Annotated in this window: 50 protein-coding genes, 1 tRNA gene and 1 pseudogene (1 of these 52 running past the window's edge); 28 read left to right on the top strand and 24 right to left on the bottom strand. The window is 45.8% G+C overall.

All coding sequences use genetic code 11. The annotated features are described in order from the left end of the window. Positions 1–369: the start of a ribulose bisphosphate carboxylase small subunit gene (locus QUA70_RS14615; protein WP_333347952.1), read on the bottom strand. It extends 909 nt beyond the left edge of the window; only the first 369 of its 1,278 coding nucleotides appear in the window; the start codon lies at positions 367–369; the stop codon falls past the left edge of the window. A 130-nt stretch (positions 370–499) separates the two neighbouring features. Here QUA70_RS14615 and QUA70_RS14610 point away from each other — a divergent pair, with 130 nt between their 5' ends. The 3 genes from QUA70_RS14610 to QUA70_RS14600 all read left to right on the top strand — a co-directional run bounded on the left by QUA70_RS14610 (position 500) and on the right by QUA70_RS14600 (position 6,895). Continuing rightward, positions 500–1,771, top strand: a complete 1,272-nt coding sequence (locus tag QUA70_RS14610; protein ID WP_333347955.1) for an aspartate aminotransferase family protein — start codon at positions 500–502, stop codon at positions 1,769–1,771. A 569-nt stretch (positions 1,772–2,340) separates the two neighbouring features. After that, positions 2,341–3,198: a helix-turn-helix domain-containing protein gene (locus tag QUA70_RS14605; protein WP_333326491.1), complete on the top strand. Its 858-nt coding sequence runs from the start codon at positions 2,341–2,343 to the stop codon at positions 3,196–3,198. Between the two features lie 40 nt (positions 3,199–3,238). After that, positions 3,239–6,895 (top strand): CHAT domain-containing tetratricopeptide repeat protein, encoded by a 3,657-nt coding sequence (locus tag QUA70_RS14600; RefSeq protein ID WP_333347958.1) that lies wholly within the window; start codon positions 3,239–3,241, stop codon positions 6,893–6,895. A gap of 313 nt (positions 6,896–7,208) precedes the next feature. Here QUA70_RS14600 and QUA70_RS14595 read toward each other — a convergent pair whose 3' ends face one another. From QUA70_RS14595 to QUA70_RS14585, 3 genes and pseudogenes are all read right to left on the bottom strand, one after another. Beyond that, on the bottom strand, positions 7,209–7,643 hold the full coding sequence (locus tag QUA70_RS14595; RefSeq protein WP_333348028.1) for a CAAD domain-containing protein: 435 nt from the start codon (positions 7,641–7,643) through the stop codon (positions 7,209–7,211). Between the two features lie 387 nt (positions 7,644–8,030). Next, positions 8,031–9,473 (bottom strand): annotated as a pseudogene (gene gltX, locus QUA70_RS14590) (glutamate--tRNA ligase); the annotation flags it as partial. Positions 9,474–9,565: 92 nt separating this feature from the next. Continuing rightward, a complete protein-coding gene (locus QUA70_RS14585) occupies positions 9,566–9,751 on the bottom strand; it encodes a hypothetical protein (protein WP_333347960.1) in 186 nt (61 codons plus the stop codon). A gap of 71 nt (positions 9,752–9,822) precedes the next feature. On the opposite strand from QUA70_RS14585, the gene QUA70_RS14580 reads away from it, so the two are divergent. Both QUA70_RS14580 and QUA70_RS14575 read left to right on the top strand, forming a co-directional pair. Continuing rightward, the gene (locus QUA70_RS14580) at positions 9,823–10,320 is read left to right on the top strand and encodes a DUF393 domain-containing protein (protein ID WP_333410472.1); all 498 of its coding nucleotides are present in this window, start codon (positions 9,823–9,825) and stop codon (positions 10,318–10,320) included. Positions 10,321–10,417: 97 nt separating this feature from the next. Beyond that, on the top strand, positions 10,418–10,627 hold the full coding sequence (locus QUA70_RS14575; protein WP_006632034.1) for a hypothetical protein: 210 nt from the start codon (positions 10,418–10,420) through the stop codon (positions 10,625–10,627). Between the two features lie 193 nt (positions 10,628–10,820). On the opposite strand, the gene QUA70_RS14570 is transcribed toward QUA70_RS14575, so the two are convergent. The 3 genes from QUA70_RS14570 to QUA70_RS14560 all read right to left on the bottom strand — a co-directional run bounded on the left by QUA70_RS14570 (position 10,821) and on the right by QUA70_RS14560 (position 13,951). Beyond that, positions 10,821–10,894, bottom strand: a tRNA-Asp gene (locus tag QUA70_RS14570). A 56-nt stretch (positions 10,895–10,950) separates the two neighbouring features. Next, positions 10,951–12,078 carry an esterase-like activity of phytase family protein gene (locus tag QUA70_RS14565; protein WP_333347966.1) on the bottom strand — a complete coding sequence of 376 codons (1,128 nt, stop codon included), beginning with the start codon at positions 12,076–12,078 and terminating at the stop codon, positions 10,951–10,953. A 76-nt stretch (positions 12,079–12,154) separates the two neighbouring features. Beyond that, positions 12,155–13,951 (bottom strand): TM0106 family RecB-like putative nuclease, encoded by a 1,797-nt coding sequence (locus tag QUA70_RS14560; RefSeq protein WP_333347969.1) that lies wholly within the window; start codon positions 13,949–13,951, stop codon positions 12,155–12,157. Positions 13,952–14,045: 94 nt separating this feature from the next. On the opposite strand from QUA70_RS14560, the gene QUA70_RS14555 reads away from it, so the two are divergent. Next, positions 14,046–15,203 carry an aminotransferase class V-fold PLP-dependent enzyme gene (locus tag QUA70_RS14555; RefSeq protein ID WP_333347972.1) on the top strand — a complete coding sequence of 386 codons (1,158 nt, stop codon included), beginning with the start codon at positions 14,046–14,048 and terminating at the stop codon, positions 15,201–15,203. Between the two features lie 11 nt (positions 15,204–15,214). Here QUA70_RS14555 and QUA70_RS14550 read toward each other — a convergent pair whose 3' ends face one another. From QUA70_RS14550 to QUA70_RS14540, 3 genes are all read right to left on the bottom strand, one after another. After that, positions 15,215–16,723, bottom strand: coding sequence for an AAA family ATPase (locus QUA70_RS14550; protein ID WP_333410470.1), 1,509 nt, complete (start codon positions 16,721–16,723; stop codon positions 15,215–15,217). 75 nt (positions 16,724–16,798) lie between these two features. Beyond that, on the bottom strand, positions 16,799–17,239 hold the full coding sequence (locus tag QUA70_RS14545) for an AAA family ATPase (RefSeq protein ID WP_333347975.1): 441 nt from the start codon (positions 17,237–17,239) through the stop codon (positions 16,799–16,801). Positions 17,240–17,625: 386 nt separating this feature from the next. Beyond that, positions 17,626–18,855, bottom strand: coding sequence for a ferrochelatase (locus QUA70_RS14540; RefSeq protein ID WP_333326508.1), 1,230 nt, complete (start codon positions 18,853–18,855; stop codon positions 17,626–17,628). A gap of 579 nt (positions 18,856–19,434) precedes the next feature. Between QUA70_RS14540 and QUA70_RS14535 the strand changes: the two genes are divergently transcribed. The 4 genes from QUA70_RS14535 to QUA70_RS14520 all read left to right on the top strand — a co-directional run bounded on the left by QUA70_RS14535 (position 19,435) and on the right by QUA70_RS14520 (position 23,426). Continuing rightward, a complete protein-coding gene (locus tag QUA70_RS14535; protein WP_333347978.1) occupies positions 19,435–20,019 on the top strand; it encodes a hypothetical protein in 585 nt (194 codons plus the stop codon). After that, complete coding sequence (locus QUA70_RS14530) at positions 20,012–20,737, top strand: DUF3120 domain-containing protein (protein ID WP_333347980.1); 726 nt, start codon at positions 20,012–20,014, stop codon at positions 20,735–20,737. Before QUA70_RS14535 ends, QUA70_RS14530 begins: the two co-directional genes overlap by 8 nt. 194 nt (positions 20,738–20,931) lie before the next feature. Further along, a complete protein-coding gene (locus tag QUA70_RS14525; RefSeq protein ID WP_333347983.1) occupies positions 20,932–21,780 on the top strand; it encodes an alpha/beta hydrolase in 849 nt (282 codons plus the stop codon). Positions 21,781–22,268: 488 nt separating this feature from the next. After that, positions 22,269–23,426, top strand: coding sequence for a pentapeptide repeat-containing protein (locus tag QUA70_RS14520; protein WP_333410468.1), 1,158 nt, complete (start codon positions 22,269–22,271; stop codon positions 23,424–23,426). 166 nt (positions 23,427–23,592) lie between these two features. Here QUA70_RS14520 and QUA70_RS14515 read toward each other — a convergent pair whose 3' ends face one another. The 3 genes from QUA70_RS14515 to ggt form a co-directional block, all read right to left on the bottom strand. Beyond that, entirely contained in the window at positions 23,593–23,757 is a 165-nt protein-coding gene (locus tag QUA70_RS14515; protein WP_333326519.1) for a hypothetical protein, read from the bottom strand. A gap of 155 nt (positions 23,758–23,912) precedes the next feature. Next, the gene (locus QUA70_RS14510) at positions 23,913–24,791 is read right to left on the bottom strand and encodes a choice-of-anchor L family PEP-CTERM protein (RefSeq protein ID WP_333347992.1); all 879 of its coding nucleotides are present in this window, start codon (positions 24,789–24,791) and stop codon (positions 23,913–23,915) included. A gap of 477 nt (positions 24,792–25,268) precedes the next feature. Then, entirely contained in the window at positions 25,269–26,996 is a 1,728-nt protein-coding gene (ggt, locus tag QUA70_RS14505; protein WP_333347994.1) for a gamma-glutamyltransferase, read from the bottom strand. Between the two features lie 1,083 nt (positions 26,997–28,079). On the opposite strand from ggt, the gene QUA70_RS14500 reads away from it, so the two are divergent. The 3 genes from QUA70_RS14500 to QUA70_RS14490 all read left to right on the top strand — a co-directional run bounded on the left by QUA70_RS14500 (position 28,080) and on the right by QUA70_RS14490 (position 30,364). Next, complete coding sequence (locus tag QUA70_RS14500) at positions 28,080–29,120, top strand: glycosyltransferase family 2 protein (RefSeq protein WP_333410467.1); 1,041 nt, start codon at positions 28,080–28,082, stop codon at positions 29,118–29,120. Between the two features lie 12 nt (positions 29,121–29,132). Continuing rightward, a complete protein-coding gene (locus QUA70_RS14495) occupies positions 29,133–29,363 on the top strand; it encodes a hypothetical protein (protein WP_333348000.1) in 231 nt (76 codons plus the stop codon). Positions 29,364–29,596: 233 nt separating this feature from the next. Further along, a complete protein-coding gene (locus tag QUA70_RS14490) occupies positions 29,597–30,364 on the top strand; it encodes a DUF1350 family protein (RefSeq protein WP_333348003.1) in 768 nt (255 codons plus the stop codon). A gap of 60 nt (positions 30,365–30,424) precedes the next feature. On the opposite strand, the gene QUA70_RS14485 is transcribed toward QUA70_RS14490, so the two are convergent. Next, a complete protein-coding gene (locus QUA70_RS14485) occupies positions 30,425–30,901 on the bottom strand; it encodes an anti-sigma regulatory factor (RefSeq protein WP_333348006.1) in 477 nt (158 codons plus the stop codon). A gap of 420 nt (positions 30,902–31,321) precedes the next feature. On the opposite strand from QUA70_RS14485, the gene QUA70_RS14480 reads away from it, so the two are divergent. After that, positions 31,322–32,458, top strand: coding sequence for a SpoIIE family protein phosphatase (locus tag QUA70_RS14480; protein WP_333060566.1), 1,137 nt, complete (start codon positions 31,322–31,324; stop codon positions 32,456–32,458). 56 nt (positions 32,459–32,514) lie between these two features. Here the strand turns inward: QUA70_RS14480 and QUA70_RS14475 are convergent, their stop codons facing one another. From QUA70_RS14475 to QUA70_RS14460, 4 genes are all read right to left on the bottom strand, one after another. Continuing rightward, a complete protein-coding gene (locus tag QUA70_RS14475) occupies positions 32,515–32,841 on the bottom strand; it encodes an STAS domain-containing protein (RefSeq protein ID WP_041623653.1) in 327 nt (108 codons plus the stop codon). A 239-nt stretch (positions 32,842–33,080) separates the two neighbouring features. After that, complete coding sequence (locus QUA70_RS14470) at positions 33,081–33,785, bottom strand: helix-turn-helix domain-containing protein (RefSeq protein ID WP_333326533.1); 705 nt, start codon at positions 33,783–33,785, stop codon at positions 33,081–33,083. Positions 33,786–33,881: 96 nt separating this feature from the next. After that, on the bottom strand, positions 33,882–34,433 hold the full coding sequence (dps, locus tag QUA70_RS14465; protein ID WP_333326535.1) for a DNA starvation/stationary phase protection protein Dps: 552 nt from the start codon (positions 34,431–34,433) through the stop codon (positions 33,882–33,884). Positions 34,434–34,530: 97 nt separating this feature from the next. After that, positions 34,531–34,791 carry a sulfiredoxin gene (locus QUA70_RS14460; RefSeq protein WP_333326537.1) on the bottom strand — a complete coding sequence of 87 codons (261 nt, stop codon included), beginning with the start codon at positions 34,789–34,791 and terminating at the stop codon, positions 34,531–34,533. A 63-nt stretch (positions 34,792–34,854) separates the two neighbouring features. Here QUA70_RS14460 and QUA70_RS14455 point away from each other — a divergent pair, with 63 nt between their 5' ends. Together QUA70_RS14455 and QUA70_RS14450 are read left to right on the top strand one after the other, a co-directional pair. Beyond that, positions 34,855–34,986, top strand: coding sequence for a hypothetical protein (locus QUA70_RS14455; RefSeq protein ID WP_333326539.1), 132 nt, complete (start codon positions 34,855–34,857; stop codon positions 34,984–34,986). A 259-nt stretch (positions 34,987–35,245) separates the two neighbouring features. Further along, on the top strand, positions 35,246–37,327 hold the full coding sequence (locus tag QUA70_RS14450; RefSeq protein WP_333348009.1) for a hypothetical protein: 2,082 nt from the start codon (positions 35,246–35,248) through the stop codon (positions 37,325–37,327). Between the two features lie 242 nt (positions 37,328–37,569). Here the strand turns inward: QUA70_RS14450 and QUA70_RS28605 are convergent, their stop codons facing one another. Further along, positions 37,570–37,833: a DUF1345 domain-containing protein gene (locus QUA70_RS28605; RefSeq protein WP_445301489.1), complete on the bottom strand. Its 264-nt coding sequence runs from the start codon at positions 37,831–37,833 to the stop codon at positions 37,570–37,572. 318 nt (positions 37,834–38,151) lie between these two features. Between QUA70_RS28605 and QUA70_RS14445 the strand changes: the two genes are divergently transcribed. The 7 genes from QUA70_RS14445 (at position 38,152) to QUA70_RS14415 (ending at position 46,275) form a co-directional block, all read left to right on the top strand. Beyond that, positions 38,152–38,406, top strand: a complete 255-nt coding sequence (locus QUA70_RS14445; RefSeq protein WP_333326545.1) for a hypothetical protein — start codon at positions 38,152–38,154, stop codon at positions 38,404–38,406. Between the two features lie 82 nt (positions 38,407–38,488). Then, the gene (locus tag QUA70_RS14440; RefSeq protein ID WP_333326547.1) at positions 38,489–39,565 is read left to right on the top strand and encodes an Hpt domain-containing protein; all 1,077 of its coding nucleotides are present in this window, start codon (positions 38,489–38,491) and stop codon (positions 39,563–39,565) included. Positions 39,566–39,793: 228 nt separating this feature from the next. After that, positions 39,794–40,258: a Fur family transcriptional regulator gene (locus QUA70_RS14435; RefSeq protein ID WP_333326549.1), complete on the top strand. Its 465-nt coding sequence runs from the start codon at positions 39,794–39,796 to the stop codon at positions 40,256–40,258. Positions 40,259–40,977: 719 nt separating this feature from the next. Next, positions 40,978–43,197 carry a hypothetical protein gene (locus tag QUA70_RS14430; protein WP_333348011.1) on the top strand — a complete coding sequence of 740 codons (2,220 nt, stop codon included), beginning with the start codon at positions 40,978–40,980 and terminating at the stop codon, positions 43,195–43,197. A gap of 47 nt (positions 43,198–43,244) precedes the next feature. Next, positions 43,245–45,167, top strand: coding sequence for a DUF3685 domain-containing protein (locus QUA70_RS14425; protein WP_333348014.1), 1,923 nt, complete (start codon positions 43,245–43,247; stop codon positions 45,165–45,167). Positions 45,168–45,298: 131 nt separating this feature from the next. Further along, positions 45,299–45,745, top strand: coding sequence for a DUF6932 family protein (locus QUA70_RS14420; RefSeq protein ID WP_445251641.1), 447 nt, complete (start codon positions 45,299–45,301; stop codon positions 45,743–45,745). Beyond that, positions 45,742–46,275, top strand: a complete 534-nt coding sequence (locus QUA70_RS14415; protein ID WP_333326557.1) for a helix-turn-helix transcriptional regulator — start codon at positions 45,742–45,744, stop codon at positions 46,273–46,275. The genes QUA70_RS14420 and QUA70_RS14415 overlap by 4 nt, the downstream gene beginning before the upstream one ends. A gap of 128 nt (positions 46,276–46,403) precedes the next feature. On the opposite strand, the gene QUA70_RS14410 is transcribed toward QUA70_RS14415, so the two are convergent. Further along, complete coding sequence (locus QUA70_RS14410; RefSeq protein WP_333326559.1) at positions 46,404–46,754, bottom strand: DUF6984 family protein; 351 nt, start codon at positions 46,752–46,754, stop codon at positions 46,404–46,406. Positions 46,755–46,990: 236 nt separating this feature from the next. Between QUA70_RS14410 and QUA70_RS14405 the strand changes: the two genes are divergently transcribed. From QUA70_RS14405 to QUA70_RS14395, 3 genes are all read left to right on the top strand, one after another. Beyond that, on the top strand, positions 46,991–47,476 hold the full coding sequence (locus tag QUA70_RS14405; RefSeq protein WP_333326561.1) for a CRR6 family NdhI maturation factor: 486 nt from the start codon (positions 46,991–46,993) through the stop codon (positions 47,474–47,476). A gap of 280 nt (positions 47,477–47,756) precedes the next feature. Further along, positions 47,757–49,289 (top strand): NAD(P)/FAD-dependent oxidoreductase, encoded by a 1,533-nt coding sequence (locus tag QUA70_RS14400; RefSeq protein WP_333348020.1) that lies wholly within the window; start codon positions 47,757–47,759, stop codon positions 49,287–49,289. Positions 49,290–49,686: 397 nt separating this feature from the next. Beyond that, positions 49,687–50,901, top strand: a complete 1,215-nt coding sequence (locus QUA70_RS14395) for an FAD-dependent oxidoreductase (protein WP_333348023.1) — start codon at positions 49,687–49,689, stop codon at positions 50,899–50,901. Here QUA70_RS14395 and QUA70_RS14390 read toward each other — a convergent pair. The 3 genes from QUA70_RS14390 to surE form a co-directional block, all read right to left on the bottom strand. Further along, on the bottom strand, positions 50,890–51,018 hold the full coding sequence (locus QUA70_RS14390; protein ID WP_333410465.1) for a hypothetical protein: 129 nt from the start codon (positions 51,016–51,018) through the stop codon (positions 50,890–50,892). The two genes, QUA70_RS14395 and QUA70_RS14390, sit on opposite strands and share 12 nt — an antisense overlap. 29 nt (positions 51,019–51,047) lie before the next feature. Further along, positions 51,048–51,920 carry a pentapeptide repeat-containing protein gene (locus QUA70_RS14385; RefSeq protein ID WP_333348025.1) on the bottom strand — a complete coding sequence of 291 codons (873 nt, stop codon included), beginning with the start codon at positions 51,918–51,920 and terminating at the stop codon, positions 51,048–51,050. 1,234 nt (positions 51,921–53,154) lie between these two features. Further along, entirely contained in the window at positions 53,155–53,832 is a 678-nt protein-coding gene (surE, locus tag QUA70_RS14380) for a 5'/3'-nucleotidase SurE (protein WP_333162005.1), read from the bottom strand. Positions 53,833–54,444: 612 nt separating this feature from the next. Here surE and QUA70_RS14375 point away from each other — a divergent pair. Next, entirely contained in the window at positions 54,445–55,179 is a 735-nt protein-coding gene (locus QUA70_RS14375) for a PEP-CTERM sorting domain-containing protein (protein ID WP_333326574.1), read from the top strand. A 297-nt stretch (positions 55,180–55,476) separates the two neighbouring features. Beyond that, positions 55,477–56,907, top strand: a complete 1,431-nt coding sequence (locus QUA70_RS14370) for a DUF3370 domain-containing protein (protein ID WP_333326576.1) — start codon at positions 55,477–55,479, stop codon at positions 56,905–56,907. A 69-nt stretch (positions 56,908–56,976) separates the two neighbouring features. On the opposite strand, the gene QUA70_RS14365 is transcribed toward QUA70_RS14370, so the two are convergent. Further along, positions 56,977–57,456 (bottom strand): hypothetical protein, encoded by a 480-nt coding sequence (locus tag QUA70_RS14365; protein WP_333326578.1) that lies wholly within the window; start codon positions 57,454–57,456, stop codon positions 56,977–56,979. Positions 57,457–57,671 lie beyond the last annotated feature (215 nt).

Here is a 57,671-nt window from a genome sequence, read left to right as displayed (position 1 = left end):
GACCATCTGAGTATTGACAGTATATTGAGTAGTCGAATCGAACCTGCCAGCACCAGCATCCAAATCGTTAATAAAGATGGCGCACATCTCGCCGCGCACGCGAATTTGCTCCGCAGCTTCCCGGTAGCGCAAGCGAATTAAACGCGCCGGATCTCCTGCATCCGGGCTTTCTAATTCCCCGCCAGATATCATCACCGGTTCAAAGCCCATCCGCCGAAAAACCAGTTCGGTTTGAAAAGTTTTGCCTTCTCCTTTGCGGCCGTGAACTCCCAAAATTAGGGGGACTCTTACTCCGGGCAAATTTAAAAAGTTTTTAGTGATGTGCACCGCAACTTTATCGAGAAAGTTAGGAGAAATGTAATAACTCATCAGTAGATTTGTGAGGGATTAATGGATGTTACTGTTACGATTTTATGACAAAACTAACAGCCTGCACCGCTAACCTGGATTTTTACCGTACAATCGAGGTCTGCATATTTTATGTGTTAAGGAGCGATTCGTGAGTCCAGAAACCTTACTAAAAGAACCAAGCGTGCAAGCCGAAGCCAGTCCCTTCAGTTCTGAGAGCTTCGACAGCTATGTAATGACGACTTACGGGCGTTTTGCGATCGCCCTAGAACGGGGCCTCGGCTGCCGCGTTTGGGATACCGAGGGCCGCGAATATCTCGATTTTGTGGCTGGTATTGCTACCTGCACTCTGGGACACGCCCACCCGGCAATGATTGCAGCCGTAACTAAGCAAATTCAGACCCTGCACCACGTTTCTAATCTTTATTACATCCCCGTACAGGGGGAGCTGGCGAAGTGGCTTGTAGACCATTCTTGCGCTGACCGAGCCTTCTTTTGCAACTCCGGCGCGGAAGCTAATGAAGCGGCAATTAAACTCGCCCGCAAGTACGCCCACGAAAAATTAAATATCTCGAATCCGACAATCATTACCGCTGTTGCGAGTTTCCACGGACGGACTTTAGCGACAATTACGGCAACGGGACAGCCTAAATACCAGAAGGGTTTTAGCCCCTTGGTGCCGGGATTTCACTATGTGCCCTACAACGATATTAGTGCGATCGAAAGTGCGATCGAGCAACTCGACAAAGACGAACGCCAAGTAGCTGCAATTATGCTGGAAGCGCTGCAAGGCGAAGGCGGAGTTCGCCCCGGAGATATCGCCTACTTCCAGCGCATTCGGGAAATTTGCGACGAAAAAGGCATTTTGCTCATTCTCGACGAAGTGCAAGTCGGGATGGGACGCAGTGGCAAATACTGGGGCTACGAAAACCTCGGCATTGAACCGGATATCTTTACATCTGCCAAAGGATTGGGCGGCGGTATCCCGATCGGCGCTATGCTGTGCAAATCTTCCTGCGATGTATTTGAACCGGGAAGTCACGCCAGCACTTTCGGCGGCAATCCTTTCGCTTGCGCTGTAGCTTTGTGTGTGTGCCAAACTTTAGAACGGGAAAACCTTCTAGAAAACGTGCAGCAGCGCGGGGAACAGTTGAAAGCAGGGCTCAACAAGTTGGCGGCCGAATATCCGCATTTAATTGCCGAAGTGCGCGGCTGGGGTTTGATTGTCGGGATGGAATTGCAAGCTGATATCGAACTTACATCCGCTGATATTGTCAAATCTGCCATCGCCGCAGGAGTGCTGTTGGTTCCTGCAGGGCCGAAAGTGCTGAGATTTGTCCCGCCGCTGATTGTCACTGCCGCTGAAGTCGATCGAGCTCTGCTGGCAGTGGAATCAGCGCTGCGCCCTCAAGCAGTACAGTAAAATCTACGAAGTTGATTTTTGTTAGCTGTAGCGCTGAAACTCGCGCAATATCCTAGATAAGTCACTTACTCCAGGACACACTCTTCCTCAGAAACCTCGTTTCTTTCGAGATTTCTCGTTACTAAACCCAATAGTTTCCCAGAAACCGGGTTTCTTAACGTAAGTCCCATAAGGGTAAAAGTAAACCCGTCCCGCTGCAAGTCTGTCGGGGCGGGTTTGTCAAGTTTAGAAACGCCTGTGAAACCTGCCGCCACAGGGTGACGGCGCGTTTAACCGCAATTTTACTAGGCACGCGCAAAATCATACTATTAGCGATCGTAGGTGCTAGTTTCGCCATAGCGTGTCTGTTGGGACTTGTCAATCCTGGTTTAACTATTTCGGGCCCTTGTGACTAAACCGAGTACCGTTATAGTAGGAAGGGCAGGTGAGGACGATTGCATCCTCAAGTAATTTTGGGAAGCACTTTCAAGAGAGAAAATATGTAATCCTCGTCACAAAAATTTTTCGTAATGCTTTGTTCATCAACTGTATATTGTGAGAGAATAGAAAAACCAAGGAGGTGATGTTGATTGCTACACCCGGCTATCCAAGTTCGTTTGTATCCTACCCAAAATCAACAAATACAAGTAGCTTCAATTTTTGGGTGTGCGCGTTGGTGGTCTAATTATGGTCTAAATAAATCAATTGAAGTTTATAAAAAAACTGGTGAAGGAATTGGATGCTTAGGGTTCAACACACTTTTACCGACTCCCAAAAAAATAGATGAAAGTGGAGGGTTAGGTGAGTTTTACAGCCAATTTTTGCAATTTACTCCGCTCAAGTTAACCACGACATACAAATTTTTTTTTGATGAATTTGCGGGGTTTTATAACTTCCCATTTCTAGATAAAAAACAGTCATTTCAGTATCCTCAAGACGTTAAAGTTGTAGCGGGTACTAAGAGGTTCCGATATAGGGAAATAACTAAGCCCAAAATAAATAGATATAGATTAAGTGAGGGTGAAATTTATAATTCAATTATTAGTAAAAAATATTCAGGGAAATATCTTGCATCTATACTGACTGAAATCCAAGCTAAGAACCCGACAATAAAAGAAGGTAGGATTGCGGGCATTGATTGCGGGAACTTAGTCGAGATTGATAGAGGGGTTTCCACTTCCAAACTTTGTTCTAATTGTTTCCATCAAATGACCGAGATGCCATTAGATATGAGGGAAGGGACTTGTCCTCACTGTGCTAGCGATCGCGATCGGGAGGGGAACGCAACGATAAAGATAAAAGCAGAAGGTATCAAAATACTAAAGGCGGAAGGTTCAGCCGTTTCGGCTTTAGGAGGCGAGGTAAGACCAAAGCTGGGACGAAAGTCTCAGCTAAGGCACTCGCCTATGAGTACAGAAGCCCCTACTATATTCGGTACTACGATTTAGCGGTGGGTAGTTCACTTGGTTGCACGGAACCAGCGCTCCTATGGTTAATAGTTTGGCGGAATGCACGATGGACGAACAGCGTCGCAAAACTGATGTTAATATGCTCCAAGCGCTGCTGGAAAATCCTGGCGACTCAGGAATAGATTTGATTTTGAGTACGAACCCAAAGTCGATCGACTTTGGGTTCGTGCAAACGCTTTATTTGGAAGAACCAATACTGACGCGAGAAAGTTTGCTTAAAGCTGCAAAATTTTTCCAAAGGGCGATCGCACCCTTAGAATCTGTAAAGGGCAATTATAAATTGCCCGAAACCGGGGCAGCTTATCTGGCTTTTTTAGCAGAAGTATTGCAGGCAGTGGCGCGCGGCGCTGATTCGCAGCACCTGTACTCGCTGCTGAGAAACAATTTAGACAAACTCGACCAAAATTTCGCACAACTGCTGCGCCACTGGGCCACTTTGGTGCTCCCTGCTGCCAAAGAATCCGAGACTAGGCGCATTGCAGCGTTAATCGGCAATCTGAGCAACAAAATTGGGCGGTTTCCCCTCGGCAGCAAAGCTCATAACTTGGAAATCGAAATTGCCGGTTACGAAACAGTTGCTAAGGTGTTTACCCGCAAAGACTTTCCCCAAGAATGGGCGGTGATGCAAAACAATCTGGGCAACGCTTATAGCGATCGTCCCAAAGGTGATAAGGCTCAAAATATCGAACAGGCCATCGCTTGCTTTGAAAATGCCCTACAAGTACGCACGCCCGAACAGTACCCGGAACAGTGGGCGACGCTGCAAAACAATCTGGGCAACGCTTACAGCGAGCGCCTCAGGGGAGATCCGGCAGACAATCTAGAACAGGCGATCGCCTGCTATCAAAACGCGCTGCGAGTTCGCACCCGCGAAACTTTCGGGGAAGAGTGGGCGAGCACTCAAAACAATCTCGGCCGTGCTTACAGTCGGCGGCTGCGGGGCAACCGAGCTGAAAATCTGGAACTGGCAGTCGCTTGCTACCTGAATGCTTTGCAAGTCTACAACCGCAAGGTGTTTCCCCGGCGTTGGGCCACAACTCAAAATAATTTGGCAAATGCTTACTGCGAGTTACTGCGGGGCAACCGAGCTGAAAATCTCGAATACGCGGTTACGTGCTATCAAAGAGCTTTGCAGGTGCGGACTCGGGAAGCTTTTCCGCAGCAGTGGGCGACGACTCAAAGGAATTTGGGCCGGGTGTTTGTCGATCGCATCAAAGGCGATCCGGTGGAAAATTTGGAAATGGCGATCGCCTGCTATCAAAATGCTTTACAAGTCTACACCCGCATCAAATTTCCCGAAGTCTGGGCTTCGATCCAAACTTACCTCGGTAGGATCTACAGTCGGCGGGTGAAAGGGGAAAAAGCCGAAAATATGGAAATGGCGATCGCCTGCTATCAAAATGCTTTGCTGTTTTGCAACCGCCAAAAATCTCCCGAACGCTGGGCAATGCTGTGTGCCTACCTCGGCCGCGCTTTCTGCGAACACCTGAAAGGGGAAAAAAACCGCAACCTCAAAAGCGCGATCGCCTGCTATCAAAATGCGGGCGAAGTCTACACCAGGCAGGCATATCCCAACCGCTGGGCCATGCTGCAAATTTATCTCGGCAGGGCTTATTCGCAACTGACCGAGGCGGAAAACTTGTCCCACATGGAAAGCGCGATCGGCTGCTATCAAAACGCCACCAAAGTCTACACTCGCGAAACCTATCCCCACCGCTGGGCTGAAATTTTATTTTATTTGGGTCAAGCTTACCGAGTTCGAGGCGACTTGCTTCGCGCGTACGGGGTTTTTACTGCTGCTGTCGATACTGTGGAATTCTTGCGTTGCGAAGTTGGGGTTGATACAGTCGATTTTGGCGATCAGACGAGTACCGCAAAAGTCAAATTAACCCGCACCTGGGCTGGACTCTATAAATGCCTGGTGCAAGTTTGCCTGGAACTCGGCGCTAGCCAACCTGAATATTACGCTAAGGCCCTGGAATACGCCGAACGCCACAAAAATCGGAATTTGGTAGAACTGCTGGTTAAATGCCACTTGACTCCGAAAGCCGAAATTCCTGCAGCGGTGCGAAGCGAGTTGGAGTCGCTGCAACTGGAAATAGCGGGGGAACAGCGGCACCAAGAACAGGGAGAACCTGAGCCGAACACGACCTTGATTTCTGAGGGCGATAGCCAAGGTTTGAGCAGCGGTTCTCTACTGCCGAACTCGGACTTCATGCACTTAAATCTATTGTGGAAGCAGTTTGATAGGTTGATTGCGCGGGAGGTGCAGGCAAACGATCCTTTCTTCAGCCTAGCTCACAAAGTTGAACCGATCGCTTTCGAGCAAATTCGCCAATTGTTGCCTGATGACAATTGCGCTGCTGTGGTGTGGGCGAGTTTGGGAGAGTTGCTGGTTGCTTTTGTGGTGGTAAAGAGTGCACAATATCCCGCCGTTCACCTGTGTTCGCCGGAAAATGCTTTGGCTGTCGAAAGTTGGGCCCAGGAGTACCTCAGCGCTTATTCTGAACAAAAAGGTCGCTGGATCAATCATCTCCCGGCTCGCCTCAAACGCTTGGCTACGATGCTGGAAATCGATCGAGTGGTGGCGCTGATTCCCGAGAATTGCGATCGGCTGATTTTTGTGCCACACCGATTTTTGCACGCTTTGCCACTCCACGCTTTGCCTTTGGGGGGGAGAGACGGGTTTGACGACGGTGGGGGAATTTTTAGGTCTGGGTGGAGCGATCGCAGCGGTTTTGATGGGGAAACCTACAGCCTTTCGGATTTTTCTCAAAGTTCGTCTTTTGGCGACGTTGCAGCGCCTGCTGCTTATTTGATCGATCGATTTGCCGGAGGAATTCGCTATGCTCCTAGCTGTCAGCTATTGCTGTTGAGACAAAGTGCACACGGAGCGGCTATTGGTCGGTACAGACCGCGTTTGCAGCAGCTTTTGGCAATTCCAACTTTCACCAGAGATGCGTTCTACAGTAACATTGAAATCGGCAATATTTCCCAGTATTTTGCCAGTACAGAAGTTGTGCGCCATAAGCCGGCAATTAAAGAGGCTTTTTCCCAAGAAATGTCTGCTAATAATGGGGATTTGCCCCAGCAAATAGGGCAGTTGCAGCAGAAAAAATGCGCTCACTTTGCTTGTTTTAGTTTGCTTAATTTGGCTTGGCCTCTGAAATCCGCCGTCTTTTTGAGGAATGATTCTCTGAGTTTGGAAGAAATTTTTAATCTGGATTTTCGGCAATATTTTTTAGTTACTTTATCGGGTTGCGAAATTGCCGCTGGCGGAGTTAGCGGTGCTGGAGGAGATTTTGTGGGTTTGTCGGCGGGTTTGTTGTATGCTGGCACGTCTAGTGTGGTTAGCAGTCTTTGGAAGGTGAACGATGTTTCTACGCTGCTGCTGACGAGCAAGTTTTATGAAAATCTCGGACGGTTTCCTCGGTTGCAGGTGGGAGATGTGGCGATCGCGCTGGGGGACGCTCAAAGGTGGCTGCGGGATTTGACTGGCGAGGAATTGGAGGTGTTGCTGGCGGATTTTCAACCTCAAATTTCGCAAATGTTCGATCGGCTTTCTCAAAGTTCTCGCCTGATTGCGGAGGCTTCTTTGCAGCAAATTCGCAACCGCAAACCCTATCCTTTTGCTAATCCTTATTATTGGGCGGCTTTTACTGCGACTGGGGTTTAGTTATTAGACCTCTTGCAAAAAAAATATGTGTTATGCTTAAAAGTTTGCTCAAGTTTAGGTCAAACTTTGAATTATTGGGTTGATTGACATCTCCTTAAACTTGCCCAGCCTGCTAGACTATAAAATTGGCTAAACTTTCCATAATAGCACAAAATTATTTTGCAAGAGGTCTATTAGTCATTAGTCATTAGTCATCAGTCATCAGTCAACAGTCAACAGTCAACAGTCATTAGTCATTTAAAAACCCGACACTAACAACTTATTTAAAGTTATCAGTGTCGGGCACAAATTCAACAAATTACCCGCAAAAGTGTTAGGACTTTTTGCCGAAAACTTGTTCTTTCAAGGCTTGAATTTCTTGACCTAATTGTTGCCGGTTGGACGAGCGCAGCAAATAGCGGTAGACAAACCACACGACGTATCCGATACCAATTAGCTCGAATGTGGGGGCTAGCAGGGGGATGTCGTTGAGTTCGTCTACTATGCCCAAAAGCACTTTCAAAGAGATAATCGAGGCTAAAATTACACCGACAACAGTCAGGGGACTTTTGTACTGTTCGTAAAAGCTGCCGATGTAAGCAGGAAACTCGGACAAAATTGAGATAATTTGTTCTTTGATCTGCTGGGCCTGACTTGGCGGTTCTTCGGTAATTATGACTTTTGTTGTACCGCTGGAACTGTCTGCTTCATTTTCGGCAGGAATTTCGGTGATGATAACGGTTGTTTCTGGTTCGTTTGATGAAGTCATTTCTCCACTCGCAATAGTTTTTTGCTGGTTGGCTGCAGGTATTTCAACTGCTGCTGCGGCTGTTTCAACTGCCGAAATTTCGACTGCTGAAACCTCGGTGCCGACTGTTTCCACAGGCGATATTTCGACTGCTGAAACCTCGGTTTCGGCTGTTTCAACTGCCGAAATTTCGACTGCTGAAACCTCCGTTCCGGGTGTTTCCACAGGCGGTATTTCGACTGTTTCCACAGGCGATTTTTCGACTGCTGTCACCTCGGCCGCTGCTGTTTCCACAGTCGGTGTTTCGACTGCTGGCTGTTCTGTAGCAGGAGTTTCGGCGACTGTTTCTGCGTTTGGTTGTTCTGGGGTTGGAGTTTCGGCCGCCACACCAACACCAGGCAAATTCAAGTTGCTAATGGCATCAAGCAAACGGGTTTTAGCCGTTCCTCGCTGGTGAAGGATTACCCAAGATTCTATCAGGTCGGGGCCGTGCATTGCACCTGTCAGAGCGGCTCTGAGCGATCGCATAATTAGCCCTTTGTTAAGATTTTTCTCTTTACTGAGCTTTTTAGTGATTTTCTGAGCTTCCGCTGATGTCAGGGAGGAATGACTTTCCATCGCTTCTACAACTGCTTGTAAAGCCTGTGCAGCCCTCGGTTGCTGCAACTGTGCAAGTGCTTCTTCTTCGTATTCCACCGTGGTGGAGAAGAATACCTTACACATATCCACAGCATCGGTTAAGCGAACGAGACTCGGGCCGATTAAAGCAGCTATTTGTTCGAGCCAGGGGCGGTCTGCCGCGGAGTCAAACTCATAACCGCCTTTCTGCCACCAATAAGGTATCAGCAAATCTGTCAATTGCGGCACTGGCATTTTGTGCAGATATTGACTGTTCAGCCAATTGAGTTTATCCCAATCAAATTTTGCACCGGCTTTGTTGACTCGATAGAATGTAAATAATTCTGCTGCTTCCGACAGTGTAAATATTTCCTGCGTTGAATCCGGCGGAGTCCAACCGAGCAAAGTCATGTAATTAACTAAAGCTTCGGGCAGGTAGCCCATATCTTTGAAGTCAGAAATCGAGGTTACGCCGTCGCGTTTAGAAAGCTTTTGTCCTTGGGAGTTTAAAATCAGCGGCGTGTGGGCAAATTCTGGGATTGTCGCGCCCAAAGCTTCGTAGAGCAATATTTGTTTCGGAGTATTGCCGATGTGATCTTCGCCGCGGATGACGTGGGTGATGCCCATGTCGATGTCATCGACAACTACGGCGAGGTTGTAGAGGGGTTGGCCGATAACGCCGCCGCTGGATGCACGGGCAATTACCATATCGCCGCCGAGGTCGCTACCTTTCCAGGTTACGGTGTCGCGTACCATGTCGTTCCAAGCGATCGTGCGATCGTCGTCGATGATAAACCGAATCACAGCTTGTCGCCCTTCGCCTTCAAAAGCTGCGCGCTGTTTGCTTGTCAAGTTGCGGTGCCGGTTGTCGTAGCGGGGGGCTTGTTTGTTGGCTTTTTGTGCTTCCCGCATTTCGTCGAGTTCTTCCGACGTGGTGTAGCAGCGGTAGGCAAGTCCATTGTCTAGCAGGGTTTGGACTGCTTGGCGGTATATTTCCAGACGCTGCGACTGAAAACTGGGGCCTTCGTCCCACTCCATACCCAGCCAGGTGAGTCCTTCGAGGATGTTATCTGTGTATTCGCTTTTAGAACGTTCTACGTCTGTGTCTTCTACCCGCAGGATGAATTTGCCGCCTTGGTTGCGGGCAAACAGCCAGTTGAATACGGCGGTTCTGGCGGTACCGATGTGTAGGTTTCCGGTGGGACTGGGGGCTAGACGGACTCTGACATTCATGTAGATTTTTGCTTTTAGATTGGGGGCGATTTGCTGGTTGGGGGAATAGCTGATGTTTAAGACTTTAAATTTTATTATATTTTGTTGCCGAATTAACAGTTGTGCTTGGCAGGTGCTTTGCCTCGAATTGTTTGATATTCGACTATCGGGCGATCGGCGCCAGTCTCCGGCAAGGCACGAGAAGGCATCTTGATGATATTAGCTTGCGGGTGGCCAAGACGGGATTCACCTTTGGGACTATTTTTTACACCACAAATAACTGCTTTAGGAGTACCCAAGGCGCACCTGATAACTATTGATGCTTGTAAAATGTTTGTGTGCGATCGACGACATTAAAATATATTTCCCTATGTCTGCTGCTAAAACCGAGTTTTCCGAATCTGTTGCGCCCTCACGCGAGTCTGCTGCGCCTGCTTGGCAGATTGAGTTGCTGTACGACGGTGAATGTCCTCTGTGCGTGCGGGAGGTTAATTTCTTGAAAAAACGCGACGCAGGGCGAGGTTTAGTGTCGTTTGTGGATATTGCGGATGATGGCTACAACCCGGAGGCCCACGGCGGAATCGACTACGAAACGGCGATGGGTCGGATTCACGCGATATTACCCGACGGTTCGGCAATTAAAAATGTGGAGGTTTTTCGTCGCACCTACGAGATTTTAGGTATGGGATGGATTTATGCAGTTACTAAGTTACCAGCGATCGGGGCGATCGCCAATTGGCTGTACGGAATTTGGGCTGACTGGCGGTTGAAGCTGACGGGAAGGCCGGATTTAGCAACTATTATGAGCGATCGAACTCAGCGCATCAAGTGCGAAAGTCAAGGCCGCTGCCAACCCAACTCGAAATGAGTCATATTTAATAAGTTCGATCGGTCTCTCAGAAGATGTCAGCAGAAACAAACTGCAACTAACATTAAAGATGGACTACTATTAAAGGTCAAAAAAAATGCAAGATGCAGGCTATACAGTCTTCATGGGCTTCGGTGGTCTCTGGATACTTATGGGAATTGCCGCTGTGATTTTCCTGTTCAAATCGGACGGTCAAAAACTTAGGTTTGGCAAATGGGGACTGCTAGTGGCGATTCCGATTCTCGTGCCCATCGTCTTGGTTTTGACATATCAAATAGCCCGACCCTTTATTTCCTCGCACCTTTGAGCGCTGCTGGGACTTAATCAAATCGGCAAGGGGTCAAAAGGAAATCTTGCCCCCTAACAGTCAATCTAAAACGGATGCCATTTCCTTGCCTTTCAGGAAAAATCTTACGCAGTGGTCGGATTTTGAGCGCAAACTACATCGGCACTAGATCCAATCAAAACAATCAAAGTTTAGAAACTTTGCTACGAGAGAACGGGACAGACGGGGCTCGAACCCGCAACTTCCGCCGTGACAGGGCGGTGCTCTAACCAATTGAACTACTGTCCCTCGTTTTGCCGTTTTTTCAGGCACAATTTCTATTATGCCTATAACTTCACCTTTTGTCAAGAGGTTTTTTGAACTTTTATTTGGAAGCCCAAAATTTGAGTCTCTTGCAGGGGACTGAAGTTGTTGTCACTCACCAAAATCAGACCTCTGCTAGCATCCGCCAGGACGGAGCCAAATGTCAACCCCTCAATGTTGTCTAGGGGAATTTTCAGGGTTTCCAAATCCAGCAGCAGCCGTTTTTGAGCGGGAGAAACCTCGCTGATACGGCTTTTGAGGCTTTCGAGTGCTTCAATACGATCGCCCTTTTCCAAGGAAATCTCAAAAATTCTGATAGTTGTGCCGGTTTCCAGGGAGAAAGCACGCTCTAAACTCAGCAAGCGGTTATCGTCGATCGCCAACAAATCCACTAAACCGTTGCTAGTTAATTTTCCCACAGGATTAGCACCAGCGGGTAGCGGTTCGGTGATGTAGAGAAACGATGCTTCTGGATTGCCGCTCACCGCATCGTAGCGCAAAATCCGGCACGGGCTCCCGGTTTCCAGCGAAGGTACAGCGCCATCTTGAACCAAGGCGTTTTCGGTAGCGGTGAATAGGTATTTGCGATCGGGCGTTAAAGTTAAACTTTCAAAAGCGAGATTGTTGCGGATGCCTTTAGTGCCTTTGTCGTCGGGCAAAAATAGTTCAGGAATTGGCAGCGTTTTCAGGAGTTTACCATCGAGGGAGAACTCTTTGAGAAAAGGATGTATTTGGCGAGCGGCATCTCCCTCAGAAGAAACAAACACGCTATTGCCAGTAAAAGCTATCCCTTCCGGATCTAAACTTAATTCCTGAAAACCTTTGCCGTTTTCATCTAATAAAGTAGTGACACCAGTAAAAGTAATTTGCTCTTTTTCCAGTTTACCAGATTGCAAGTTAATTTTGAGAGTATAGAAGCGCGCCGGAGCCTTGCTGCTGCGGTCATCAGAAATCGCATAATAGACTTGTTTATCGGCATCATAAGTAATGCCAGAAATTCCGCCAATTTCCGTCCCCTGAAACGGAGAACCTGTAGGAAATATTGCTCTGCCGATAAAATCTATTTTCGTAACGGCGAAAGATTTAGCTGACTGGTTTACCCAAATAGCAACAGTTGCTGCCATCAAAAAACAGACAATAAATATAGTTGCTTTTGCTAGCTTTCGCATTTTACCAATAAATACATTATTACCTATCTTCTTCCCTTTCTTCCTTCGCGCCTTCGCGGTTCGTTACATCTAAAAATCACGGCTCATGATTCAGCAAAAAATTGGTCAACCAATCTTTAACCACATAAGTAGCACGACAGTCATCCTCATTGTAGCGGACGATCGCCTCTAAGAGCGATCGATCGCCAGTTTTGAGCCAATCGTCGTACCAGCAGACGCACTGAGCACCATTAGCCTTAGCATCTCGCCAGTCAAAACCCAGCCAGCGGGCAATTGGTTTGAGTGCGTAACTTTCCACCGGCATAATAGCCTTTTGCGTCACTTGTTTGTGAATATCTACAAACCGTTTCAGCACGGGTTTCCACAAATAAGCTGGAGTATTGTAAAGTTTAGCCAGTCGCTTAAAAGTCTTGACTTCGTAGTCGCAAAAGTGGAAAATCGGAGCAATGGGATAAGCCCACATTAATTCTAAGAATTGCTCCCAGATTGCACCTTCCTCTGCTGCTGATTCTGCTAAAAAACCGTGGAATTTTTCCGTATTGTTGCATCTGTCAACAACTAAGACTCCGTGGAGGTAATCCAAGTTTAACTCTGGTTCCGCTTCAATGTCAAAGTAGAGTTCGATTGGGGCGATCGGCAAAAAGACAGATTGGGAATACGGAATTGGTTTCTTGCGGAGAATTGGCGCAGGTATAGAAGATGTCGCAGGTTTATTTTCTCTAATTTTTACTTCCTCAACTGCGATGTCATTCAAGATCTTGTCTACAATATCTGGTACTATTTCAGATGAGTTAAGTTCTTCTGAATTCTCACTTCTACCTTCTTGTCGATCGTTAATCCCTGTATCCGTGTCGTGCCTTCCTTCTTCCCTTCTTCCTTCTTCCTTCTTCCTTCTTCCTTCTTCCCGCAACAGCGGTTGATTTAGCAAGTGGGCTTTAGCTTGCTGCACCACATCAAAAGCAACTCTGTCAGGGAATTCTGGATACTCTGCAAGCAGTTCGGAACTAGCATTAGCGAGAGCTTCTACATCAGTAATTTCGAGAGTTTTTAGTCTAGCATAGCGGCTGGCAGTAACTCCCGGCAATAACGAAAGATGTTTAATAGATTCGGCTTCGGCGTGACAGATAGTATACCAACCGCAAAGATTGCACTTTTGCCGGGAAATGAACACCTCGGATTTATCCCGATTTTCTATCATCTGAATGCAGTTGTCTAAAATCTCGAACATCTGAGGAGTTCGCTGGTCGAGATTAACCTGCCACCACCCTTTTTTTCGCAGCATCAGCCACGCAGTCTCTGGCATTGTTTCCAGCACGGAAGCTAAAACTTGGGCGTGAAAAGCTGCGATAATTTGATACTCTTGTTTTGGTCGCTTGCTAAGCCAAATATCCGCAGTAATATAACTCCAATTGCCAAATTTTGATTGTCCCGGCTGTTTGATTAATAAATGGGGGCGGCTGATTAGGGTAATGTTTGAAGAGTGCAGATTGGAGGATGAAATATCAACGGGAGTTTCGGGGATTTCGCCAAATTCTGGGAAATATTGACTGTCAATTCCTACCAGAGAAGTTGTTGCGCCGTTGGTTTGGCCGAATTCGCCCTGGATCAGAACTCCTCGGTAAATGCGATCGACCCCTTGCTGCATTAAACTCAATGTAGCGGCCGCGCCGGCTTCCCAATCCCCTCTAGGATAATATGGTTGTTGGTAAGTCTCGTGTTCCAAAGCTTGCTGCTGGTATGCGGCGCTGTCGCGCATCAGTTTCAGCAAAAAGTCGCTGGGGGGGTCTAGTTGTTTCCAGTCTCCGCAGGTATCTAAAAATGCTCGGAGATTGCATCGTTGATAGGAAAGTAGCAGTTTGTCAGTTATTAACATTTAGTATTCGCAAGGCAGAGAGTATCAGGCAAAAGGTATAAAATTCACAGCATTAGTTATTCAATATTAACGCTATCAATAATTCCCAAAAAAAATGACAAAGGACAATCACCGGCAACAATTCCCTGCTTTGGCCAATAAAGCTTATTTTAACTACGGCGGACAAGGGCCGCTGCCTGAGCCTGCTTTAGAGGCGATTTATGAGGCTTACAAACGGGTGCAGCTTGGGGGGCCGTTTTCGGGGGAAGTGGGGGCTTGGGTGGTTCAGGAGGCGATGCTGACGCGACGTGCGATCGCATCTGAGTTGACCGTACCTCCTGAAACCATTGCCCTAACTGAAGATGTCACCGTCGGCTGCAATATTGCGCTGTGGGGCATTGACTGGAAAGCGGGCGACCATTTGCTGCTTTCTGATTGCGAACACCCCGGCATTGTAGCTAGTGTAATGGAACTTCAGCGCCGTTTCAACATTGAGGTTTCGATTTGTCCGTTGGCGGCAACTTTGAATGAGGGCGATGCGGTGGCGGTGATTGCTGATAGTTTGCGGCCAAATACTCGCTTGTTGGTTATCAGTCACATTTTGTGGAATACGGGCCAAGTTTTGCCTCTGGCTGAGATTGTAAAAGTGTGTCATCAAACAGGAGTCAAAGTGTTAGTTGATGCGGCTCAATCTGTGGGGGTTTTGCCTTTAAATTTGATTGAATCGGGTGTTGACTTTTATGCTTTTACGGGTCATAAATGGTGGTGTGGCCCGGAAGGTTTGGGCGGGCTTTATGTGAGTGCTGAAGCTTTGGCAGATTTGCATCCGGTGTTTATCGGTTGGCGGGGAATTGTGACGGATGCTAATGCTAAAGTCCTTGGGTGGAAGCCTGGAGCACAGCGCTATGAAATTGCGACTTCGGCTTATCCTTTGTATGCGGGCTTGCGGAGTGCGATCGCCCTGCAACATGAATGGGGTACGATCGAGGAAAGGTATGCAGAAATTTGCCGTTTGAGTAAGTATCTCTGGCAGCGTTTGTCGGAACTTCCCGATGTAGAATGTTTGCGGACATCTGCGCCGGAAGCTGGTTTGGTTTCGTTTCGATTAAGTAATGGGATGCCGCACAAAAAGCTGGTCGATTTGTTGGAAAAACAGGGAATTATGGTAAGGACTATTCTTAATCCTGATTGTGTGCGGGCTTGTGTGCACTATTTTACAACAGAGGCGGAGATTGATAAGTTGGTTGGGGCGATCGCACATCAATTAGTATAGCCGGGGCGGGTTTATTTATAGTCCTGGACGCCCGGGTAGTCAGAAACCGGGCGATGGCTAAGATATCCAACCACCTCTTCGTCTGATAGTAAGTTTATTCCGAGGATAGAACAAATAATTTTACTTAGTTCTACCCTTTTCTCTAGGTAGTCTCCACGAATAATAAAATCTATAAATGTCCTTTCATTTTTAATCAATTCAATAAGTTTGTTTAAATCTCTATATCCTTCCGGTAGGTAATCTTCTACTTCTCCTTTACTAAGAACAAAAATTTTATCCTCCATTTTTTCTGTGATAAATTTTTCAAATAATGGCAATTGTTGAGCGCTTTTATTATCGGGTAAGTTCATTTTTCTCGACTTGATATAATTACAAAGGTTTGTTAGATCGTCAAAATTTTTACTCTTTATAGCCTCTTCAATTTGCTCAAACAATGTTTGACCATCAATACTTTTTTTGTGATTAATAACCTCTCGATCTATTTTTGAATAATCCACTCTAAACATTTTCTTGAGTTCTTCACTACCAATCTGTAAAATATAATCTAGGTCTGCAATTATGTAATTGTCCAACTCAATTTTTTTTAGAAATTTACGATATTTTTCCAAATTAATTTTTCCATATACCTCCAAAACTTCTATAATTTCACTGTTTTCGGCTTTCTTATAAAGATTAATTAATTGCTCCCAAAAAATCCTATCGGTAATTCCTTCCACAAGAATTACCTTATCCGCAAAAAATATTTTCTCGTTGTTATGGCTATTAATTATGTGGAGAAGGTCTTTAGTTTCCTCAAAATTGCTTTTAAGAAAATTTTTTATAGTGCTTTTACCACTCGATTTATACACCCTCACAATCTTCGATATAGTTCTCTGATTAATAAATATAGGAGAATGCGTTGAAAAAATAAATTGGTTCTGTGTTAAATCAGCTAAATCAAAGAATAAGTCAAGGAGTAGAGATTGCCATTTAGGGTGTAAATGAACTTCAGGTTCATCTACAATTATCAAGCCATTTTTAATATTATATGCAAAAATTCCCAATAAAAAATTTAGAATTTCTTTTTCTCCCGAACTCGCCTGATGTAAAGAAAATTTTGTATTTTCTTGGATTTTTAGCAGAATAATCTCATAAGTATTACTGTTTGCATCTTTAAGCTCTACATTCCATGAATATCCCAATTTATTTAAATATTTAGTTACTAACTTAACTTCTTCATCTGCATCCCAATTTTTTTCGTATCCTTGAGTCCTAGCAAGCATTTCATACTTCCGTCTCTTTTGTGCAAAGTATATTGATGCTAGCTGTATTAAAGAAGTTGTACTTCGAGACGTAGCTGATGAATAATTACTTAATAAACTATAATAGCTGCCACCCCCTAAGGTGACTTGAAGTAGCGGGTCTCCTCCTCTGTAAGGCGAAAAATATACATATTTTGGGCTAAGGCGAGTATCAAGAGGTAAAAGCTCCAAATCAATAGCCTTCTGTATAACTATTGATAAAAGTTCATAATAGTTCAAAAATTTAAGATAAATTAATTCTGGTGAATTCAAAAATGGGTATACAAGTACATTGTTGACTATGCAATATACTAACTATTGATTTTCTGCTAACTCACCCAGTTTCCACTTTTCAACTTCATAAATTATTGAATCAGATGGATATAGTATTGTGTAGTGGCCCAAAGCTGACTTTATTTCTGTTTTATATTGATTGATTGTTGCTATATTTTTTATATCTTGAGCATCTACTTTAAAAGTTATTTCAATTTTAGATTCAGAAGGATCTGCACTGAATTTATCTAGATGATTTTCTGCCGGATCAAATGAAGGCACTAGCCGAATCTCCCCCGCACCAATTCCCATCATATCATTCACCGAATAACTATATAAAAAGAATTTTTTTAAAATTATCAGCAGGATATCTAAAAAATTACTTTTTCCGCCCCCATTGGGACCAACTAATATATCAAATTGGATATCTACTTTGTCTTGAAAGCTTTTTACATTGGTAATTTCTAAACGAATAATTCTCATTTATTTATTTTCTCATTTTTACCGCAACTGCTTCAATTATATCGCCTCGACTCGGAAAGTAGGGATTTGATTGTGTCACCCAACTTCGTTCGCCACAGGCACTCCACTATCAATCTCAGTATGAATGCAGAAAAGCTTATCAGTTTGATGATAAAAAAGCAAATCGCCCCTTCTCTAATACACCAAAGGACGATCAACTTTTCACCTCAATTACTCTGAACTCACGCACTCAATTAATATAGCCGGGGCGGGTTTATCTAGATTGTTTGTCAGGCTCAACTATTATGTGTAAAACCCGCCCCTACAGGCCTGTAGGGGCGGGTTTTACCAGCCATCTATGTGGGAAACCAAGAATATAATAAACCCGCCCCCACCCAACGACTCAATTAGTGACTGTGCCCGTGCCCGCCGTGAGAATGCCCGTGCCCGCCATGAGAATGGCCGTGATCACCGTGAGAATGCCCGTGATCCCCATGAGAATGCCCGTGCCCTTCATGAGAATGACTGTGCTCGCGCTGCGCCGCAGCCAAACTTGGATTAACAGCAACCGCAGTCTCACTCAACAACGCTTCAATCTGCGGATTTGCCCACTCAGCCGCCATTTTCAGAAACTCTGGATGGTCGTTAACGCAAGGCAATTTGCGATAAGTAACTCCTTGACGCTGTTTCTGCAAAGACTCAATAATGTGGTCTACATCTAACAAAGTTTCGTGATTTTCTGTGGCAAATCCGATCGGCATAAAGACGATCGCAGTTGCACCCAAATCGATCAAATTCTTCGCAGCCAACGTCGCATCCGGCTGTGTCCACTCAATCAGCGGTGTGTCGTGATTCAGCCAACCCACCGAAATCAAAGGATAGCGATACATCAAACGTTCACGCACGCGATCGTACAAAGCTTGACTTTCCACAATTCCCGAAGTAAAGCCCTTCGCTTTGTGCGGACAACCGTGATTCATCAGCACAATCCCAATCTGAGAAGGCAAATGGGCTACAGCTAAATCGTTCTTAATTTCCTCTTCAACCAAATCCGCCATTAGCTGGATGTAAGCAGGTTCATCGTAAAAAGAAGGAATGTAGCGCTGTCCTTTTACCCAATGTTCCTTACCATCAAAGGTTTGTGCTAAAGCTTTATTCACCTGTTCGACTGCAATGCCGCTGGTGAAAACAGAATCAACTACCAACAGCGGATAAATCAGAATTTTGTCAAATCCTTCTGCTTGAATTTGAGGGATTACTTGTTCCGGCAAAAACGGCGCGCAAAAGTTAAAAGCTTTGAACACTTTTACTTTATCGCCCCATTTCTCCTGTAAATTCTTTTCAATCCCGGCGCGCTGCTGTTCAAAAATTGCATTGTGCGGCGAAACGAATTGACCGTGTTGGTGACTCCACTCGTGCAAGTCAAAGATTGCTAAAATCTTCGCCAGCGGCGGATAAATCCAAAGCGGTACTGGCGCAAACTTTGCCGTAAGCAAATTTAAAGCTTGTTCGTTGTAGTTGGCAAAATCGTCGTAGCTTTCGACTTCGCCGTAACCCATCAGCAATACAGCAACGCGATCGTTACTTGCGGGTGCTGCAGATGTTTGGTACTCGATTTTTTCTGGAGAAGCAACCACTTTGTATTCCTCAATTTTATTTATTCTAAGAGATCCAGGCAGGATGAAGGGTAAATCGGAGATTTTTCATTATTTGCGATCGCACGACTGACGTGCGCGGGGCTGATTCCCGGTTTCTGCGCCCATACTTCCCGGTCCAACCTCTTATTTATCCTAGAAACCGGATTGATGAGCATCAGTCCTAAGTCGGTTTTTTGACCCTGACCCGAAATTCGTAGGGCAGCTAAGCTGGCAGGCCTCTAATTTTCACAATCCTGTTTCTTTAAGCTTTTGTGGGGTCAGCTTCGACGCCACCGGAAAAGTTAAATCTAAATACAGAACAGCTTAAAACTTGAATCAGCCTTTGCTAAGCTTGACAGGGGATGGGGCGGGGGGGGATAACTTTTATGTTTTCTTAAGACTCCCTCACCTTGCCTCTGATTAATGCGGTTTGGAGCGTTCCCAGCTTTTAACTTGGGGGGATACTCTTCAAACTTGACTCTCTTATAAGTTTAACACCCTATCCCCTGGGGTAGTATATGATATAGTAGGTATATGATAAAGTTATGTTGCGAACTATATTAACTTTCTTGACGAACTATGAGACTGGTAATTTGCCCCGGAGTCCACGAACCAAAGCTAACCGACTGTTTCCTCGCGGGACTTTCGGGGCTTTGGGGACTGGCAGCCGATCGCCAAAACCAGCAAATAGTCGATCGTGTCAAGATTTTTCCCGCTCATAAATATCCGCCTTTTTCAGCTATTGACATATTGCACTTCTTGTGCAGCCAAGAGTTAGCAGGAGAAAGTCTAGTATTTGTCAGCTTTTCGGCCGGAGTAGCCGGGGCGATCGGGGCGGCTTGGATGTGGCAGCAACTCGGCGGCAAAGTCGGGGCATTTTTTGCCTTAGACGGTTGGGGAGTACCCCTGGGGGGCAATTTTCCCATCCACCGAATCAGCCACGATCGCTTTACGCACTGGAGTTCGGCAATTCTCGGTGGCGGTGGAGAAAGCTTTTATGCAGATCCCGCGATCGAACATTTGGATTTATGGCGAGCTCCCCAAACGGCAAAAGGCTGGCAAGTCAGCCAAACCGCTGCCGGGATTGAGACTGTCGCACCCACAACCGCAGCAAAATTTTTAGTCCACCTATTGAAACAATACGGAGTCCAATCAGTTGTTTAATCTAAATTTAGTATCTTCAGCGATCGCACCTATTACCACCATCGCCCGCCTCGACAATTCTCTCACTTCAGCCACAACAAACACCATCAAACAGTGGTTGATATTTAGCGCCTCAGCATTTTTAGTCTCAATTCCCGTCTTCGTGCAAGCACCGTTAGTGCGCTTATATCCAACCATCAGTTTGCTATCAACTATCCCCTGGTTCGTTCTGAGTTTAATTCTAATTTTCCGCCCCAAAACCCAACTTTGGGGAGATTTATTATTAGGATTTGCCGGATGTTGGCTCGCAGGTTCTATCTATTGGGGCTGGTTTAGATGGGAACCAATTTTACATCTACCTATAGAATCAATTGGCTTGCCTTTTGCTATTTGGTGCTTGGGCAAATCTTGGGGAAAAGTGGGCGGCTATTTTTACTTGGGTTCCCTATTCGGTACAGCCATTACTGATTTATATTTTTACTTAACAGGGTTGATGCCCTACTGGCGGCAAGTGATGCACGCGGAACCGGAATTAGCAATGCCGATTTTTCAAAGTGCGATCGGTCAAATTGAAACTCCTTGGGGCATAGGTTGCGCTCTCGTTTTAATCGCTGTGTTGCTAACAGTCGGTTTGCTGAGTTTGCGCGATCGAGAACTGCACTGGCGCGCTTTCAGCGGAGCTGTGTTAAGCACGCTTTTGGTAGATGGTTTATTTTGGCTGGCTGCTTCTGCGGCTTAAGATTTATGATTGGTTCCTATGTTGGTAATTTTTGACCGCAGATGTGGGCGCATTGACGCAGATTAATGCAGATTTTTTGATAGATGTAGTCTTGAGATTCCTGACTTATTTAAGAAGTCGGGAATTTTGGTATTTAGTGAACAATTATGAGTTAAAATCTAAAATCTAAAATCTAAGAATCCCAAATCAATATCATGTCTTTCATTTCAATTCGCGGTGTAGAACATTATTACGAGTGGATAACGGCAGATAACAGTGCTGGGCACAGCGGCAAACCAGTGATGGTATTTCTGCACGGGTGGGCGGGCTCAGCGCGCTACTGGGAAAGCACGGCACGGGCTATTGCTGATGATTTTGATTGTTTGCTCTACGATATGAGAGGTTTTGGTCGATCGCCCTTGCCAAAAGAGCCTCCTGAGTCAAGCTACGAACTCGAAACCTACGCCCGCGACTTAGCGGAATTATTAGAATCTCTGAATTTAAGCCGCGTCTTTCTCAATGCTCACTCCACAGGTGCATCAATTGCTACTTTATTTCTCAACCTTTACCCCGAAAAAGTAGAAAAAGCAATTCTCACTTGCAGCGGGATTTTTGAATACGATGAGAAATCCTTTACAACTTTTCACAAATTCGGTGGCTATGTGGTAAAATTTAGACCCTCTTGGCTGGCATCCATCCCGTTTGCCGATCGGCTATTTATGGCCCGGTTTTTGCGCCGTTCCCTGCCCACAGAGGTCAGTCTGGCGTTTCTCAAGGATTTTTTAATGGCAGACGAGCAAGCTGCTATAGGTACAATGGTGACGGCCGTCAGCAAAAGAGCAGCCGAGGAAATGCCCCAAGAATTTGCGCGGCTGAGTGTTCCCACACTGCTGGTTGCCGGAGAATTCGACCAAATTATCCCCGCCGTCATGGGAGAGCAAGCAGCCTCCCTCAGCAAAAAAGTAGAATTTGTTATAATTCCGAATACGGCTCACTTTCCGATGCTGGAGGATGCCACAACATACTTGCAGCGAATTCGAGAATTTTTGCCAGCAGCGGCTTAGCTGAGTTATTGTTCATCAGGAAATGTGGGTGGAAACCCCGTCCTTGTCGGACGGCTTTATATTGATATATTGGTATAATTAAAGTGGTTACGACCCACCCGCGACGATGGAGACATAAACCTTAACACCAAAGTTTGCGATTATTCGCAACGGGGAAGAAAAATCGGTAGACCGGGAAAAGAGGACAGGGCAATGGCAAACATCCCTAGAATCAAAAAATTAGACAGAATTCCTTTGAGGTTTTCGAGACATGAAACCGCTGGGCTAGCGGGGTTAGTCTGTGGAGCGAATGTAAGACCATAAAACTCCTTGTGGGTAGAGGCAATTGCTATGAAACAGAAACTCAAATCGTGAGGTTTGGGAATCACCGTCCGCGACGGTCGGTGAGGATGTCAACTAATGTACGATCGGACAACCAAGCTTTGAAAAAGGCTTTTGCTCCGATCTTAATTTTTAATTCCTAATTTCTTAAAGCGAAAGGTGGTACAATGAACGACCTCGACCAATACTATAAAGTGCTGGGACTGTTGCCGGGAGCTTCCAGAGAAGAAATTAGCCAAGCCTACAAGGATTTAGCGTTCATTTGGCACCCCGATCGCATCCCCAAAGACAATCCCAGACTACTACAGAAAGCTGAAGAAAAGATTAAGGAAATTAATCAAGCTCGCGAACAATTGCGATCGATTCAACCAAGAGGTCAGAATCAGAACGTTCAGCACAAACATACTCAGCACAAACACACCCAGCAACAAAACACCCAGCACAAACACACCCAGCACCAAAACACCCAGCAACAAAACGCTCAGTACAGAAACACTCAGCAACAAAATACTCAGCAACAAAACGCTCAGTACAGAAACACTCAGCAACAAAATACTCAGCAACAAAACGCTCAGCAACAAAATACCCAGCAACAAAATACTCAGTACACAAACACCCAGCAACAAAATACCCAGCAACCCAATACTCAGTATCAAAACACTCAGTACCAAAACGCTCAGCAACCCAATACTCAGTACCAAAATACTCAGTACCAAAACACTCACTACCAAAACAATCAGTACAGAAATACTCAGTATCCAAACACCCAGCCACAAAACACCCAGCCACCACCAGCCAACCCAAAAGAACCCCGGTACTCTTCTGAACCCTCTTCAGGAAAATATCCTGGAAATTATGCGGGAAATTATGGGGGAAACCCTGCAGGGCCCTATTCAGAGGCCTCCCGCTACCAATCGCCGCCGCAGCCATCTCAGTCTTACCGCCAAGCTGGCCCCCAAGCTCCCGATTTGAGCGGTTCCAACTTCAAAGGAGCTTCCTTAAAAGAAAAGGATTTTTCAGGAAGAAACTTGAGCAATGCAAACCTGAGTGAAGCCGACTTAAGCGATGCTTTTCTACACAACGTCAATCTCACAGGCGCGAATTTGCACCAAGCAAACTTGTTCAGGGCCAATTTGTTAGGAGCTTGTTTGATCAATGCCAACTTGAGAGAAACCAACTTAATCGGAGCCGATTTGAGCGGTGCTGACTTGAGCGGTGCTGACTTAACAGGAGCGAAAATCGGTTACGGCGATCGAGTTATGGTCAAACTTACCCGGACTACATTAACAGGTACAATCTTACCGGACGGTACTGTTCATAGCTAAATTATTTAGTTTTTAGTCAGTCGTTGTAGGCGCGGGTTTTACCCGCAATATTTGCTGCAACTCCAAATACAAAAAAATCTGCCCTTTGCGAATTTGGGATAAAAACTTATATATTGTCTGCTAGAACAACCGCAATAAAATTGGTTCGTAGTGAGGGCATTCGTCGTCAGAATTGTATGAGGACTTGCATTCCTCGCTGCGTACCCATAATGCTTAAATTACTTGAGATGATATTACGCGATCGCGATCGCACAAACCGAGTTTTTTTACCAGGTTCAAGAACTGCAACGAGGTCTTTTCGTTCATCAAACCCCGTTTCTGTCTCCAACACGACTAATCGAGATTCATATTACAGCAACCGCCAAAATGGTTCCTGTTCAGTTTTTTCCTTCTTCCTTCTTCCGACTTCCTTCTTCCCGACATCCGTTACATCCGTTACATCCGTTACATCCGTTACAGAATCCGTTGCCGAACTTCCTTCCGTTATTAATTACTTCCGCCACGGCGATTGCGTAACTTTCGTCCAGCAGCCAGCATAGCGCCTCCCGCCATCAAACCCCCCACAGTCATCGGTTCGGGAACCTGTTCAGGTTGAACCGTCCCCACAGAACCGCCTTTAATAAATACAGCAGAATCTAACTTGCCATCGCCCACATCTTTAATGCGGATACTGAGAACATTCGTCTGATTTTGCTTGAGCAAACCCTCAAAACCTAAAACTTTAGTAAAACCGTCCAGCTTAATGATGTTAGCAGCAATACCTGTGAAACTTGGGTTGTCAATATAGTCGGGGTGATCTTTAGAGCGATTATTTGGATCGGGAACAAGATTATTAATCGTAACTGTTTTTCCGTCGCTCAATTTTGCCAAATTAATGCCGTTCAGCAGCAGTTCAAAATCGTCATTATATTTAGAACCGCCGAACTCAGGAAACTCCTCAGAAGCAAATACATATTGAAAGAACAACTTTTCAACCGTGCTATTAGCAAAAAAGCTGAGATTTAGCTGAGTCAGATCCCCCTGTTCACCCTTAGCACCAAAGTCCGTGCTTAAATCGCTGTCCTGTGTCGTGAAGTTATCTTTCCGATTCTGACCCGGTATATCGGTGACTCTACCAGTGCTCAGAACAACACCTGATGTCAAACCGAAGGGGTCATTAGTGAAAGTACCAAAAGCAGCCGAATTACCCGTAATTGAAACAGAGAAATTACTCAACCCGGCTGTATTAGCTCCCAGTAAATTATTTTTTAAAGTCTCCGTGTTATTAGTTGCTCCTACCGAAAATGCCATTGCTGGCGCTGCCAACAAACTCATAGCAGTAGTTAATGTAGCTGTTAAGGCAGTAATTTTGTGAGTAATTATCATAAATTTTTCCTGGAAGATACAAACCTGATTTTATGCCCAACTTCATTTTTACATTAGATAAGTATCAATGTCTAGTGCCTTTACAATAACTTTACACATAAGTGAATTTACGCTTTTGGTGATTATTTGTTTTGGTAATTGTTGGCAGTTAGTCAGCCAATAAACATCAGCGCAAAAATACGGATGCAAAAATAAACGTACACAGACTAATAATTTCAGGACTTACGCACTAGAGACAAAAGAAACCAGGTTGTAATACCGTTTGCGATATCCAAAATGGCTAATGACTAATGACTAATGACTCCTGACCTCGCCCAAAAAACCTATACAAGCCCCAGATTCCTGTCGTAGAGATATCAAAATTTTTGACCCTAGTTCAACCTCGCAGATTCATCTGTGGAGTAAATCTAAAATCGTTGAGTCGCCGAAGTCTCACCCCCGTCTAAAATCTCAAATCTCTAATCGACTGACTGTTAACTAAAACCCCCTTGCTTCTCCTTCCCCGCGCCGATCGGCTGCCCCTTCCAACCAACCATCCGCAGTCAGGACGATCGCATTGGCATTGCCCCAGCCGTCGCTTTCGACAATCTGGTGTCCCCGCCACCGCAACTCCGAAAGCGTCGCAGCCTCAAAACCTCCCCGTTCCACCATCAGGCGATCCGGTTGCCACTGGTGGTGTATCCGAGGTGCAGACACAGCATCGCCGACATTCATGTCGTAAACCAACACATTCAGCACTATTTGCAGCACCGTAGTAATAATCGTGCTGCCTCCGGGAGCTCCTGCTGCGAGGCGAAATTTACCATTTTCTGTCACGATGACCGGCGTCATGCTGGATAAAGGAGTCTTCCCCGGGGCGATCGAATTTGCCTCGCCGCCCACCAAACCAAACAAATTCGGCACTCCAGGCGCTGCTGCAAAATCATCCATCTCGTTGTTGAGCAAAATTCCCGTACCCGCGGCCACGACTCCAGCCCCAAAACCACCATTCACGGTAAACGTTAAGCTTACTACATTGCGCTCTTGGTCAACTACTGTTAGGTGGGTAGTTTCGGGAGACTCCCACACAAAGCGGCTCAAAGTTTCAGCGTCAACGGCTTTTACCTCGCTAGAGGGTCTGGCTTTTGACATTTGGATTTGCGATCGTCTCAATTTGCCATAATTGGTGCTAGTCAGAGCTTTGACCGGTACCGTCACAAAACCCGGGTCGCCCAAATACTCGGCCCTGTCAGCATAAGCAATCCTCATGCTCTCCGCCAGTAAATGTAGCGTATCTGGACTTTGCCTTCCCAAACTCTTGAGATCCGTATCTCCCAGAATATTCAAGATTTGCAACAAATGAACGCCGCCCGAAGAAGGAGGCGACATGGCGCAAATTTCGTAAGTGCGAAAGTTGCCACAAACTGGATTCCGCCAAATCGGCGTATAGTTTTTCAAATCTTCCAGAGTGATAATGCCACCGTTTTTAGCCATGTCGGCGGCGATCGCCCGCGCAATGTCCCCGGTATAAAAACTCTGCGGATTTTGTGCAATCTGCCGCAATGTCCGCGCCAAATCCCGCTGCACCAAAAGCTCACCGGGCTGGTATAAAATACCACCGCGAGTAAAAACCTCCCGCGCCGCCCGGTTTTTTTTGATCACATCCTGTCGTCGCCCGGTAGCCGTGGTAAACCGCGAACTTACCGGAAATCCTTTTTCAGCCAGGGCGATCGCCGGAGCCACCACCGCAGCCCAAGGTAACTTACCGTACTCGCGGTGCACCGTATAAAGTCCAGCCACAGTGCCCGGAATACCCGCCGCCAAATGCCCGTCCAGACTTGCCCTTTGGCGCACCTTGCCTTGCTTGTCGAGGTACATATCCCGCGCCGCCCGTTTCGGAGCTCGTTCCCGGAAATCCAGCGCTTGCACAGTCCCCGTTTCCGCCCGCCGCAGGAGCAAAAAACCCCCGCCGCCGATACCCGCCGAAAAAGGCTCCACCACCGAAATCGCCAAAGCCGTTGCAGCCGCCGCATCCACTGCATTGCCTCCCTGTTGCAGCAGGGCCAGCCCCGCAGCGCTCGCCAGAGGGTGAGCTGAAACTGCCATCCCTTGTTTGCTGCGCTGTTGCTGCAAGGTTGGCTGTAGCTGCTGCTGGCAGCCACCCAACACCAAGAGTGTTAGGCAACAAGTATAAATTTGCACTTTGCTCAAGAACTTTGGCAACATTTTTTACGGGTGAGGCGAGGATTTTTTATAGTATACTTTTAGGAGCATCTTCCCTAAAACCTATCGGTACTGAGTTCAACCGCAAATAAATTACCTGTTATGGCAGACGGGAAAACAATTTGACCCTGGGAGGCTCTCGCGGTACAAGAGGAAGATAGAAAAGAGAGACACCTTATGGCAATTTAATAATTAAACAAGTTGAAAAAAGCATTTTTTTTGAGAATATACTGATTTCAAAAAAGCTGATGAACGCAGAAAAACGGCGTTGCTGATTTACTGTAGGAAAAACTAAAGATGCACATCATATAAACAGTATTCACAAAGCTTCGGAATTTTCAATTTATTTTTTTTCAGAGCCTGATTAAGCAATGCCCAGCCAAACAATCACTATTTTAGGTAATTGCTATGGTACTGCAACACATAGCAGACTTAGCATAGCAGTTTTTGGGCAGTTGTTCGACTGGTGAGTAAATCAATAAAACAGGATTTACCCAATCTTGCTCTCAAGTTGGATTAAATAATTATAATTAGGTTTGTAGTGAGGAATCAAACTCCTCACTCCCGGTTATGGGGCAGGAAAAACAATTTTATGCTCAGCGATTAACCCGAATCGAACTGAGTCAATCGATTTTAGATTTTAGATTTTAGATTAAAGAATTGAAGCATTGACCCCACGCATGAATCCGGGGGCTTGTATCCTGGATGCTTTCGGTCAGAAACCCGTTTTTTTTGTAGCTGTATAGTTATCAAAACAATCATTTTGCATGAGGCAGGGTTTTTCTGGGTAAGTCCTATTAAAGCAAAAATATGCGATCGAATTTATGACAACTTTTCCCCCCCGACAAAACCTTAAATCCCTTGCACCAGAAGCCTTGGTGTCAGAAAAATGGCCCGCAAAATAATAGTCTGCACTCCGGCTGCTAACGGTTGTCCCCTCCTTATGGTAGATAACACTCAGGTCGGTAAGCCTGTTATATTGGCAGTATGTAGGCAAGTTTGGGGAATACTGGTACTTACACGTAAAGGAGTCAGAGTGTGTGCTTCCAGACTCTACTTCGGTGAACAACTACCAAACCACACCTCATGCAAGTTATGAACAGCCAAAAAGTCAGTATAATCATTCCTGCATTCAATGCTGCCGACACTCTTGCCGAGACAGTTGCCTCCGTACTCAATGGTACCCACAAAAATCTAGAAATTTTAATTGTTGATGACTGCTCTACTGACGCTACTGACAAAGTTGCTGCTAACCTTGTCGAGCAAGATTCGAGAATTCAATACTTCAGAAATCCCGAAAATTACGGGGTTTCTAAGTCGAGAAATTTAATGATGTATCGCGCCACAGGCGAGTATGTAGCGTTTATCGACAGCGACGATACCTGGGAACCCAATAAGTTAGAAGTTTGCCTGAAAATGCTCGCAGACAATCCAGAAGTCAAAGCTGTGGCTCACGCTTTGCGGTATTTAGACAAGCGCGGCAACAAGTTGAGTTACATTCCCACCTATCCTACAACTAAAGCAGAAATGGAGGCGATTAAGGAGACAGGCGAAAGCCCTTGGGTTTTCCCGTCTTCTGTTGTAGTCGATCGCTCTATTCTACTCCAAGAAGGTGGCTTTGCAGAAGATTGGCAGGTAGGAGAAGATACAGAATTATTTACCAAACTTGCTCAAAAGTATGGCTTGCTAGCGGCGACAGAACCTTTGGGAAATTATCGAATTAGAGGGAACTCTCTCACAGATAAGCACTGGCTGAAGAAGCGCATAGCTTCAGAGTGTGTCAAGGAAAACCAACTGCGGCGCTTGCGGGGAGAAAAAGAGTTATCACTCCTGGAGTACGAACAGTTATGTTTTAAGAATTTGCCACTTTTGCAAAGGCTTAACAAATTTCGAGAAGTTTTGGCACTGCACTACATGAGAAAGCTGGGACAAAGTTGGTTAAATCGGGAGGTTTTGCCTACTATTGTTTACGGCATCGCTACCACAGTGCTCAATCCTAAAGCTACTGTGGACAAGTGGAAATGGATGAAAACTCACGAAAAGTTGAGTCATCAAACGGCAGAAGGTATTGGTCATTCGGCAGAATTAAACCCCCAGCGATCGTCTGAAATCGGGGGTTTATCCTAAAGGATGTTATAGTTGTATGCGGGTTTAGTCAAGAAATTAGGTACTGCCAATAAAGCCGAATCGAAGCCGATCGCCCTGAGACGGGTTAATACGCGATATTCGGGTTTTGAGCCGTATTTGACTGTTAATATTCTGTCGGAGCAATTACCCCCAATCACAACTACAGGGGCTTGCAGCCGTGCGATGGGACACGATATCAAAATCTTTGAAAGTCGCGATCGGATGTCAGCCTTGATTTATTAGATCGCCAGCTTCAACCCTATACAGGGCGGAAATAGCAGCGATCGCCCGCAGTGCTATTTGCTGCTAAAAGAGTTACACTAAACAATGTATGAGTAAAAAGCAAAGTTTTTTGAATAAAAAAATGGCTAGCAAACCCCTTTCTTAGGCAGGAAATAAAAGCAAAAAATTAGAAAAAATTCTTCCTTATACCTTCAGAGGACGATCGCCTTTTTATTTATTATTAGATGGAAGTTATGGACTGGCAAGAAATTTCTGGCAACTGGGTATTAATTCCTTCAAGACCGATCGCGATCGTACATTTTCTCGGCGGTGCATTTGTGGCCACAGCACCGCAACTCACCTATCGCTGGCTGTTAGAAGCTTTGGGGACTCAAGGATATGTTGTAATAGCAACGCCGTTTGTCAATACTTTGGATCATATTGCGATCGCCCGCGATGTCCTCAACAAATTTGAAAATGCCCTCGATCGCCTGCGCGCCACTAAATTGCTCAAATCTTCCTATCTCCCCATCTACGGCATGGGACACAGCATGGGATGCAAACTCCACCTCCTGATCGGTTCTGTGTTTGACATAGAAAGGGCAGGCAATATTCTGATTTCTTTCAACAATTATGCGGCATCCGAAGCAATCCCGATCGTCGAGCAAATTTCCCCCGTCTTTAACGTCGAGTTTACTCCGTCCCCGCAAGAGACTAATCGCCTCGTCCAAGATAGCTATCAAATTCGGCGCAATCTTTTAGTTAAATTTAACGGCGACAACATCGACCAAACCCTGCTGTTGACCAAACTGCTAAAAGCACGATTTCCCGACATGATTACAGTTCAGACTCTAGCGGGCAACCATCAAACGCCCTTGGGTCAAGATGTTAGCTGGCCTGTAGGTCAAATTTTTACACCCTTCGATGCGATCGGGCAGTGGGTCAAACAAGAAGTGTATCGCGAATTAAATGAATTAAAACGGACAATTCTGCTGTGGCTTAATCCTACGTCCCGCGTTTAAAAGCTTCTAAAGCCTATTAACCAGAAAGTTCCTCCGGCAGTTGCCAACCCAATATCAGCTTCATCGTTCGGCATTAAGACACGGCGAATAATTTTTGACCATCGACAAACAGTTCCGTCCATCAGCCGTTCTCTCGTAACTAATACTGTCTGCAATGTCTTTGATTAATTTTAGGCCCCGCCCGCCCGGAGAGTGAATATCGACTTTTTCCGAAATATCTTTGATTTTTTGCTCTAAATCAAACGGATCGCCCGAGTCCCAAATTTTAATCTCTAAAGATTCAGCGAACACCGCCACCTGAATGTCAACAGGCAAATCCGCTGGTTTGCCCTTGTGGGCGTGACGCACCGCATTCGTAAAGCCCTCAGCCAAAGCTAACTGACACCGTATCCACACACTTGTAGGAATTCGCGAGTCGTACAATTGTGCAAACCACGACAAAACCCAGCTTAATCCGTTCAGACCTGTATTGACTTGAAGATCCGCTTTTTTTAGCATCGGCAACTTTTCGGAACCCTTTAATTCAATCACGCTCACCACAGAAGTTCTTCATCAGCCGGTGGGCAAAATACAATCAGAAAAAATACAATTAGACACAATACAACGGCGGCAAAATTGAATGGTAGTTTGAGGATACTAGCTTTGGTGGGCCGTCGAGCGATGTCTAATCCACTAATCGGTTAGTCACTATACCATAAATAACACTTCCATGTCAACCAGCGCCTGTGGCAAATAAAAGTCTATAAAAATTTATATTCTGAGTATAAACTGAGTGAAGTTCGATCGCGCCAAATTTCTATCAAGTTTTAACGTAAATTGAACTCAACGACCCGCCCTCAAAAGCAATTACCTCGAAAGCGATGCCAATAAACTATACTCAATCTCAGACAAGGGCGCTGACAGGATATATTTTAAATGACCCCCAGACCTTGAAAAACTTGTAGTACCTAAGTGCCCATGTTTCAAATTCTGGTTATTGACGATGATACGGCTGTTCAAGAACTGCTGAGAAGAACCCTGAAAAAACAGGGTTACGAAGTAACAGTAGCAAGCAATGGCGAAGACGGTGTAGCCCAGGCGCAGAAATTGCGTCCGGCCCTGATAATTTGCGATTGGATCATGCCGCGCTTGACCGGCATCGATGTCTGCCGTCGAGTCAAGGCAGATCCGGATCTGTCAACTACACAATTCTTTTTGTTGACTTCTTTGGGTTCGATCGCCGATCGAGTCAAAGGCCTCGACGCCGGTGCCGACGATTTTATCTCGAAGCCGATCGAACTCAACGAGTTACAGGCAAGAGTACGCGCGGGATTGAGGCTGCACCAACTCAGCCGAGATTTGAAAATAGCCAAGCAAAGTCTGGAAGCAGAGTTAGCCGAGGCCGCCGAGTACGTGCAATCGTTGTTGCCAGATCCGATGACGGAACCTTTCAGCATCGAAGCAAAATTCATTCCCTCCCGGCAGTTGGGGGGAGATTGCTTCGACTACAACTGGCTAGATGCCGATTATTTGGCGATTTACTTGCTAGACGTAGCCGGTCACGGTTTGCGGGCGGCGCTGCCTTCGGTGGCCGTGCTGAATTTGCTGCGATCGCGCACGCTGCCCAACATAGACTACTACAAGCCCAGCGACGTTTTGCGCGCCCTCAACACCACCTTCCAGATGAGCTACCAAAATGACAAGTATTTCACCATCTGGTATGGCGTTTACAACCGCATTTCTCGACAGCTAGTTTATGCCAGCGCCGGCCATCCACCGGCCGTGTTGATTTCCCAGTCCCCTGCGAGCACTGCTAAAATCCAGCGATTAAAAACCCCCGGAATGCCGGTCGGAATGTTCCCCGACGCCCCCTATGTCGATAATTGCTGCGATGTCGAGGATTTGAGCACTCTCTACATCTTTAGCGACGGGGTATACGAGATCCACCAACCTGACGGCAATATCTGGGGGCTTGACCCTTTCATCGACCTGTTAGCAGCTTACAACGGTGCAAGTGCCGACCAGTTAGAGCTGGTTTTGAACTACATTCAAAAGTTGAACGCTAAAGCAGTTTTTGATGATGATTGGTCTTTACTCAAGGTAAACTTTGGCTAGCTGACTTCTTGCAGTGCATCTGTGACCAAATAGCAAGAAGGCAGCAGCCCAAAGATTTAGTTAGTTGAGAGAATTTTGCTATTAAAAGCATCGCGGGTCTGAAATATCTCGAAAACTCGATCCATGCTGGTGAGTTCAAATAAGATGCGGATTTGCTCGTTGATAGAACAGACAACTAATTGACTCCCAGCGGCCCGGACTGTTTTGAGCGCCAAGACTAAAGCGCCCAAACCAGAACTATCCATAAATGTCACATCAGTGAAGTCTATCAATACCACATCGGCTCCCGCTTCCACTAGGTCGCTAATCTCTTGGCGGAATTGACTTGCCTTGGTGCCGTCTAAAATGCCAGAGGGCTGAATAATTTTAACTACAGGACTCATATTTTGCGGTGGGAATGTCAGAATTTCTAGCCAGACTAGGCTAGTATAGCTGCGAGATGGACTCCGATCCAAATAAGAGAGGGGGAAAGTGCCAGAGCCTGAGAGCGGGAGAATAGTTTTGAGTGCAAAAGATGGTGCTCGTCGCGGATCGTAACGCTCATGAGAGTCGTAGCGCTTCGCCGAGAATGAATTTTGAAAGGGGGACAATCTTTGTTCTGCCGAATGCCTTCTGCTATTAATCAAACAGGGCTAACTTTGGCGCGGTAGAGGAGTTTGTCGCCTTGTCTGTAGCCTGTGTAGCGGACTTTGACGGGTTCTCCGGGATCGGCTGTTCCTTCCATGAGCTGGTGCTGTTGGGGGTTGTAGGGAATCTGGACTCCGACTGGGGCGATCGACTCTATCCCCCAATGCTGCAATAACTCCTCGACTGGTCGCAGCAACGGCAACAGTTTCTGGGCCCGCAACTGGTGATTTTCCTGAGCTTTGCTCGCAGCAGTCGGCCACTGCAACATCCAGGATTCTAAAATTTGCACGCTAGAGAGCTGGAATTCCTGCATCAAAGATTCTCGCTGCTGTTCGATCGAAGCTTGCAGGCGCTGATATTCTTGTTCTACGGCTGTCGGTGATGCCTGTTCTAACTCTACAGAGTCGGGCGCCAAGGTTGCGAGCAGTTCGTTTAAGGAAATTTGCAAAGCTTGACTGATTTTGAGCAGGATGTGGACTCGGGTTTGCAAAGCTAAGCCGCGACGCAGGCGACTTAGGTGAAGTTCGGGAACTCCTGCTTTTTGGCTGAGTTCTCGATCGCTCGAAAGCCCCGCCTGTCGCATCAGGCGTTGCAGTTGAGGAGCATAATCTGGAATATTAGCTGCCACGAAAAATTCATCCAAATTAATAAATGGACATATTCTCGATCGTAAACTGTCAGGAGCCTTAACGAAATACATTTTTGGGGCGGGCTTTTCGGTCCACCCCACAATAGTTTTGTGGCACGGGCATCTTGCCTTTGGCGAGCTTGTCGGGCCACCTCACAAGAGAAATGGCTATCTGACGCCTACTTTTTCCGGGGCTGCGGCTGTGGCAGTTGTCGCAGATCCTTGTAAATGCGCTTCTAGGAACCACAAACGCTTGTCAATTGTCCGCGAGATTTCGGTATACAAGTCAGCAGTGTCGGCGTCGCCGAGTTCGCCTGCTTTGTCGATGGCGACTCGCAGGTGTTGGGCGTAGGGCGCGTAGCGATCGGCCAAAGCCGTCACGTATTCTTTCCCATCTAAAATGTCGAAAGGAAACTCTGGCAGGATCGAATCTGCGGCGGCTGTGCGGGCTGTTCCTACAGCGAAACCGCCCAAAGCTGTGACCCGTTCGGCAACCAAATCGATGTATTCTTCGAGTTCTGTTGCCATTTCGTCAAACAGCAAGTGCAACTGGTAGAAGTCCATGCCTTTAACGTTCCAGTGAGCTTGCTTGACTTGAGTTTTTAAGTCCAGAGTCGTTGCCAGCGTGGCGTTTAGCAGCCCCACTACTTGAGAGCGGGTGGCGGCTGACATATCGATGCGGCTGGGGTAAAGATGTTGTTTGTGGTTGTTGGTAGTCATAGGTTTTTAGCTTGTTATTAGTGATTGTCGATCGAACTTCTTAGAAAGCTTTGGGCGATCGAATGTTTGCCTGCGTGGTGAATTTCTCTTGAGAGGCTCAGGCTAAGTGCATCTGCAACACCGCACGGGGAGCTCGGCGTACATTACAGCGGATAGTTTCTAAACCGAGACGCTGGCAAGCTTCGTAGCGGTGGCAACCGGAAAATCCGTAATACTGACCATCTACTTCTAGCACATCGATGGGTTCGTTTAAACCTACCTCGCGGATGGATTCCATGAGGGCGGCGACTTTGCTTTGGTCGTTGACTCGCGGCAGGGGGCGGCGAATCTGGTTGAGAGGAATTTCTTCTATCCTCATGGGGGCTCTCTTTTTTGCTTCTTGTTAAATCATACTCGTAATGACTTCGACTTGGCAAGAAAAATGTCAGGAAATTTTGAGATTGGGAGAATGGGGGCGTGCGATCGCCCGTTTGCTGTAGTGTCGGGGGATGGAGGGCGATCGGCTTTGGGTGGGAAAATCAGCATTAAAAATGCCTTCCCATCACCTGGGTAGCTCAATTCATTGTCCGTGTCTTGACGTTTGAATGCCCTAAAGTTATAACTTTATTAGGCAAAGCCTAGGGGTAGTCGTTACGACTGCCGCATCATAACCGCTGAAAAATAACCGCTGAAAAGGCGGTTTTAGCGTTTTTTTAGACAGCGGATTTCATTGCCATGTAATGGTATGCCTTGAGGAATCTTTCAGCATTTTTTGAAGTCCACTAGAAGACTATTAATGATAGCTTCGTAGCTCCAACCATACCATTTAATTAATGAAAATTATAAAGCAAATTGCACAGAATTTAAAGCAAGCCATCTCAGACAGAGATCAAAAGCTAGCTTTAGACTTGTTTCGAGCGGGATTACAACAAAGTGAGGCGGATTTTGTAGATCAACTACGAAAATGTGGTGTACTTCGATGCTCAAACTATGATTTCCAATCTCAGATACTTAATTCTTTGATAAATGAAACTGGGAAAATAAACATCAGCCAGGATAGCCAAGTTTACTTTGAATCTATAAAATCGCTTCTTTCTATCTCAAGAAATATTCAAACCTTATTTAAGGTTTTACTTAAAGAGGTTGATTATCTTGAGATAAAAAGTTACCTAGTTGCAGTTGATTCATTGTTCTGGCCACTTTATGATCTTCAAGCAGTTGATTCATTGTTCTGGCCACTTGATGGTCTTCAACAAGACCACGTTAATCGCTACTCTGTATGTAAGGAAGAGCTAGCTTCAGCCTTTTCTTTATATCTTTATCATAGCCATGACAAAAAGGTTATAGATAAATCAAATATTAATAAAGTCAATGAAAAACGCTTAAACGATGAATATTACGTTACCAAATTAGAGGATTTTAACAAATTAATTTTTTTTAAAGAGTCTGAAGTGCTTGTAGATAGTTTTGGTTATACAGTTACACAAATTGATGCAAAAATTATTATAAAAGCACCTGACCCAAAGTTTGGGATGAGCCTTTGTCTCGGCTACATAAGACAATCAATGCAAGAGATTGCTAACTCGTTTGAGTCTTTGTCAGAATTATCAGAAATAACAGAAAAATACCCCTCTATATCGGAATTTTCAAAGACGTATTATCAAAATTTTAAAGACTCTACATTTGAGATTATAGACAGTCCTTTAAAACGAATTGTCATGAAATTTCACCCTCAAGCTTTAAGTAAGTTTTTGGACACTAACAGTCTTTTTTTGGAAGAGGAGATGATTCTCAAACAACTTGAAAATAATTTATTTATTGACTTAAAAAAAGTAAATAAAATCCCAGTTTCCCAAAGCTTATCATTATTCGACATCATTAAAGTACAACGGTTATTTGCATTTATGTTATTGGTTCTTACGGAGTATATAGACTCTAAAAATCTCTTTAAGTCTAAGTTATTTTGGCGATCTATGCCTGTTTTACAAGCCAATCAACTCAAAGATTTATTGGCAGGTTTTTTGGGAGAACAAAAGGCAAAAGAAATTTTGGAGTTATTTACTTGGAGATTAGAAAGCAAGAAGATATTTGATTTACAAACGTACCCATTTATTAATATTGAAGATTGGATACTTTTACCTCTGGGAATTTTAACTAACTCGGATCTGTGTAGAAACGTTCTTCAATCCACTAATTTTAGATTTGATTCAGAATCAGTTGAAGATCCAATTGTTCTGGAGATGGAGAGATGCTTAAAGCCAGTATCATCAATATTTGAAACCAACTTAAAATATTCTTTTAAAGGCGTTAAAGGCGAGGTAGATGTCTTAGCTGTTGTAGATAACTGCCTATTTGTATTTGAATGCAAAAACTCCTTGCATCCTTGTAATCTATTTGAATTGAGAACCACTTATGATTACATTCAGAAAGCCGCAGATCAATTGACTCACTTCCAAGATTTATGGCAGCAAGAACCTTTCAGAACCTATTTAGCAACGAAGATTAAAACACAGCCTCATTTGCCATCCCAATTATGTTCATGTATTGTCACGGGAAATCGAATGTTTTCAGGTTTACGTGAAAAAGGGCATAGCGTCAGACCAATCCAGGAGCTTTGTAACATCATTTGTAACGGAGAAATTCTACTTAATTCATATAATATTTCTAACAAAGATGCAGGTAAGAAGAGCATTATCAAAATTAAACTATGGAAGGAAAACGAATTAAAGGCAGAAGATTTATTGGGTTATATTCAAGAAGATTCTCTTCATAAGTGCTATTTCAATTCTCTGAGCAGAAGTGAGCAAAGAATTAAACTGAAGAACAAATCTCTAGTTCAAGAGTCGTATGCTTTTAGTCATGAGAGGTTTCTTGAGCAGTTAGTAGATAACTTTAGATTTACAGAGAATCTGTAGGGCTTTCATAGGTATCCTCAGAGTATTACACCAAGCTGTTTTTAGCTTATTTTGATCTCTAACCTCGCCCTAACTAGATCCTGAACACTAACATTTTCTATTGAGTTATGCAAAATTTGGTGATTAGCCATAATTTCTTTCGTCTAACTCTGGAATTCCGACAATAAGCAGCGATCGCCCTAAAACAAGCTCGATCGCCCATTAACAAAAAATCGCAGCATCTGCTACAGAACCATCTCAAGTCAATCCCGCAATAATGACACTCCTACCCAAAATAGCGGTGTTAAAAAAGAACGACAACACAGTGAAAAAGCACGATATACCTCGTCGAACGAGGAGTGATCTGCACATCTGCAACGCCGGAAAGTCATGCGAATTTCAAAGGAGAAATATAAAAAATCTTTGTAGTGAGGTTCGTCGTCGCCCGGAAAATCCCAACCCCGCGGCTGGAAGTAGCTGCCGTGCAGTTTGCTCCGCTTTCGGTAGTAGCTGCAGGCATACTGCATGGTGAAGATAGTAGACTTATTGCATAAATCTTTGATCGATGATCGGGAAACCGCAGATGCAACGCGGACAATTTCAAGATAGGAGAGCGAATGCTTGCAATTGGAGTCTAGTGTGTACCTGCATCCAAGACCCAACATAGGTTAGCCACAGTAAGGGTTAGAAAATCCCAACTACTGCTATCTTCGCAGGCAATCCCAAAAAGTAACTATGAATTGGCAACACGCAGCACAGGCAGGATTTTTCATGCCTTTCGATAGATCGATCGACATCAACGTTCTAGGTACAGTGGGAGAAAAGATAAATTGCGGTTTGACATTATGGCATCCTCCCAACCCCTCAAAGGCATTGAATTGATCGACTGCGCCAAAGCCAACGCCCAACAAGGAATCGCCACAGCCGCGAAGCTTTGCGGCTACGGAGGCGACCTCAACACCTTCGAGCGGGAACTGAAACAGGCTTGCCAAGACATCGGCGTCGAAGTCAAGGAGTTAAGCGACTTGATTACGGCTCAGCAGATGATGAAACAAGGAATGGGCATTGAAATCGCTCCAGATACTCCCTCAGAACTCTAGGCTCAATCTCCACCGCACCAGTTTTAGGGCTAAGATTGCCCCGACACGAGTATTTTGAGTCTGCTAGCTGAGGCAGGCTAGAATGTTTTGCATGGGAGCTTCCGACTTTAGTCAGGAGTCGCGCTTTCTCCCGCGAAGAGGGTGCTTTCTGGAGGGTGCTGAGATTGTTAGGAGGACTGTCGTGTCAGATCAGCAAGACCGAATAATGCGTTTGTTTATAGAGGAGGCTAAGGAGCACCTCGATACTCTAGAAAATGGTTTAGTGGATTTAAAGTCCACGATGAAAGACCCCGAAAGCGTCCAAGAGATGTTTCGAGCCGCCCATTCCGTGAAAGGAGGGGCGGCTATGCTCGGCTTAGATAGTATTAAAACAACCGCTCACCGCTTGGAAGATTGTTTTAAGGTGCTCAAGGACGGGCCCGTCAAGCAGGTTGACCAAACGGCAGAATCCCTATTTTTAAAGGGAGTTGATACGCTTAAGGACTTGCTGGGGCGACTGGAGGGGCCTTTCGGCTTGAGGAATGAAGAGGGAGAAAAACTCGTGCAGCAGGTGATGCCTGTTTTTGCTCAACTGGAAACTCACCTCAATAAATTGGCGTCGGGCAAAGTGCAGGCTGCTGGGTCTGGTACCCCCGCCGCTCCAACAGCGGGCGCTGTGCCGGCGAATTTTGCTGTTGAAGTGATGACTTTACTCAAAGAAATGTTGCAGGTGTTCAAGCAGAAAGAATCGGCTGCTAGTCGCTCTGAGTTGACGGCTGTGTGCGTTCGCCTCTATAAGTTGGGAGGTAAAATTGAGACTTGGCAAAATTTAGTAAAAACAGCTAGAGCAGCGATCGTTAATCCCAAAAACTCTTATAAAGTCTTAGCTCCGCTGATTATCAAAGAACTCAAGGAAGCTGGCGATTTAGTACAAGTGGGGAAAGTCAAGACGATCGCTCCGAGTAAAAATTTGCTACTTTTGGCAGCAAGCCCAAAACCAGCAGCAGCCCCAGCAGCAGCCCCAGCCGCCCCAGCAGCCCCAGCACCCGCGTCGTCGAAGCAAGTCGCACTTCCGGGCGAACCGAAGGCGGTAGTCAAGCTTTTGCTCAAAACTTTCAACAAAAAGCAACTCTCCGAAATCGCCAAGTTACTGGTTCAAGCCATCAAATCCTCGAACTAGCACTTGTTGCAGTAGAAGATAGAGTCAAAGCAATATTTTTGAAGCGGATAATTTTCTGGGGGTGCTGGCAGCCGCTCGTTGAGCAGCAACTCGAAAAAATTCACTCATTCGAGATTTTTGCGCTCTACCTTCTACTGTTGGGCAACCCTGCGTTAGAATGAGTGGATATGTAGGCGTGCAATATTGTACCAGAATTAAAAATCGAGCAGGCTTTATAAGGCGGTAGCTGTGAAACCAATTCGTTCATTAGAAGATGCTTTAAACCGCTGTCAGGCGATGGGAATGCGCTTGAGCCGCCAGCGTCGATTTATTCTAGAACTTTTGTGGGAGGCAAAAGAACACCTCTCGGCTCGCGAAATTTATGATCGCCTCAACCAACAAGCGCATTCGATCGGTCATACTTCGGTTTATCAAAATCTAGAAGCTTTGTCGAGAGAAGGGATTATTGAGTGCATAGAACGCTCAGAGGGACGCTTGTACGGCAATGTCAGCGACTCTCACTCTCACGTCAACTGTCTTGATACGGCTCAGATTCTCGACGTTCATGTGGAATTGCCGATCGACTTGATCGAGCAAATTCAACAGCAAACTGGTGTCAGAATTGTAGACTACCGGATAGATTTCTACGGATATCGATCTGCCGAGTCCGCCACGGAAGCATCGAGTGTCAGCGATACGCCCAAGGCTTCGTAACCGATAAAGCAGCGGCTATTGGAACCAAAGCCGTTATTTTTGCTCGGCCAGTGGGTCGAATAAAATGATTTAAGTATTTAGCAGCGCTCGATCAGGTTTTTGACCGTCGCCCGCCGGAATTGGGCACAGTAAAAAAAAATGAAAACAGAACAATGAAACTCGATGGCAAGTTTGGCGATCGGGAATAAAATTTACGATTAAACCGAAAAAATCAATCCTACCCCTACAGGTAAAAGTGTAGACCAAATCTGGCTTTAATACCCCCTTTATTTTTTAATCGGCTTGGAGTCGAGGAAAGTTTGTGTAGGATTGGTTTCAACCGCTGAGTCTGATAAGGGAATTTCTGACCCGGATTTAATATGAGAGCTTAGTTGAATCCCTCCCACAATTCATGTGCAGAGTCAATTCTAAAATCTAAAATCTAAAATTGATAGACTGACGGGGCGTTATACTGTTTTTTCTGCTAAACGGCCCCGGTATCTGTCAATAACTGTGTGATAACTGGTATGATTTACGTGCTTCGAGAGCCTAAAATACTCGGAAGCAACCAGTGGGGCTGGACACGAACCTCACTATAAAACGCCGTAGAGGGAAAGATGGCGAGTACCTTGAAGGAAGTTCTCGATCTCCTTAACCGGAGTCAGAAGCCGACATCACAATCTATGATTTGATGTGGGAGTGTCACGTGAAGAGTGCGCATTACAGGACAGGCTGAAGTAATGGCGAGACGACAATCTGACCAATTCCACACACCACCGCAATACAACCCATCCCTCAAACCGACGGCACAGTTCAGTGCAGAGGCGACAGGCGATGCGAGTTCCTTAGTAACGGCCGGGCCGACCGAGGGGAAAAGAACTTTTTGGCAGTGGCAGCTTATCTGGCTGAGTCTCCTGGTGGGATTTGGAGTAACCGGTGCCGCTGCATTTCTGTGGTTACTGACGATGCCGCCGCCGCCCAATTGCCAGCAACTGTCGCCTCTGGCGGCGGATGGAGAGCGACTTTACTGCGCTCAACAAGCTGCTAAGTCGGGCAAGCTAGAACAGCTAGAATCGGCAATGGCACTGGTGCAGGCTTGGCCGAAAGAACATCCGCTATACTCGCAGGGTCAACATTTGATAGGGGAATGGTCGAAAGCCATTCTGGGATTTGCCAGGGAAAAAATTGAGAGGGGCGATTTGAAGGGTGCTCTGGAGATTGTGGCGAAAATTCCGAAAACCAGTCCGTCTTACCCAGAGGTACAGGAGGCTGTTACTGCTTGGGAAAAAAATTGGCAGGAGGGCCAAAAACTCTACGATACAGCCCTAGCAGCTTTGAAAAGTGAGGATTTAAGGAAGGCTTGGGATTATGCTCAAGCTCTGTTCAAGCTGGAAAATGTTTTCTGGAGTCAGAAACGGTACAACGAGCTGATCCAGCAGATTTCTTTGGAAAGAAACGGCTGGCAGCGCTTGCAAGAGGCTAGAGATTTGGCGCAGGACGGAACTCCGCAAAAGTTCGCTGAGGCGATAGTCCTGGCTCGTAAAATAGACTCGCAGCTTTTTGCCCGCGCTAAAGCGGAAAAGGAAATTGAGGGCTGGAGTCGGACTTTGCTGGCAATGGCTACTAAGCGGTTGGGGGCGAAAGACCTGCCGGGGGCGATCGAGGCTGCTTCTGTGGTGCCGCAGGATTCGCCGCTGTTTGCGGAAGCTCAAGATTTGATGCAGTTGGGTAGGGCTCAGGCAGTGACGTGGAACCAGTCGATATCCACACCGCTGCCGCAACACATTTTTAGCTTGCTGGAAGGGCAGGGGGCTGCTAGCCAAATTGCTCCGGGTCGCCCTCTTTACAAGCAAGCTCAAGTTCAAATTGAAAATTTGCAGGTGCAGTTTCAAGATTTGCTGCGACTGCAAGTGGCGAGTACGATCGCTAGTGTCGGTCAGATAGGGACGTTTGGACTCGCGATCGAGCAAGCGCAAACCATCGGAATTAAGCAGCCACGGCGGGTTCACGCTCAAACTTTAGTGGCTGCTTGGCGTCGGGAAATTCAGCGGATCGAAGACCAATCTTTTCTGACTCTGGCGAAGCAGTTGGCAGAACCGCAAACGGTTGAAGGACTCAAGGGCGGCATGGCTCAGCTACTCCTGATCGCTCAAAACCGCCCCCGCAGGATAGAGGCGCAAACTCTCTTGGCTCAGTGGACGAAACGCATAGAAGTTATTCAAGATCAGCCTTTTTTGGATGAAGCTATCGCCCTGGCGAAGCAAGGAAAACTTAGTGCTGCTATTGAAAAAGCTTCGGCAATTAAGAGCGGTAGGACTTTGTACGCGAAAGCTCAGGATAATGTCTATCAGTGGGTGAGCGAACTGCAAGTTGCTCAAGATCGACCGATTCTCGATCGAGCTGCGGAATTGGCATCTCAAGGCAGTCTAGGAGCGGCGATCGATACGGCTTCCCAAATCGGTTACGGTAGGGCGCTGTATTCAGAGGCTGCAGGTGCGATCGGGCGCTGGAGTGCTGAACTCAGAGCCAACAGTGCGCCGCCGCCGGAACCCGCTCGCGAGTACGCGCCGGAACCCGCTCGCGAGTACGCGCCAGCTCCGCGACAGGAGGAGTACGCGCCAGCTCCGCGACAGGAGGAGTACGCGCCAGCTCCGCGACAGGAGGAGTACGCGCCAGAGCCAGAGCCTTACTATCCGCCTGCTAGACAAGAGGCCCCGGCTCCCGAACCTTACTATCCGCCTGCTAGAGAGCCGGAACCTTACTATCCGCCTGCTAGAGAGCCGGAACCGGAACCTTACAATCCGCCCGCGAGGGAGCCGGAACCTTACTATCCGCCCGCGAGAGAAGAGGCCCCGGCTCCGGCTCCGGAACCTGCTCCTCCGGCTCCGGCTCCGGAACCGGCGCCGCCCTCGATTCCTGAATCGGCTGGGCCTCCTGATGCTAATTTGCTCCCGGAGTAATTGGGTTTTCGCGCGCTCGGTCTCTAAAATCTCAAATCTAAAATCAAGTGAGTAATTTCCAAGTGCTGACGATCGAGGGCGACCCCATTTTCCGCCTGGGGCTGCGAGTTGCTTGCGAGCAGTATCCAGACTTGCAAGTTGTTGCAGAGGTTTCAACCGCAACCGAGGCTTTGCGGGTTCTAGAAGCTCGCTCGATCGACTCTGGAGCAGCCAAGAAGCCCGCTGATTTGGTAATTTTGGCTGTTGAGACCCTAAATTTGCGATCGGGTCAAACAGAGGCGCTGGCATTTTGTCGCAAACTCAAAAGTTTGTATCCCAACCTGCCCCTGTTGCTGCTAGGCGGGCCGCTGACAGCGGAGCTGTTGGCGGAGTCACAGGCGACGGGCGCGAATGGCTATTGTCCTAAAGGTAGAGATATTTCTCTGACAATCGAAGCTATTCGCGCTGTGGCCTCTGGTCTCACTTATTGGGCGACGGATACGGGAGCTAACTCGGAAATAGAACTAAATGCAGCGGTGGTTCAAACAGTAGAAAACTACGCAGCAATTGCAGATAAAAATGCAGATAATTCGACAGTTGATACGCCAGTACACAAAAAAATGCTGGCTTATTTTTGTCGTTCTGGATTACGGGAAATAGATGCAACTTTGGCGGTAGTCCAAGCTGATTTGCAAGAGATCAGAGCCGCAGAGCCTACAGATTTGCCCTCTATTTTAGATGGGGTGGTACTCAGCGGGCGCCGCAGAGAATTGCTGGCAGCTCGTTGGATTGTCAGTCAGTTATTATTTGAAGGAAAAGGGGAGAAGGCAGAAGGCAGAAGGCAGAAGGCAGAAGGCATAAAGCAGAGGATAGAAGGCGAGAATTTGTTAAATAATTCTCAATCGCAATTAGCAAATTCCCAAGTTTTGGCTGAATCTTTGGCCGTGGCAACTAATTGGCAAAATAGCTTGTTTGACTCGGTGGTGGCTAAATTGCAGTTTGATTTGGTGAATTTGACTGGGTTGCCTTTGGAAATCGATATTTTGCGATCGCCCAAAAAGCTTGAATTGATGAGTTCCATCCTGCGGAAGTTCAAGGATTTGCTGGAGGAATTGCGCTTTTCGCAAGTGCAGGAAACTCAATTGTCGCAAAAAATGCCTGCTATTTTACGGGATTTGTGGCAGGCGACAATCATAGATTTTTTTGGCAGATACTATACACTGCAAACGGAAGAAAAGCCGAGTTTTGATGGCAGTCAAACAAGCTTGAAACTGGGAGAAAGTCAAGGGGGGAGCCCTGCTTATCTCTTGGCAGGCAGTGGCGTAGAAGTTGTGCCGATGCTGCTGGCCGATGCTGATGTAGTTGCAGCAGAAATCCTTGACAAAATACCGATGACAGTTGAGTTTTTTGCACATTTGCTATTTGAAATTCCTCTAACAGTTGACAATATTTCTTGTGTTGCTGGCAGCCCGGAAGCAATGCAGCGAGCTGAAGCTTTGTTGGAAAATTTGGCAATTCAAGTTGCTAGCGGAGTGGTACAGCCTCTACTAAATAATTTGGCAAATATTGAAGAAATCAAGCAAATTTTTTACGATGGTAAGTTGATTTCGACGCGAGAAATTGAGAGATTTCGCAATGATTTGTCGTGGAGATATAGCTGGGATAGATATTTTGTGGAGCCGAAAGCTATTTTTGAAAGCAGGTTTTGGCTGTTTGTTTTGGGTGATTCTGGAATTAAGAAAATTTCTATTTATGCTCCGAGAAATCTGGAGTTAGCACAGCTTTCGGGGTGGCAGTTAGCCTTGACTTTGGTTCTGGAAACCAGGGATGCGATCGCACCTAGAGTTCGCGCGGTTATTTCGCTATTGGGTGCTGCTGTTGTTTACGTTTTGACTCAGGTAATAGGGCGGGGAATTGGTTTGATCGGGCGGGGAGTTATCCAGGGGATTGGTAATTCTTTGCAAGATAGCAAGTTTGGGAAAAATGGGTAATTAGTTACAGCATATTCTAGGTATAATACTAAATCCTGGTTATTTACCCCAAGGATTAACGTATGCTGAGGAAATCCACAATCATTCAAAACTGACAATGAAATTATGTTAAGGTGTAAAGGCGTGAGGGTATCACTCCAGAATTTGATGAGCATGGTAACTTGCCACCAAGGGTGCATTGGGCAGAATGGGAAGAGTTCAAAGAGCGATTTGGAACAACACCGCGTCGCATTCACATGATAGATGGATTGCAAATGGCAATGGAGCAACTAAAAGCTGCCGGATGCAGGACAATTTACATCAATGGTAGCTTTGTTACTAGCAAAGTAGCTCCTCAAAACTTTGATGCTTGTTGGGATAGAGAGGAGGTAGATAGGAATTATCTGAAAACTCAGGCTCCTCGACTGAGAAATTATGCAAACCGAGCTGCTCAAAAAGCTTTTTCTCGCGGTGAAATATTTCCATCCGACCAACCAGTCGGTAGTTACGATCTAATTTCCTATGAACTATTTCAGCGGGACAGAGAGCGAAATCCAAAAGGAATTATTGCTATAGATTTAGTCAGGTGGTCGCCATGATTAGAAATGAAAATCAATATGAATACACGCAAGAGTTACTGAAAAGATGTGAATATACGCTAGCCCAATATGACGCACAAGATGAAGAGGTAAAAAAGAACGATCCTTGGTGGTCAGTGATGCGTGAATCGATCCAAAGTCACCTGGATGCTTTCTATCCAGAAATAGCTGAGTATGAAAGATTGGTAGGGTCCGATCGCAGCCAAAACCTCAAAATTGAAGTAGAATCGATTTTAGAGCTGCCAAGAGTCTTAATTAAAGCTCGAATTGCTGCCAAAATCAGTCAAAAGGAACTTGCAGATAGGTTGGGGCTTGAAGAAAACCGAATTAAACAATATGAAGAGTCAGATTATCAATGTGCTAGCTGGGTGGAAATTATCGATATTACTGAATCCTTAGCAGTTGAACTAAAAACAGCTAGTTTTGTGGTGGATTTTCAGGAAATAGAAATTAGGAAAAAAACTCTAGCGGAGTTTGTGGAGCGACAACGAAAGAAGTTAGAAATTAAGGCTCATCAAGTCGAGAAATAGTCATTAGTTATTAGCGATGGCGAGCGCTAATTTATTCCTGGAAGCCTTAAAAACCTATATTATGTCATTCTGAATGAAGCGAAGAATCTCAAAAATTTGCAACACCATCGAAAGTGCGATCGCCTTTATTAGATTCTTCCTTTAATCACAACTTGTCCCAGGTCTGGCAATCTAGACACAGGAGAATAATCAAATTTCCAAACATCAAGCTCAAAAAGTTGACTATGCTCATCTAAATTCAATTCCAGAGATACAGGAACTCCATCCTCATCTAAAAATTCAGCTTCAGCGGCTGTTCTGCCAAGCCTTCTGCCTGAATCAGCAGCGCAGGATTTGAAGCGGAGGCTACCCATCTCACCATCGTCCATGTCCTCAACAAGCGCCGTGTTTAGTGTTGGTACTCTTACTTCAGCAAGTTTATAGTTGGTCATAAGTATAGCTTTAATCAATGCTGATTCACCGGATTTTAGTAGGCGCATTTTTATTATTGTGGTGGTGTAAGACGACCTTTGAGAGAACCCTTATTATCATAGGTAAAAGCTAAAAAAATTGCTTTTATTGCATTTGCCTTATTCCTTATTCATTCTGCTATACAATGTTAATGGCTGATGGTACGATCGCTAAATGCTATCCAGTTGACAATCAAGCAATTGGGTCTCTTGCCCCCGCATCCATCGGTGGAAGCAATCTAAAATATAAAATCAGTTGACATTTTATGAGTATTATGATATCGATCAATGCCGATCGCATAAACAGTTTAGATTTGTCTCCGGTGCGGACTGTGATTGAAAAGTGGCTGGCCGAAGGAGCGATCGCCCAAAACGAACAACAGCTACAATTTGAAATTGAGTATCCGCGCGAAGAGTTAGATCCGCGAGAAATTTCAGAAATTCCCGAAGTGCGGCTGTGGTTTATTCGCTTGGATGCTTGTTATCCTTGGCTGCCATTTTTGCTGGATTGGAAAGCGGGAGAATTGGCACGCTATGCGGCGATGTTGGTACCGCACCAGTTCCACCGCACCCAAGGTATTCAGTACAATCCTGAAGCTTTGGAAATGTTTTTGATGAACAAAATTTTTGTGTTGACTGATTGGTTGAATCAGCAGGGAATTCCCAGTAAATCGAAGTTGATGGCGATGTCGCAGATGTTTGGTTATGATTTGGAAGATGCTTTTTTTGATGTAATTGTGCCGCACCAATAAGCTATCGCACCAATAAGCTGTAAGTAAGCCCACCTAAATTGTATTTTTTGGGCGGGCGGGACGCCCACCCCACAAGAATTCGCTGAAACTTGACTGTTAAATTTAGATGCTTCACACTGTTGTGGGGAGTAGGGGTTGGGCTTCTAGCCCAAAAAGGCGTAAGGTGTGCAGTGCGTACCCCACAAATAGCGTGGTAAGCCCTCTTCACAATTTTCTCAGAATTGAGAGTTACTTTAAATAAACAACGATCGCCCGATTCAATCGATCGAGGAAATTTCCCATGAAAACAGATTACCTCATCGTCGGCAGTGGTTTATCAGCACTGGTTTTCGGAGCTTTGATGGCAAACTCCGGCAAAACCGTACATATCCTCGAAGCTCACGAGCATCCCGGAGGCTTTGGTCACACCTTTACGATGGCCAAAAAATACACGTTTAATGCCCAATTCCACTACGTTTGGGACTGCGGCGAAGGACATACAGTCAATCGAGTTCTCAAAAAACTCGGTCTCGCTCGAGATGTCACCTTTGAGCGGTACGATCCGAATGGCTACGACCACATGAGAATGCCTGGGTATGCGCTGGATATCCCCTCGGAACCAGAGGAACTGATCCGGCGATTGTCCGCGCTGTTTCCCGAAGCGGGCGAGAGAATTCGCCAATTCGTCAACGAAGTCGAGAAAACCGGCGAAGGACTAAGAAAACTCGCTCCTCCCGTCAAACCAATTGAATTGCTCAAAAATTTCGGTGACGTATTCTGTGCCGTCCAACACCTCAATAGTACACTTCAGGACGTTTTCGACAAGTTCCAACTCCCGCAAGCCGCCCAAACCCTATTAGCCCTGCAATGGCCGGATTTTTTGCTACCTCCAAATCAGCTTTCTTTCTATGCTTGGATTGCCTTGTTTAGAGGCTATCAAGAAGGTGCATTTTACCCAACGCAGCATTTTGAAGATGTCATCAATTCTTTAGTTAAAGTCATTGAATCCAACGGGGGGAAAGTTCTATTAAACCATGAAGTCACTAATTTTAGGGTGACAAACAGAACAGTAACTGGAGTTGAAGCGATGGATTTGACCAGCCATCAAACCCATGAATTCACGGGCGACACGGTGATTTGCAACCTTGACCCGAAAAGAGCGGCCAAGATGATTGGAGAGGAACTGTTCTCTAAAAAAGTGCGGCGGAAACTTAACTATGAGTATTCTGCATCTAACTACATGGTGTACTGCGTTGTCAAAGATATTGATCTCCGAGACTATGGATTTGGCAAGTGGAATACGTTTCATTCGGAACACTTGGATCTAAATGAAGCTTTTGCTCAAATGTATGACCAAAATGATTTTTCTCGTCCTAGTTTTGCCATTACAACGCCAACTTTACTGACGGAAGCGCGGCGGGATTGTCCAGAAGATTGTCAAATTGTCGAATTTCTGACTGTGGCTAATTACAGCTATTTTAAACAGCTTTGGGAGAGCGATCGCAAAGCTTACAGACAGAAGAAGCAAGAGATTCTGGACTCGATTTTAGATGTGGTTGAAACACACTATGTTCCGAATTTCCGCAAACACATGGTGTTTCATATTACCGGAAGTCCGACGACTAACGAGCGCTTCTGTTGGTGTCCTAACGGTAATTCCTACGGTTCCAGCCTGACGCCGCGCAACATGGGAGTCGATCGACTAAATCACGAAACATCCCTCAACAATTTCTATTTCTGCAACGCCTCTTCGGGCTATCCAGGCTTTGCGCCGACATTTTGGACGGGGGCGCTGCTTTATCAACGTTTATCCGGCGATGCGATTTTAGGCTAAGGAAAATTGGCAATTGGTTATTTTCCTGTTTCTCTCGTTTCTTGGCTTGGCCAAGGAATGAATTTCACTCTTGCTCTGCCTCCTCTTAAAAATCTCTCGTTTCTGCTCTAGTTATCTCGTTTATCTCGTTCCTTGGCTCTGCCAAGAAATGAATTTCTGGAGGCTGTGCCTCCTCTTAAAAATGACGAGGCACAGCCAGACTCAAATGCGTTTCCAGGTAGAACCTGGGAACGAGAATTTCTTCTTCTTCCATCTTCCATCTTCCATCTTCCCGACATCCGTTACATCCGTTACATCCCGTACATTGCTCGTTGCCGAACTTCCTTCTTCCTGACATCCGTTAAATCCGTTACAGAATCCGTTGCCGAACTTCCTTCTATCAATCTAGGAGTGAACTATGAGAATTGCAATCGTTGGGGGCGGAGCGAGCGGTATGGCAGCAGCCTACTGGCTCGATAAACAGGGACATCACGTCACCGTATTGGAAAAGCAGCCGATTTTAGGCGGACACATTCGGACGCTGAACAAAAATGTTGTACCCAATCAATCTGACTGCAATGAAATATTAGAAAATGGGGTACTGGAATTTCCGACTGTGTTTTACAATTTCGTGGCTTTCATGCAGGAACTCGGCGTTGAATTAGAACCCGTGCAGATTGGTTCAGCGCTGTTTCTTAAAGATGGCACCCACTTTTTGTCTGCGGTCTCTATCCGAAAGAATTTCACCGGAATCCAACGCATGATCGAGTATTTGCGACTTGATAGTCTCTACGCTCGTTCGGCTGGATTTATTTTAAAAATGCGGTTTGCTAAACAGCACGATTTCTACGATGTGCCACTTTCTGAGTCTTTGAAAAGCTCGTGCGTCCGCAATTATTGGCTGAAGTTGCTGACGATGTACAGCTACTCGATACCGTTTGAATTGCTCGACAATTTTCCGGCCGAATTAGCGATGCCTGTTTTGCGCGAATATGCCTCGGTCAACTGGGTGAGGATTAAAGGTGGGGTGTATTCTTACATTGAAAAGATTTTGGAGCGATTTACGGGCGATATACGGCTAAAGGTGGAGATTTCCAATATTTTTAGAAGTGCGGATGCTGTAAAAATTGTGCTTTCTGATGGGGAAATCCAGGAATTTGATAAGGTGGTTTTTGCGATGCCACCAGATCAAGTTATGAGGCTATTGTCTGATCCGACGGAGGCGGAAACGAAGCGGTTTTCGGCGTGGAAAGCCAATTATGGCACCACTGTACTGCATTCGGATACATCGATGTACGATCGCTACGGTATCCGTAAGTTATCAGAATTTGATTTTTTCGAGACGGAGAAGGGATGGGGATATAATGCTAGCTTGAATCAGCTTTGCGGCATCTCATCGGCGCGAGAGTACAGTTTAGCTTTTCAACTGCAGGAGTCGATCGCCCAAAAGCAAATTATTCACATTCAGAAACATCACACGCCACTGTACACTGTCGAGTCTTTTCGATATCGAGATGAAGTTATCGAGACTAATGGCGAGAACAACACTTATCATGCGGGAGCTTATTTGGGGAATGGTTTGCACGAAGGAGCTATTACCTCTGCTTTGCGAGTCGCGAAATTAATCGGGTGAGCTCAATTGTGATGCTACAAACTCTCGCAAATATCGGTAAATTTGTTGCCGGTGCAGCACTCTGACAAAAGTAATGATGTCTGCATCCAAAGTTAAACCAATGCGAGAGTCGTCCACTCGAATGCGAAATTAATTTTTGGCGTTGCCTAAGCTGCGACACCACGTGCGGCAGTTAAGTAGACATCATTGCTCAAAGATGGGGGAATTGTTGATCCGGCTAACTGAGTACCCTCAAAGTTGGTTCCCGTGAATGTTGCCCCGCTCAAGTCGGCTTCGCTCAAGTCTGCATAGCACAGCCTAGCCCAATCGAGGTTTGCCTGCACCAAAGAAACTCCCACCAAATTTGCCCTGGTTAAATCTGCTCCCATCAACTTGACGCCCCGCAACTGAGCCCCGCTGAGATTGGCAGCTAACAAGTTTGAGCCTTCCAGGTTTACCCCGTTTAGTTTGGCTTCGCTCAGGTTGACGCCATTGAGATCCGTCCTGCTCAGGTCGATGCCATTGATGTAAGCTTTCCTGAGATAGATGCCTGTTAGTTGAGCGCCAAAAAGCTTTGCACCGCTGAGTTTGGCCCCTCCGCAATTTGCCCAGTTGAGGTTGGCTCCGGTCAGGTTAGCGCCCCGCAGGTTGATGAATTGCAGGTCGGCTGTACACAAATTGGCGTTCCAGAGGATGGCGCTCCGCAGGTTGCTACCGATGAGTTGGGCGCCACTCAACTTTGCCCTGGGCAGTTTTGCTTTGACGAGGAAAGCTCCGCTGAGATTGGCTTTGGTAAGCTCTGCGTCCGCTAGTCTGGCTTGGCCCATTTTGGCAAAACTCAGATTTGCCCTGTAAAGGTTTGCGTCGTTAAGTTCTGCTTTGGTCAGATGCGCCCGACTCAGGTTAGCTCCCGCCAGGTTAGCCCTCGAAAGGTTTACGCCAACCAACATAGCTCCGCTGAGGTTTGCTCCGCTGAGGTTTGCGTCAGCAAAGTCTCTGTTTCCATTTTCGTACTCTTTGAGCAGCTCGGTTACTTCCATACGGGTCACATTCCTAATAGCAGAAATTTATCTAGAAATAAACAGTCTTTATAAGTATTTTATCTCAAAGGGAGCGGTCTGGATCGCACTTTTAAGAAAGCTGATAATTAACTTTATATTTATACATATATAGCAATCCTTGCAGGAGTCGTAAATTTTTACCTCACCCCAACCCTCCCCGAACCCGCTCGATCGGGAGTAAGAAATTCACAAATGATGCGAGGATTGCTATACTTTATGCTTTTTCCAGAGTCCCGACCTTTTTGGGGTCATAGTCTGAAACCCTTGATTTATGGTGGGTCTCTAGTGTGCTTGGGCAAGCGTGGCGATCGTACTGAGATCCGTGAAACCGTTATTCTTAGTAGGTAAGCCATCAAACACTGTCCAAAGTGTTAATCAATAGTTAAAATCAATATTCTTGTTGTCCACTGTGACTAACAGCTTTTTTAAACGGAGACTGCAATGCAAATTTTGTTGGTTGTGTTTGCGTCAGGTGTCGCGAAGGCTGGCCGGGTCATAGCTCCATATTTTATCTACTGTCATTTTTCATGAAAATTAGATGTGGAACAACAGCTTAATCAGCGAGAATTTTTCTCGGTTGTCTCGTAGTAGTTAGACGATCGCGCTTTTCAATATTTCCTTGAGTCGATCGGGGTTAAAAGTAATTTCAGACATTGTACTTCTGAGGGATTTATCGATATGCCTAACGGTAGAGGGTATTCCTTCAAAACCTAGCGGATAATATACTGCAGATTGTAAAAAACTAACAGCGAGTAATATCTGTATAGGATCACCCCCTCTACTGGCAGTTAGGCAAATGTGTCAATCTATGTTATGCTGAGTCAAAAGTGAGGAAGAATCATGTCAAAAGAAAGAAAAAGTAATAAAGAAGTCAAAAAGCCCAAGAAACAACCTGATGGTGTTGCTAAGCCGAAGGATGATAAAAAAAATTATGGTAGCACGGACGGCCGCAAGTAAAGATAGCTGCCACTCTTGGGAGTGCGATTAATTTGGTTCAATTGTCAATACTATCGATTTTTAACAGATTTAAATATCCTATTTTGGGATTATCAGAAAACAGGTTTATTATATATAGGGAATATGCAGTGCTAAACCCCAAGTATAATGAAATCTGTTTTTAGCCATGAATATGAAACATTCTGTCGCCGATCGAATTTAAGACCATTTATTTAGACTTGGTTGAAAAAAAATATAGTTCGATCACCCAAATATATCACAGCGATATCTCAGTCACCGCAATATTACCCTCAAAACACACGTCAACATCAGTCCCCGCCGCCCGATCGCGCGATCCATATTCTCCCGCATAATAAAAGTATTCTCCCTCCATCCGGTAAACCACTGGCAGCGGCTGCGTCGAAGGCTGGCAAAACACAATTTCCGGTTCCGCACTTCCCGGCGCTAAATGCGGCAAATTCACATTCCAGAAACACCCAGACTTTGGTTCCCGGTTCAGCAAATCCGCCAACACCCGCGATGTCCAGCGAGTAGCGACATCCCAGTCAATTTCGAGCGGTCTTTTAATCCGGTGGGAAATTGCGATGCCCGGAATACCGTGCATGGCTGCTTCCCGCACCGCCGCAACCGTACCCGAAATATACACGTCAACCCCCAAATTGCCACCCGCGTTAATACCCGAAAGCACCAAATCCGGCTTCGCACAAACGTGATGAAGAGCAATACGCACGCAATCGGCCGGTGTTCCCCCTACAGCATACTCAAATTCCGATCGCCGATCGACATGAATCGGACTGTGAGCCGTCACTTGATGCCCGCAGCCCGACAATTGCCCCTGCGGAGCCACCATAATTGTTTTGCCGCTGACAGCCTGCAAAAGTGCCTGAATCCCCGGAGCGTCTATGCCGTCATCGTTGGTTAAAATTATTGTCATTGAAAATTTGTCTGTTAGTAACGTTATTGTGTCACTGGTGGACGAGCCGATGCAATCTCAAATTGTAGGGGACGCGGGGATTGTGTCGATTTTTGATTTTTGATTTTTGATTTTTGATTTTTGATTTACTCCACAGATGAATCTCCGAGATTGAACAACAGCCTAAAATTTTTGGCCCTCCACGCCGTACTTTAGTGGCTCAAACCCTGTATCTGCGCCCAGGAAGAGTTACTAATTCTATATTTACTTACTGTGCAACTATATTTTACTTTCGCGTACATCAGGCGATCGACAAACCGATTCCTTATTTTATGTATAAATAAACACTAATTGCTTAGTAATATTACGCAATTACCCGTGGTGACAGCCGATGATACCGAAAGTTGCAATAACGGATAGTTAGCGGTGGAATCCCTCATCAACCGTCATCCTAGCGTTTGCGATACAACCGAGTTTACGAAAGGTTTAAGAATCAACCTCGAAGAATATTGTTTTGGTAAAGGTATCAAAAATGTATAGACAAAGACCTTTACATGATAGATGATGTAAACAGGTACTGAGAGAAATCAATAAAGTCAATCCCCCCAACGATATAAAAAAGGTATTACTCTTATGAAAACCAACTTCGCCCAACCACTAACTGCCTGTATAGCTACCGCTGGTTTAGCAATTGCTTCTTCATTACTAACTGCAACACAAGCCCAAGCATTCAGTTTATCCGTGGCTCCTGAGTACGGTACTACCAACGGCATTGGCACCGGCGCTACTGCAACATTGGACTTCAACGTTGTCCAAAGTGGAGCCGATTTGCTCCTGAATTTGGGCATCAAGAATACCACTGGCACTCAGGCTACAGCCGGTGGTGCAACAGACTCTTCTCTCGTTGGCGTGGCATTTGACGTATTGAGCGGCGTTACTGCATCAGTTAAATCGACCGCAGGCAGCACTTTTACAGCGTTTTGGCAAAACGTTGATATTAACGGTTTGCACAACGGTTTCGACTATGGCATTAGCACTCCGCGCAATAGCTTTAATGGTGGAAACGCTAATGGAGGCTTATATAAAAATCAGTCAACTTTGGTTAGCTTTTTGCTAACTGGCAGCAGTCTGAGTGCGGCTCAGGCAGAAAGTGCTTTCTTGACGGGATTCCAGAATGGTACGCTAAAGGCAGGGGTTCGCTTCCAACAGGTAGCTGGGTCTAGTGTTGGTAGCAGTGACAAAGTTATGGCCGGAGTTTCCGCTGATGCTGAGCCAGTGCCGGAACCAACGACTATCGCAGGTATGGTGATGGGGTTGGGAAGTTTAGTAGCAGCACGCCGCAAGCAGGCAAAAAAAGCTCTTGCTTAAATTTTCTTAGGGGTGCGGGCCATCCATCGGCAGAAAAGCTCGTCGCATTTCTAGTGAATTCAGGTTAACTTCTAGTATCAACTCATAAGAGCCAGCGCAGCTATAGTGCTTCTGGCTCTTATTTGTGCTCTACATTTTGTCAACGTGAAAAACAAAAAATTTGCGATGCCCGAATTGCTGCAAAAATAGACCTAAAATCCCAACATCACCAGAAAATATCAACCAACTTGTGGTAAGGTTTTGTGTCGGTTGCTATGTGGCAATCTTCTGCAAGTTCAGTTAAACGCGCTCTCAGCAATGTTTTTGCCAATTTTCCCCCTAGCTCAAACAATCCCCACACCTCCCGCCCAACAACAACTGATCATCGACCCAGAACTCCCCGTACCCGAAAACGAACTGGATTTGCCGCCACAGCCAAGCAGCAGCCTGCTGAAAACCCTGACGGTGCCTCAGCAAGTGCGCGTTTTACCGGGGCAACTCGACAGCATCCCGGTTTTCAACAGCAACAGCCCCGAAGTTGTGCAAACCGAAGGCATTTTGCTCTCCACATTTGGGCCTGAAGGAAAACAAGTACCTTCTGCACACTTAAACTTTCCCTTCAAAGGCCGATTTGACATCTTTGCCCACCACATCGCCAAAGCTAAAAATCGCGCCGAAACTCGCACCTTATTTCAAGGAATAATTGTCCACAATCCTAACTCCGAACCTGTTACTTTAAATGTCTTGCAAGGAGCGACTTATTTAACTCGCCCGGATGCCTTGTTTGTCGATTTGCCGTCGTATTTAGAGAATCGATTCGGCACTGTGTTTGCGGGGCCTGGAAGCCGCATCACGAGCGATGTGCTGCGGGGGTTCAGACAAGGCATTTTGCCCGCTGCGATCGAGATTCCGGCGAATGAGAGCCGAATGCTGATGAATTTGCCGATACCTGTGGGGAATGTCACGCCTTCTTCCAATGGTCGATCGACTTTAATGCGAATGTCGAGCAGCAATGCGGTTTATGTAGCATCATTAGCGATGTTTGCTCCCACAACTCAAGAAGGAGTCGAGCAATATCCCACATTAGAAGAGTGGGAAAATATTTTAAATACCAAAGGTTTAGCGGGGCCCAGAGATTTAGCACCAACTCCGAAAGGCGAAAATCCGGTGCAAAAAATTTATGGCCGCGTGGCGGGAGTAGCGGAAGGTTCCCAGTGGCAAGCTAAAATTACGGACAATTCGAGAACCGATTATTTAACTATTCCCAAGCGCGGCGAGTCATTTTCCTATGCTTTGAGTACAACGGATACGGGTACTTTTGGCACAGGTCAAGTTCAAAGCGCTAAAATGTTAGCTCGCTATCCCGATACTGCTTATTCTGCTCACGGTAATTACGGCATTCAATACAACTTAACTTTTCCGCTTTACAACAAATCTCGTGAATCCCAATCTGTTAGCATTAAAATGCAAACACCGATTAAAGCAAATACAGAATCGGGGGGATTGATGTTTTACGATCCTCCCGAAAATCGGATATTTTTCCGAGGTACGGTGCGGGTGATGTTTAAGGATGATACGGGCAAGACTTTGACGCGCTACATTCACATCGTGCAGCGCAGGGGACAGCAGGGGGAACCTTTGGTGAATGTGAATATGAAGCCGGGGGAACGCCGTTTGGTGCAGGTGGATTTCTTGTATCCGCCGGATGCGACGCCGCCGCAAGTTTTGACTGTGCGATCGAGTAATTAGTTGGCGGTTGGCTGTATATTTACACGGCGCGAAACGTGGCTGAATTTCTCACAACAAAAAGTACGATCGCTACTCGACGGGCTCGCCCTTAACATACAAAGATTCGAGAAACTTAACGGCTTCATCAAGCACAGCTTCCGGTAACTTCTCAACAATAGCGATCGCTTTTTGACGGGTTTCTCGATCGACTGCTTTGGATTCTTGCGAGTCAGTGTCTGCTAAACCGCTATTTTCAAATGGCTTTTGCTTCGATAAAGCTGTTTCTGGAGTGACAAAAATGCCAACATCTGCGGGAAGATTTATAGTTTCATGATTGTAGCATTTAACCACGAGATTTGTAACATTCATCGCTACTCGCTCATTAAATCGGAAAACTTCTGAAAAAGTGCGTGAAGCGCAGCTATCCCGTAGGGAATCGCCGCGAGTAGTCTGAAGTAAATGTTCTCCCACTTGATTGACTTCTGTTGTAAAAATAAATTTGTGTGTATCCGTACCAACTGACACCAAAACCTGGTGAGTATTAGGCTGCCTCGCAGGTTGAATAGACAAAAATTGCACTTTAATCGTATTAATGAGTAATATCAAATCCGTTGGTATCGGAATTATTCATCTCTCTCTTCTCTTCCTCTGTGTCCTCTGCGGTCTCTGCGGTTAAATCATTCCAAAATTAGACATCTCATTAAAAGCTAAGCTGTTGTACCTTTAAATAGGGTATAATAAAAATTAAGTTTAGTCAATTTTTACAAAAATGCCAGCCAAAAACC

Source organism: Microcoleus sp. LAD1_D5, assembly GCF_036702115.1.
GTDB lineage: Bacteria > Cyanobacteriota > Cyanobacteriia > Cyanobacteriales > Microcoleaceae > Microcoleus.
The sequence above is the reverse complement of the archived record's forward strand: the minus strand, read 5'-3'. Positions and strand labels throughout refer to the sequence as shown.

Bases quoted from the DNA above. Each gene is read 5' to 3' on its own strand.
- QUA70_RS14595 (WP_333348028.1), bottom strand. From the start codon at position 7,643: ATGACTTCATCAAACGAACCAGAAACAACCGTTATCATCACCGAAATT.
- QUA70_RS14525 (WP_333347983.1), top strand. From the start codon at position 20,932: ATGTCTTTCATTTCAATTCGCGGTGTAGAACATTATTACGAGTGGATA.
- QUA70_RS14460 (WP_333326537.1), bottom strand. From the start codon at position 34,791: ATGAGGATAGAAGAAATTCCTCTCAACCAGATTCGCCGCCCCCTGCCG.
- QUA70_RS14470 (WP_333326533.1), bottom strand. From the start codon at position 33,785: ATGTATTTCGTTAAGGCTCCTGACAGTTTACGATCGAGAATATGTCCA.
- QUA70_RS14520 (WP_333410468.1), top strand. From the start codon at position 22,269: ATGAACGACCTCGACCAATACTATAAAGTGCTGGGACTGTTGCCGGGA.
- QUA70_RS14560 (WP_333347969.1), bottom strand. From the start codon at position 13,951: ATGTTAATAACTGACAAACTGCTACTTTCCTATCAACGATGCAATCTC.
- QUA70_RS14450 (WP_333348009.1), top strand. From the start codon at position 35,246: ATGAAAATTATAAAGCAAATTGCACAGAATTTAAAGCAAGCCATCTCA.
- QUA70_RS14475 (WP_041623653.1), bottom strand. From the start codon at position 32,841: ATGAGTCCTGTAGTTAAAATTATTCAGCCCTCTGGCATTTTAGACGGC.
- QUA70_RS14455 (WP_333326539.1), top strand. From the start codon at position 34,855: ATGTCAGGAAATTTTGAGATTGGGAGAATGGGGGCGTGCGATCGCCCG.
- dps (WP_333326535.1), bottom strand. From the start codon at position 34,433: ATGACTACCAACAACCACAAACAACATCTTTACCCCAGCCGCATCGAT.
- QUA70_RS14600 (WP_333347958.1), top strand. From the start codon at position 3,239: ATGGTTAATAGTTTGGCGGAATGCACGATGGACGAACAGCGTCGCAAA.
- QUA70_RS14580 (WP_333410472.1), top strand. From the start codon at position 9,823: ATGTCTGCTGCTAAAACCGAGTTTTCCGAATCTGTTGCGCCCTCACGC.
- QUA70_RS14370 (WP_333326576.1), top strand. From the start codon at position 55,477: ATGTTTTTGCCAATTTTCCCCCTAGCTCAAACAATCCCCACACCTCCC.
- QUA70_RS14375 (WP_333326574.1), top strand. From the start codon at position 54,445: ATGAAAACCAACTTCGCCCAACCACTAACTGCCTGTATAGCTACCGCT.
- QUA70_RS14500 (WP_333410467.1), top strand. From the start codon at position 28,080: ATGCAAGTTATGAACAGCCAAAAAGTCAGTATAATCATTCCTGCATTC.
- QUA70_RS14410 (WP_333326559.1), bottom strand. From the start codon at position 46,754: ATGCGCCTACTAAAATCCGGTGAATCAGCATTGATTAAAGCTATACTT.
- QUA70_RS14400 (WP_333348020.1), top strand. From the start codon at position 47,757: ATGAAAACAGATTACCTCATCGTCGGCAGTGGTTTATCAGCACTGGTT.
- QUA70_RS14445 (WP_333326545.1), top strand. From the start codon at position 38,152: ATGGCATCCTCCCAACCCCTCAAAGGCATTGAATTGATCGACTGCGCC.
- surE (WP_333162005.1), bottom strand. From the start codon at position 53,832: ATGACAATAATTTTAACCAACGATGACGGCATAGACGCTCCGGGGATT.
- QUA70_RS14555 (WP_333347972.1), top strand. From the start codon at position 14,046: ATGACAAAGGACAATCACCGGCAACAATTCCCTGCTTTGGCCAATAAA.
- QUA70_RS14440 (WP_333326547.1), top strand. From the start codon at position 38,489: ATGTTTTGCATGGGAGCTTCCGACTTTAGTCAGGAGTCGCGCTTTCTC.
- QUA70_RS14545 (WP_333347975.1), bottom strand. From the start codon at position 17,239: ATGAGAATTATTCGTTTAGAAATTACCAATGTAAAAAGCTTTCAAGAC.
- QUA70_RS14430 (WP_333348011.1), top strand. From the start codon at position 40,978: ATGGCGAGACGACAATCTGACCAATTCCACACACCACCGCAATACAAC.
- QUA70_RS14385 (WP_333348025.1), bottom strand. From the start codon at position 51,920: ATGGAAGTAACCGAGCTGCTCAAAGAGTACGAAAATGGAAACAGAGAC.
- QUA70_RS14415 (WP_333326557.1), top strand. From the start codon at position 45,742: ATGATTAGAAATGAAAATCAATATGAATACACGCAAGAGTTACTGAAA.
- QUA70_RS14405 (WP_333326561.1), top strand. From the start codon at position 46,991: ATGAGTATTATGATATCGATCAATGCCGATCGCATAAACAGTTTAGAT.
- QUA70_RS28605 (WP_445301489.1), bottom strand. From the start codon at position 37,833: ATGCAGTATGCCTGCAGCTACTACCGAAAGCGGAGCAAACTGCACGGC.
- QUA70_RS14575 (WP_006632034.1), top strand. From the start codon at position 10,418: ATGCAAGATGCAGGCTATACAGTCTTCATGGGCTTCGGTGGTCTCTGG.
- QUA70_RS14565 (WP_333347966.1), bottom strand. From the start codon at position 12,078: ATGCGAAAGCTAGCAAAAGCAACTATATTTATTGTCTGTTTTTTGATG.
- QUA70_RS14490 (WP_333348003.1), top strand. From the start codon at position 29,597: ATGGACTGGCAAGAAATTTCTGGCAACTGGGTATTAATTCCTTCAAGA.
- ggt (WP_333347994.1), bottom strand. From the start codon at position 26,996: ATGTTGCCAAAGTTCTTGAGCAAAGTGCAAATTTATACTTGTTGCCTA.
- QUA70_RS14395 (WP_333348023.1), top strand. From the start codon at position 49,687: ATGAGAATTGCAATCGTTGGGGGCGGAGCGAGCGGTATGGCAGCAGCC.
- QUA70_RS14480 (WP_333060566.1), top strand. From the start codon at position 31,322: ATGTTTCAAATTCTGGTTATTGACGATGATACGGCTGTTCAAGAACTG.
- QUA70_RS14535 (WP_333347978.1), top strand. From the start codon at position 19,435: ATGAGACTGGTAATTTGCCCCGGAGTCCACGAACCAAAGCTAACCGAC.
- QUA70_RS14510 (WP_333347992.1), bottom strand. From the start codon at position 24,791: ATGATAATTACTCACAAAATTACTGCCTTAACAGCTACATTAACTACT.